At 71.6% G+C, this 56,082-nt stretch carries 52 protein-coding genes and 1 pseudogene (2 of these 53 only partly in view); 39 read left to right on the top strand and 14 right to left on the bottom strand.

Annotated elements, in window-relative coordinates:
- The 8 genes from infA to truA form a co-directional block, all read left to right on the top strand.
- On the top strand, positions 1 to 116 hold the 3' portion of the coding sequence (gene infA / locus H180DRAFT_RS11365) for a translation initiation factor IF-1 (RefSeq protein ID WP_003948620.1). 106 nt of this gene lie to the left of the window's left edge; the window shows 116 of its 222 coding nt (coding positions 107–222); its start codon lies off the left edge, out of view; it ends in the stop codon at positions 114 to 116.
- Between the two features lie 62 nt (positions 117 to 178).
- Entirely contained in the window at positions 179 to 292 is a 114-nt protein-coding gene (rpmJ, locus tag H180DRAFT_RS11360) for a 50S ribosomal protein L36 (protein ID WP_003956441.1), read from the top strand.
- A gap of 233 nt (positions 293 to 525) precedes the next feature.
- Complete coding sequence (rpsM, locus tag H180DRAFT_RS11355; RefSeq protein WP_055485887.1) at positions 526 to 906, top strand: 30S ribosomal protein S13; 381 nt, start codon at positions 526 to 528, stop codon at positions 904 to 906.
- Between the two features lie 67 nt (positions 907 to 973).
- Entirely contained in the window at positions 974 to 1,378 is a 405-nt protein-coding gene (gene rpsK / locus H180DRAFT_RS11350) for a 30S ribosomal protein S11 (RefSeq protein ID WP_028433270.1), read from the top strand.
- Positions 1,379 to 1,403: 25 nt separating this feature from the next.
- On the top strand, positions 1,404 to 2,030 hold the full coding sequence (gene rpsD, locus H180DRAFT_RS11345; RefSeq protein ID WP_055485886.1) for a 30S ribosomal protein S4: 627 nt from the start codon (positions 1,404 to 1,406) through the stop codon (positions 2,028 to 2,030).
- 150 nt (positions 2,031 to 2,180) lie between these two features.
- On the top strand, positions 2,181 to 3,203 hold the full coding sequence (locus H180DRAFT_RS11340; RefSeq protein ID WP_055485885.1) for a DNA-directed RNA polymerase subunit alpha: 1,023 nt from the start codon (positions 2,181 to 2,183) through the stop codon (positions 3,201 to 3,203).
- 206 nt (positions 3,204 to 3,409) lie between these two features.
- Complete coding sequence (gene rplQ, locus H180DRAFT_RS11335) at positions 3,410 to 3,958, top strand: 50S ribosomal protein L17 (RefSeq protein ID WP_055485884.1); 549 nt, start codon at positions 3,410 to 3,412, stop codon at positions 3,956 to 3,958.
- A 151-nt stretch (positions 3,959 to 4,109) separates the two neighbouring features.
- Complete coding sequence (gene truA, locus H180DRAFT_RS11330) at positions 4,110 to 4,994, top strand: tRNA pseudouridine(38-40) synthase TruA (RefSeq protein ID WP_055485984.1); 885 nt, start codon at positions 4,110 to 4,112, stop codon at positions 4,992 to 4,994.
- A 44-nt stretch (positions 4,995 to 5,038) separates the two neighbouring features.
- Here truA and H180DRAFT_RS11325 read toward each other — a convergent pair whose 3' ends face one another.
- On the bottom strand, positions 5,039 to 5,881 hold the full coding sequence (locus H180DRAFT_RS11325; RefSeq protein WP_254665977.1) for a hypothetical protein: 843 nt from the start codon (positions 5,879 to 5,881) through the stop codon (positions 5,039 to 5,041).
- Positions 5,882 to 6,945: 1,064 nt separating this feature from the next.
- Between H180DRAFT_RS11325 and rplM the strand changes: the two genes are divergently transcribed.
- The 3 genes from rplM (at position 6,946) to glmM (ending at position 9,713) form a co-directional block, all read left to right on the top strand.
- Positions 6,946 to 7,389 carry a 50S ribosomal protein L13 gene (gene rplM / locus H180DRAFT_RS11320; protein ID WP_055485882.1) on the top strand — a complete coding sequence of 148 codons (444 nt, stop codon included), beginning with the start codon at positions 6,946 to 6,948 and terminating at the stop codon, positions 7,387 to 7,389.
- A gap of 42 nt (positions 7,390 to 7,431) precedes the next feature.
- A complete protein-coding gene (gene rpsI, locus H180DRAFT_RS11315) occupies positions 7,432 to 7,935 on the top strand; it encodes a 30S ribosomal protein S9 (protein WP_055485881.1) in 504 nt (167 codons plus the stop codon).
- A gap of 419 nt (positions 7,936 to 8,354) precedes the next feature.
- Complete coding sequence (gene glmM / locus H180DRAFT_RS11310) at positions 8,355 to 9,713, top strand: phosphoglucosamine mutase (RefSeq protein WP_055485880.1); 1,359 nt, start codon at positions 8,355 to 8,357, stop codon at positions 9,711 to 9,713.
- Positions 9,714 to 9,762: 49 nt separating this feature from the next.
- Here the strand turns inward: glmM and coaA are convergent, their stop codons facing one another.
- Positions 9,763 to 10,719: a type I pantothenate kinase gene (coaA, locus tag H180DRAFT_RS11305; RefSeq protein ID WP_055485879.1), complete on the bottom strand. Its 957-nt coding sequence runs from the start codon at positions 10,717 to 10,719 to the stop codon at positions 9,763 to 9,765.
- Positions 10,720 to 10,897: 178 nt separating this feature from the next.
- Between coaA and H180DRAFT_RS11300 the strand changes: the two genes are divergently transcribed.
- From H180DRAFT_RS11300 to H180DRAFT_RS11260, 8 genes and pseudogenes are all read left to right on the top strand, one after another.
- On the top strand, positions 10,898 to 11,158 hold the full coding sequence (locus H180DRAFT_RS11300; protein WP_254665976.1) for a hypothetical protein: 261 nt from the start codon (positions 10,898 to 10,900) through the stop codon (positions 11,156 to 11,158).
- A gap of 44 nt (positions 11,159 to 11,202) precedes the next feature.
- A pseudogene (locus H180DRAFT_RS11295) lies at positions 11,203 to 11,895 on the top strand (glutamine--fructose-6-phosphate aminotransferase); the annotation flags it as partial.
- A 95-nt stretch (positions 11,896 to 11,990) separates the two neighbouring features.
- Positions 11,991 to 12,359 (top strand): holo-ACP synthase, encoded by a 369-nt coding sequence (locus H180DRAFT_RS11290; protein WP_055485877.1) that lies wholly within the window; start codon positions 11,991 to 11,993, stop codon positions 12,357 to 12,359.
- A gap of 93 nt (positions 12,360 to 12,452) precedes the next feature.
- A complete protein-coding gene (locus H180DRAFT_RS11285; protein ID WP_055485876.1) occupies positions 12,453 to 13,916 on the top strand; it encodes a bifunctional ADP-dependent NAD(P)H-hydrate dehydratase/NAD(P)H-hydrate epimerase in 1,464 nt (487 codons plus the stop codon).
- Positions 13,917 to 14,317: 401 nt separating this feature from the next.
- Positions 14,318 to 15,439 (top strand): alanine racemase, encoded by a 1,122-nt coding sequence (gene alr / locus H180DRAFT_RS11280; protein WP_055485982.1) that lies wholly within the window; start codon positions 14,318 to 14,320, stop codon positions 15,437 to 15,439.
- A 148-nt stretch (positions 15,440 to 15,587) separates the two neighbouring features.
- Entirely contained in the window at positions 15,588 to 16,946 is a 1,359-nt protein-coding gene (locus tag H180DRAFT_RS29095; RefSeq protein ID WP_254665986.1) for an alpha/beta fold hydrolase, read from the top strand.
- Positions 16,947 to 17,017: 71 nt separating this feature from the next.
- The gene (tsaE, locus tag H180DRAFT_RS11265; protein ID WP_055485874.1) at positions 17,018 to 17,593 is read left to right on the top strand and encodes a tRNA (adenosine(37)-N6)-threonylcarbamoyltransferase complex ATPase subunit type 1 TsaE; all 576 of its coding nucleotides are present in this window, start codon (positions 17,018 to 17,020) and stop codon (positions 17,591 to 17,593) included.
- A gap of 160 nt (positions 17,594 to 17,753) precedes the next feature.
- Positions 17,754 to 18,023, top strand: a complete 270-nt coding sequence (locus H180DRAFT_RS11260) for a hypothetical protein (RefSeq protein WP_055485873.1) — start codon at positions 17,754 to 17,756, stop codon at positions 18,021 to 18,023.
- A gap of 135 nt (positions 18,024 to 18,158) precedes the next feature.
- Here the strand turns inward: H180DRAFT_RS11260 and H180DRAFT_RS11255 are convergent, their stop codons facing one another.
- Positions 18,159 to 18,725: a hypothetical protein gene (locus H180DRAFT_RS11255; protein WP_074466740.1), complete on the bottom strand. Its 567-nt coding sequence runs from the start codon at positions 18,723 to 18,725 to the stop codon at positions 18,159 to 18,161.
- Positions 18,726 to 19,168: 443 nt separating this feature from the next.
- Here H180DRAFT_RS11255 and tsaB point away from each other — a divergent pair, with 443 nt between their 5' ends.
- From tsaB to H180DRAFT_RS11235, 4 genes are read left to right on the top strand one after another with little or no spacing between them, the layout of a single operon-like run.
- Positions 19,169 to 19,861, top strand: a complete 693-nt coding sequence (gene tsaB / locus H180DRAFT_RS11250) for a tRNA (adenosine(37)-N6)-threonylcarbamoyltransferase complex dimerization subunit type 1 TsaB (RefSeq protein ID WP_055485871.1) — start codon at positions 19,169 to 19,171, stop codon at positions 19,859 to 19,861.
- 56 nt (positions 19,862 to 19,917) lie between these two features.
- Positions 19,918 to 20,427, top strand: a complete 510-nt coding sequence (rimI, locus tag H180DRAFT_RS11245; RefSeq protein WP_055485981.1) for a ribosomal protein S18-alanine N-acetyltransferase — start codon at positions 19,918 to 19,920, stop codon at positions 20,425 to 20,427.
- Positions 20,420 to 21,547, top strand: a complete 1,128-nt coding sequence (tsaD, locus tag H180DRAFT_RS11240) for a tRNA (adenosine(37)-N6)-threonylcarbamoyltransferase complex transferase subunit TsaD (RefSeq protein ID WP_055485870.1) — start codon at positions 20,420 to 20,422, stop codon at positions 21,545 to 21,547. The genes rimI and tsaD overlap by 8 nt, the downstream gene beginning before the upstream one ends.
- A complete protein-coding gene (locus H180DRAFT_RS11235; RefSeq protein WP_055485869.1) occupies positions 21,544 to 21,792 on the top strand; it encodes a hypothetical protein in 249 nt (82 codons plus the stop codon). Before tsaD ends, H180DRAFT_RS11235 begins: the two co-directional genes overlap by 4 nt.
- 197 nt (positions 21,793 to 21,989) lie before the next feature.
- On the opposite strand, the gene H180DRAFT_RS11230 is transcribed toward H180DRAFT_RS11235, so the two are convergent.
- Positions 21,990 to 23,198 (bottom strand): class I SAM-dependent methyltransferase, encoded by a 1,209-nt coding sequence (locus H180DRAFT_RS11230; protein ID WP_055485868.1) that lies wholly within the window; start codon positions 23,196 to 23,198, stop codon positions 21,990 to 21,992.
- A gap of 236 nt (positions 23,199 to 23,434) precedes the next feature.
- Between H180DRAFT_RS11230 and groES the strand changes: the two genes are divergently transcribed.
- Together groES and groL are read left to right on the top strand one after the other, a co-directional pair.
- Positions 23,435 to 23,743 carry a co-chaperone GroES gene (groES, locus tag H180DRAFT_RS11225; RefSeq protein WP_028431119.1) on the top strand — a complete coding sequence of 103 codons (309 nt, stop codon included), beginning with the start codon at positions 23,435 to 23,437 and terminating at the stop codon, positions 23,741 to 23,743.
- 108 nt (positions 23,744 to 23,851) lie between these two features.
- Positions 23,852 to 25,477 carry a chaperonin GroEL gene (gene groL, locus H180DRAFT_RS11220; protein WP_055485867.1) on the top strand — a complete coding sequence of 542 codons (1,626 nt, stop codon included), beginning with the start codon at positions 23,852 to 23,854 and terminating at the stop codon, positions 25,475 to 25,477.
- A gap of 81 nt (positions 25,478 to 25,558) precedes the next feature.
- Here the strand turns inward: groL and H180DRAFT_RS11215 are convergent, their stop codons facing one another.
- The 3 genes from H180DRAFT_RS11215 to H180DRAFT_RS11205 form a co-directional block, all read right to left on the bottom strand.
- Entirely contained in the window at positions 25,559 to 26,332 is a 774-nt protein-coding gene (locus H180DRAFT_RS11215) for an SDR family NAD(P)-dependent oxidoreductase (RefSeq protein ID WP_055485866.1), read from the bottom strand.
- Between the two features lie 20 nt (positions 26,333 to 26,352).
- Positions 26,353 to 27,015 carry an MOSC domain-containing protein gene (locus H180DRAFT_RS11210; protein ID WP_055485865.1) on the bottom strand — a complete coding sequence of 221 codons (663 nt, stop codon included), beginning with the start codon at positions 27,013 to 27,015 and terminating at the stop codon, positions 26,353 to 26,355.
- Between the two features lie 153 nt (positions 27,016 to 27,168).
- Complete coding sequence (locus H180DRAFT_RS11205; RefSeq protein WP_055485864.1) at positions 27,169 to 27,480, bottom strand: WhiB family transcriptional regulator; 312 nt, start codon at positions 27,478 to 27,480, stop codon at positions 27,169 to 27,171.
- A 374-nt stretch (positions 27,481 to 27,854) separates the two neighbouring features.
- Here H180DRAFT_RS11205 and H180DRAFT_RS11200 point away from each other — a divergent pair, with 374 nt between their 5' ends.
- The 4 genes from H180DRAFT_RS11200 to H180DRAFT_RS11185 all read left to right on the top strand — a co-directional run bounded on the left by H180DRAFT_RS11200 (position 27,855) and on the right by H180DRAFT_RS11185 (position 32,095).
- The gene (locus H180DRAFT_RS11200) at positions 27,855 to 28,466 is read left to right on the top strand and encodes a response regulator transcription factor (protein ID WP_003948568.1); all 612 of its coding nucleotides are present in this window, start codon (positions 27,855 to 27,857) and stop codon (positions 28,464 to 28,466) included.
- A 277-nt stretch (positions 28,467 to 28,743) separates the two neighbouring features.
- Positions 28,744 to 29,328: an RNA polymerase sigma factor ShbA gene (shbA, locus tag H180DRAFT_RS11195; protein ID WP_055485863.1), complete on the top strand. Its 585-nt coding sequence runs from the start codon at positions 28,744 to 28,746 to the stop codon at positions 29,326 to 29,328.
- Between the two features lie 52 nt (positions 29,329 to 29,380).
- On the top strand, positions 29,381 to 30,898 hold the full coding sequence (gene guaB / locus H180DRAFT_RS11190) for an IMP dehydrogenase (protein WP_055485862.1): 1,518 nt from the start codon (positions 29,381 to 29,383) through the stop codon (positions 30,896 to 30,898).
- A gap of 87 nt (positions 30,899 to 30,985) precedes the next feature.
- Entirely contained in the window at positions 30,986 to 32,095 is a 1,110-nt protein-coding gene (locus H180DRAFT_RS11185; RefSeq protein WP_055485980.1) for a GuaB3 family IMP dehydrogenase-related protein, read from the top strand.
- Between the two features lie 117 nt (positions 32,096 to 32,212).
- Here the strand turns inward: H180DRAFT_RS11185 and H180DRAFT_RS11180 are convergent, their stop codons facing one another.
- Complete coding sequence (locus H180DRAFT_RS11180) at positions 32,213 to 33,475, bottom strand: nucleotide sugar dehydrogenase (protein WP_055485861.1); 1,263 nt, start codon at positions 33,473 to 33,475, stop codon at positions 32,213 to 32,215.
- A gap of 292 nt (positions 33,476 to 33,767) precedes the next feature.
- Between H180DRAFT_RS11180 and H180DRAFT_RS11175 the strand changes: the two genes are divergently transcribed.
- The 5 genes from H180DRAFT_RS11175 (at position 33,768) to H180DRAFT_RS11155 (ending at position 45,350) form a co-directional block, all read left to right on the top strand.
- Positions 33,768 to 35,474: a glycerol-3-phosphate dehydrogenase/oxidase gene (locus H180DRAFT_RS11175; RefSeq protein WP_055485860.1), complete on the top strand. Its 1,707-nt coding sequence runs from the start codon at positions 33,768 to 33,770 to the stop codon at positions 35,472 to 35,474.
- A gap of 523 nt (positions 35,475 to 35,997) precedes the next feature.
- On the top strand, positions 35,998 to 38,097 hold the full coding sequence (locus H180DRAFT_RS11170; protein ID WP_055485859.1) for a serine/threonine-protein kinase: 2,100 nt from the start codon (positions 35,998 to 36,000) through the stop codon (positions 38,095 to 38,097).
- 239 nt (positions 38,098 to 38,336) lie between these two features.
- Positions 38,337 to 41,495, top strand: coding sequence for a hypothetical protein (locus tag H180DRAFT_RS11165; RefSeq protein WP_055485858.1), 3,159 nt, complete (start codon positions 38,337 to 38,339; stop codon positions 41,493 to 41,495).
- A 257-nt stretch (positions 41,496 to 41,752) separates the two neighbouring features.
- Positions 41,753 to 43,423 (top strand): succinic semialdehyde dehydrogenase, encoded by a 1,671-nt coding sequence (locus H180DRAFT_RS11160; protein WP_079100017.1) that lies wholly within the window; start codon positions 41,753 to 41,755, stop codon positions 43,421 to 43,423.
- An 85-nt stretch (positions 43,424 to 43,508) separates the two neighbouring features.
- Positions 43,509 to 45,350 (top strand): GMC family oxidoreductase N-terminal domain-containing protein, encoded by a 1,842-nt coding sequence (locus tag H180DRAFT_RS11155; RefSeq protein ID WP_055485857.1) that lies wholly within the window; start codon positions 43,509 to 43,511, stop codon positions 45,348 to 45,350.
- Positions 45,351 to 46,081: 731 nt separating this feature from the next.
- Here the strand turns inward: H180DRAFT_RS11155 and H180DRAFT_RS11150 are convergent.
- Positions 46,082 to 46,471, bottom strand: coding sequence for a chorismate mutase family protein (locus H180DRAFT_RS11150; protein ID WP_139151379.1), 390 nt, complete (start codon positions 46,469 to 46,471; stop codon positions 46,082 to 46,084).
- 632 nt (positions 46,472 to 47,103) lie between these two features.
- Here H180DRAFT_RS11150 and guaA point away from each other — a divergent pair.
- Both guaA and H180DRAFT_RS11140 read left to right on the top strand, forming a co-directional pair.
- Positions 47,104 to 48,648, top strand: a complete 1,545-nt coding sequence (gene guaA, locus H180DRAFT_RS11145) for a glutamine-hydrolyzing GMP synthase (protein ID WP_254665975.1) — start codon at positions 47,104 to 47,106, stop codon at positions 48,646 to 48,648.
- A gap of 126 nt (positions 48,649 to 48,774) precedes the next feature.
- A complete protein-coding gene (locus H180DRAFT_RS11140) occupies positions 48,775 to 49,401 on the top strand; it encodes a Uma2 family endonuclease (protein ID WP_074466738.1) in 627 nt (208 codons plus the stop codon).
- Between the two features lie 160 nt (positions 49,402 to 49,561).
- On the opposite strand, the gene H180DRAFT_RS11135 is transcribed toward H180DRAFT_RS11140, so the two are convergent.
- Entirely contained in the window at positions 49,562 to 50,089 is a 528-nt protein-coding gene (locus H180DRAFT_RS11135) for a DinB family protein (protein WP_055485853.1), read from the bottom strand.
- Positions 50,090 to 50,237: 148 nt separating this feature from the next.
- Between H180DRAFT_RS11135 and H180DRAFT_RS11130 the strand changes: the two genes are divergently transcribed.
- Complete coding sequence (locus H180DRAFT_RS11130) at positions 50,238 to 50,582, top strand: nuclear transport factor 2 family protein (protein ID WP_074466737.1); 345 nt, start codon at positions 50,238 to 50,240, stop codon at positions 50,580 to 50,582.
- Between the two features lie 9 nt (positions 50,583 to 50,591).
- Here the strand turns inward: H180DRAFT_RS11130 and H180DRAFT_RS11125 are convergent, their stop codons facing one another.
- Positions 50,592 to 51,227 carry a hypothetical protein gene (locus tag H180DRAFT_RS11125; RefSeq protein ID WP_055485852.1) on the bottom strand — a complete coding sequence of 212 codons (636 nt, stop codon included), beginning with the start codon at positions 51,225 to 51,227 and terminating at the stop codon, positions 50,592 to 50,594.
- A 243-nt stretch (positions 51,228 to 51,470) separates the two neighbouring features.
- Here H180DRAFT_RS11125 and H180DRAFT_RS29795 point away from each other — a divergent pair, with 243 nt between their 5' ends.
- Both H180DRAFT_RS29795 and H180DRAFT_RS11120 read left to right on the top strand, forming a co-directional pair.
- Complete coding sequence (locus H180DRAFT_RS29795) at positions 51,471 to 51,638, top strand: hypothetical protein (protein ID WP_159033573.1); 168 nt, start codon at positions 51,471 to 51,473, stop codon at positions 51,636 to 51,638.
- A gap of 219 nt (positions 51,639 to 51,857) precedes the next feature.
- Positions 51,858 to 53,795, top strand: a complete 1,938-nt coding sequence (locus H180DRAFT_RS11120; protein ID WP_055485851.1) for a LamG domain-containing protein — start codon at positions 51,858 to 51,860, stop codon at positions 53,793 to 53,795.
- A gap of 326 nt (positions 53,796 to 54,121) precedes the next feature.
- Here the strand turns inward: H180DRAFT_RS11120 and H180DRAFT_RS11115 are convergent, their stop codons facing one another.
- The 3 genes from H180DRAFT_RS11115 to H180DRAFT_RS11105 all read right to left on the bottom strand — a co-directional run.
- On the bottom strand, positions 54,122 to 55,024 hold the full coding sequence (locus H180DRAFT_RS11115) for a hypothetical protein (RefSeq protein ID WP_055485850.1): 903 nt from the start codon (positions 55,022 to 55,024) through the stop codon (positions 54,122 to 54,124).
- Between the two features lie 297 nt (positions 55,025 to 55,321).
- Positions 55,322 to 56,032: a LuxR C-terminal-related transcriptional regulator gene (locus tag H180DRAFT_RS11110; RefSeq protein WP_055485849.1), complete on the bottom strand. Its 711-nt coding sequence runs from the start codon at positions 56,030 to 56,032 to the stop codon at positions 55,322 to 55,324.
- Positions 56,029 to 56,082, bottom strand: the end of a protein-coding gene (locus H180DRAFT_RS11105; RefSeq protein ID WP_107097621.1) for an ATP-binding protein. 1,380 nt of this gene lie beyond the right edge of the window; 54 of the gene's 1,434 nt are visible here — the last part of the coding sequence; its start codon lies beyond the right edge, outside the window; it ends in the stop codon at positions 56,029 to 56,031. The genes H180DRAFT_RS11110 and H180DRAFT_RS11105 overlap by 4 nt, the downstream gene beginning before the upstream one ends.

The following is a 56,082-nucleotide window of genomic DNA, read 5'->3' as shown; positions in this document are numbered from 1 at the left end:
ACATCAGCGGCAAGATGCGGATGCACTACATCCGTATCCTTCCCGACGACCGGGTCGTGGTGGAGCTCTCTCCGTACGACCTGACCCGCGGGCGGATCGTCTACCGCTACAAGTAGCTCACAGATCGAGCCGTTGACCCACGTCCGTGGGCGGCGGCCTGACCCGGAGAACCTCATCCATGAAGGTCAAGCCGAGCGTCAAGAAGATCTGCGACAAGTGCAAGGTGATCCGCCGTCACGGCCGGGTCATGGTCATCTGCGACAACCTGCGCCACAAGCAGCGCCAGGGCTGAAGCACACCCGACCACGAGCCTTCGCACAGATCGCACTCTTCGCGCGACGCACGTGAAAAGTACATACGCAGACGCCCGACCCCCCGCCTGATGTCTCATGCCGGTGGGGACGACACCCTCGGTCGGAGGCCGGGGACCTTGTCCACGGGTGCGTGTACGGCACTGCCGTACGGCACGAGCGACAGGGGACGGCGCTGCGGCAGACCTCCGCAAAGCAATCAGGAGCCCAAGTAATGGCACGCCTCGCAGGCGTCGACCTCCCGCGCGAGAAGCGCGTCGAGGTCGCCCTCACCTACGTCTTCGGCATCGGTCGAACCCTTGCCCAGCGGACCCTTGGTGAGACCGGCATCAACCCCGACACCCGGGTGCGGGATCTGGGCGAGGAAGACCTCGTCAAGATCCGCGAATACGTGGACAACAATCTCCAGGTCGAGGGTGACCTCCGCCGTGAGATCCAGGCCGACATCCGCCGCAAGGTCGAGATCGGCTGCTACGAGGGCCTGCGGCACCGCCGCGGCCTGCCCGTCCACGGCCAGCGCACCAAGACCAACGCCCGCACCCGCAAGGGCCCGCGTCGCGCGATCGCCGGCAAGAAGAAGCCGGGCAAGAAGTAGTCCGCACCGGACACGCTGCAAGCGGTCCGTGTTGCAGGACCGACGACCTCCACAGGAGTAAATCCATATGCCTCCGAAGGGCCGTACGGCCGGCGCCAAGAAGGTGCGCCGCAAGGACAAGAAGAACGTCCCCGCCGGGCACGCTCACATCAAGAGCACGTTCAACAACACCATCGTTTCGATCACCGACCCGACCGGCAACGTGATCTCCTGGGCCTCCGCCGGCCACGTCGGCTTCAAGGGTTCCCGGAAGTCCACGCCGTTCGCCGCGCAGATGGCCGCCGAGAACGCGGCGCGCCGCGCCCAGGAGCACGGCATGCGCAAGGTCGACGTCTTCGTCAAGGGCCCCGGCTCCGGCCGTGAGACCGCGATCCGTTCCCTCCAGGCCACGGGCCTCGAGGTCGGCTCCATCCAGGACGTCACCCCGACCCCGCACAACGGCTGCCGCCCGCCGAAGCGCCGCCGAGTCTGACCAGCTGAAACAGGAGAACTGAGACATGGCGCGTTACACCGGGGCCGACTGCAAGCGTTGCCGTCGGGAGAAGCAGAAGCTCTTCCTCAAGGGAGCTAAGTGCGAGAGCGCGAAGTGCCCGATCGAGATCCGTCCTTACCCCCCGGGTGAGCACGGTCGCGGGCGCACCAAGGACTCCGAGTACCTGCTGCAGAAGCGCGAGAAGCAGAAGGCAGCGCGTATCTACGGCGTCCTGGAGAAGCAGTTCCGCGGGTACTACAACGAGGCCAACCGCCTGCAGGGCAAGACCGGCGACAACCTGCTGCGCATCCTCGAGACCCGTCTGGACAACGTGGTCTACCGGGCGGGCTTCGCCAAGTCCCGCGACCACGCCCGTCAGCTGGTCCGGCACGGGCACATCACCGTGAACGGGCGCAAGACCGACATCCCGTCGGCCCGCGTGTCCGTGAGCGACATCATCGAGGTCCGCGAGTCCTCCCGCAGCCTCACGCCTTTCCAGGTGGCGGCGGCGGAGGCCGGCGAGAAGACGGTTCCGGCCTGGCTGGAGTCCATTCCGTCGAAGCTGCGGATCCTCGTCCACTCGCTGCCCGAGCGCCAGGTGATCGACACCCAGGTGCAGGAGCAGCTGATCGTCGAGCTGTACTCGAAGTGATTCGGGTCCGGTCCGGCTGCTGATCGCGAGCTCTGCTCGGGACAGCGGTTCAACCGGGGTGGGTGGTACGGCACTCGGATGTGCCGTACCGCCCGTACCCTGTCAGTACGGCATCAAATAGCGGTTGCCGAAGACTGGAGGCATCACCACATGCTGATCGCTCAGCGCCCGTCCCTGACCGAAGAGGTCGTCGACGAATTCCGCTCACGGTTCGTGATCGAGCCGCTGGAGCCGGGCTTCGGCTACACCCTCGGCAACTCCCTGCGTCGCACGCTCCTCTCCTCGATTCCCGGAGCCGCTGTCACCAGCATCCGGATCGACGGTGTCCTGCACGAGTTCTCGACCGTGCCGGGTGTCAAGGAGGACGTCACCGACCTCATCCTCAACATCAAGTCCCTGGTCGTCTCCTCGGAGCACGACGAGCCGGTCGTGATGTACCTGCGCAAGCAGGGCCCCGGCCTGGTCACCGCCGCGGACATCGCGCCGCCGGCCGGTGTCGAGGTGCACAACCCCGACCTGGTCCTCGCCACGCTCAACGGCAAGGGCAAGCTGGAGATGGAGCTGACCGTCGAGCGCGGCCGCGGCTACGTCTCCGCCGTGCAGAACAAGCAGATGGGCCAGGAGATCGGGCGCATCCCGGTCGACTCCATCTACTCGCCGGTGCTCAAGGTCACGTACAAGGTCGAGGCGACCCGTGTCGAGCAGCGCACCGACTTCGACAAGCTGATCGTCGACGTCGAGACCAAGCAGGCCATGCGGCCGCGCGACGCCATGGCCTCGGCCGGCAAGACCCTGGTCGAGCTCTTCGGCCTGGCCCGCGAGCTGAACGTCGACGCCGAGGGCATCGACATGGGTCCGTCCCCGACGGATGCCGCGCTCGCCGCCGATCTGGCGCTGCCGATCGAGGAGCTGGAGCTCACCGTCCGTTCGTACAACTGCCTGAAGCGCGAGGGCATCCACTCCGTGGGCGAACTCGTGGCGCGCTCCGAGGCGGACCTGCTCGACATCCGCAACTTCGGCGCGAAGTCGATCGACGAGGTGAAGGCGAAGCTCGCCGGAATGGGCCTCGCCCTGAAGGACAGCCCGCCCGGATTCGACCCGACGGCCGCCGCCGACGCCTTCGGCGCGGAGGACGACACGGACGCCGGCTTCGTCGAGACCGAGCAGTACTGACCCTCGCCGAGCGGTTCTGATCCACGGGGTCGCATCACGCGGCCCCGTTGCCCCGGCCGGGAATCCGCCCGGCCGGGCCCCGCCGGTCCCGCCGGTCCCGCCGGTCCCGATGGGCCCGAGGGGACACCCATTCCGGTACCTGATACGGCCGGAACTGCCACCGGTACCTGATACGGCCGGTGCAGGAACACAGAAGGAGAAGCACGATGCCGAAGCCCACCAAGGGTGCCCGCATGGGCGGCAGCGCCGCGCACCAGAAGGCGATGCTGGCGAACCTCGCCACGGACCTTTTCGAGTACGGGCGCATCACCACCACCGAGGCGCGGGCACGTCGGCTGCGTCCCGTCGCGGAGCGTCTGATCACCAAGGCCAAGAAGGGCGACCTGCACAACCGTCGCCAGGTCATGCGCACGGTCACGGACAAGAGCGTGGTCCACACCCTCTTCACCGAGATCGGTCCCCGCTACGAGAACCGGCCGGGTGGCTACACCCGCATCACCAAGATCGGTAACCGTCGGGGCGACAACGCGCCCATGGCCGTGATCGAGCTGGTGGAGGCCCTGACCGTGCAGCAGCAGGCTGTCGGCGAGGCCGAGGCCGCGACCAAGCGGACGGCGAAGGACGCAGCGGCCAAGAAGGCGCCTGCCGAGAAGGCCGCCGCGAAGAAGGAGTCCGAGGAGGCAGCGGCCGAGGCCGATGCCGCACCCGAGGCCGAGGGCGGCGAGTCCGCGGCCGAGGAGTCGAAGGACGCCTGACACTCGTGGAGCTCGTGAGCGGGCCCGTTCCCTTCGGGGAGCGGGCCTGTTCGTTCTTCACAGGGAGAGGAACTGGAGGATCGGCCGCGTGACGGACGTGACGGACGCGGAGAGCGGGACCTTCGTGACGGACGCGGAGAGCGGGACCTTCGTGACGGACGCGGTGGAGCCCGGCATGGTGAGGGTGCGGCTCGACCTGAGCTACGACGGCAAGGGCTTCTCCGGCTGGGCCCGGCAGCGGGGCCGGCGGACCGTGCAGCAGGAGATCGAGGACGCGATCCACGTGGTCCTGCGCCTCGGTCAGCGGGAGAAGGCCACGCCGGTGGACCTGACCGTCGCGGGGCGAACGGACGCAGGAGTGCACGCACGGGGGCAGGTCGCACACGTCGACCTGCCGGAAGAGGTATGGGCCGAGCACAGCGGACAGTTGCTGCGGCGCCTTGCCGGACGGCTCCCGATGGACGTGCGCGTGTGGCGGGTCGCCGCGGCGCCCCCGCATTTCAACGCCCGCTTCTCGGCGATCTGGCGACGCTACTCGTACCGTGTGAGCGACGATCCCGGCGGCGTCGACCCGCTGCTGCGCTCGCACGTGCTCTGGCACAACTGGCCGCTCGACGTCGACGCGATGAACGCCGCAGCCGGGCATCTGCTCGGCGAACACGACTTCGCGGCGTACTGCAAGCGGCGCGACGGTGCGACCACCATCCGCACGCTCCAGCAGTTGCACTGGCGGCGGCACGACGACGGCGTGCTGGAGGCGACGGTCAAGGCCGACGCCTTCTGCCACAACATGGTGCGCTCGCTGGTGGGGGCGATGCTGTTCGTGGGTGACGGACACAGGCCCCCTCAGTGGCCGGGGGATGTGCTGGCCCGGCAGGTACGGGACTCGGCGGTCCACGTCGTACGGCCGCACGGGCTGACACTGGAAGAGGTCGGATACCCGCCGGACGGGGAGCTGGCGGCGCGCAACCTCGCGGCGCGCAACAGGCGTTCGCTGCCCGGCGGAGGTGCGGCGGCCACTGCCGGCTGCTGCTGAACTGCCGGTCCCACGGCTGCTGTTGAACTTCCTGGGCGCGCCGGCTACTGCTCGACGGAGGCCTCCGCCTGCTCCTTGCCGCGCTTGAGGATGCGGGCGTAGGCGTACGTGGAACCGTCGCGGCCCGCCTGCTCCGCCTGGGTGTCGGACTCGGTGGAGGGCTTGCCGTTGGTGCGGCCGGAGATCGTGAAGTAGGCATACCGCCCGAAGGAGTTGGCGGTCGTACGGCAGGTGACGGTGCGGCAGAAGTCGGGGACGCCGCCGCCCTTCAGCGCGACGAGGTTGGGCTTGTACTGCTTCTTCACCTTGGCCGCCGTCTTCGCGTCGTCGAAGACCGCGATGCCGACGGTGACGCCGAGCCCGCCGCGGGTGTAGGTGGCCCGGAAGAGGCTCTTGCAGCCGTTGTCACTGAGCACCGTTCCGAGCCCCGCGTGGGCGGCGTCGGTGCAGCCCTTGCTCGTATCCGTCGAAGCGCGCTTGTACGGACGGCCGTTGATGCTGACGCGCTTGGCGGGGAAGAGCGTGCCGACGTTGAGCGGGGCCTTGTCGGTCTTGGCGTCGGAGACGAAGTCGCGGGGCGGGGGCGGTGGCGGCGGCTCGTCCTTGAACGTCGGTTCCGGCTGGCCCGCTGTGCTCGACGGCAGATCCTCGGGGGTGGGGAGCGTCTCCGAAGGCTTGTCGGAAGCACGGCCCCCGCTGCCCCCCTCGTTGACCACCGCGACGGCGACGATGCCGGCCACGACGACCGTGGCGAGCGCGCCGGCACCGGCAATCATCCAGCGGCGCTTGCGCGCGCGCTCCCGCTCCGTCTCTTCGGCGAGCGCGCCCCAGTCGGGAGTGGAAGAACCGCCGGGACCCTCGCCGGGTCCACCCTGCCCAAAGCTCATGGGCGCATCATATTCGGTTGGTTGCGGGGGATCGCCACCGCGAGTACGCGCCCGTCGGCCGCCCTGGAGCGGCGCCTCCCGAGCACTTCCTCCCCCGCGGGCGGGGTTGCTCTCCGGTCTCCCGTCCCCGGCCGGGGACGGCGTTCGGGTCGCCCCGACGGGGCCGAGCGAGGCGGGAAGGCGAGGCCTGCCGCCGCACCCGGTCCGGCGTGAACTGCGGGCGTCCGGCGGCATCTTGCCGGGCCCGTGCTTTTGCCGGCTCCGACCCGCAACCGCCCGCCCCGGTCCCGTGATAGTCCCCGCCCGCCCGGGTCCGCCGCAGAGGACGCAGAGAAGGCGGACGCAGGGGGCGGACGCAGCCCAACTGGCCGTCACAGTGGCGCACTCCGACGACCGGGACACTCAACTGCCGTACGCACAAGCCACCTTCGGCCGGCCCGGAGGCGCCCCGCGGCCGGGCCCCGGTCCCGATTGCAGGGCCCGGCCCTGGGCGCGGACGGTGCCGCCAGGGAAGGGCGGTGCTCTCGGGGAAGGGCGGTGCCCTCGGGGAACGAAAGGGGCTCCTCGGGAGAGGCGGGGGACCGTGAGGACGAACGGGGCGAGCGCCCACGCCGAGCAGCCCCACGCCGGGCGCGTGCCGACGCGCGGTGGGTCGCGGCCGAGCGGCCGCCCCGAACGCGCGGTCGTCGCCGGGCCGGGGGAGGCCGGTGGGGTTTCGCGACGGTGAGTCGGAGCCGGTCACATGGCGTGCGTGGCCCGCTTTGACCCGTACGGGTGCGCCCCGGTAAGCTGCCGGTTCGTTGTGTGTATTGGCTTGCTCATTCTCACGTGGGAGGGCCTTACACCCGGCCCATCGGCCGATGACCAGCGATCAGCACCAGCGGCTCGCGTCACCGTAGTGCGGTCAAGGCTGTCGTGATCTGCCAGGGCCTTGTCAGGACCTTTCCCGTGGCCCTCCGGGGCATGGGGAGACCCCGTCCTCTGGCCCTGCGGGCCCGGAGACCCGTCCCCTGGCCCCTGGCGGGCCTGGGGAGACCCCACTAGAAGAAGCGAAGGCTACGACAGTGCGTACGTACAGCCCCAAGCCCGGCGATGTAAAGCGCCAGTGGCACGTCATCGACGCGCAGGACGTTGTCCTGGGCCGTCTGGCCACCCAGGCCGCCACCCTTCTCCGGGGCAAGCACAAGCCGGTGTACGCGCCTCACGTCGACACCGGTGACTTCGTCGTCATCATCAACGCCGACAAGGTGCACCTGTCCGGCAACAAGCGGACCCAGAAGATGGCCTACCGCCACTCCGGCTACCCGGGTGGTCTGCGGTCCGTCCGCTACGACGAGCTTCTGGAGAAGGACCCCGCGAAGGCCGTGGAGAAGGCCGTCAAGGGCATGCTCCCGAAGAACACCCTGGGCCGCCAGATGCTCTCGAAGCTGAAGGTGTACGCGGGTGACCAGCACCCGCACGGCGCCCAGCAGCCCGTGCCGTTCGAGATCAGCCAGGTCGCGCAGTAAGTCCGGCCACCAACCCGATACAGAGAGAAGTTGAGGAGAATCGTGGCCGAGACCACTGCTGAGACCCCCGTAGAGGGCGTCGAGGAGTACACGTCCGAGACCCCCGAGGCGCCGGAGGAGTTCACCTCCGAGTCGCTCGCGTCCCGCTTCGGCGACCCGCAGCCGGCCGCCGGCACCGGGCGCCGCAAGAACGCCGTCGCCCGCGTCCGCATCATCCCGGGCAGCGGCAAGTGGAAGATCAACGGTCGCACCCTCGAGGGCTACTTCCCCAACAAGGTGCACCAGCAGGAAGTCAACGAGCCCTTCAAGGTGCTCGAGCTGGACGACCGCTACGACATCGTCGCCCGCATCAACGGCGGCGGCATCTCGGGCCAGGCGGGCGCGCTGCGCCTCGGTGTGGCCCGTGCGCTGAACGAGGCGGACACGGACAACAACCGCGGCCCGCTCAAGAAGGCCGGCTTCCTCACGCGTGACGCTCGTGCCGTCGAGCGCAAGAAGGCCGGTCTGAAGAAGGCCCGTAAGGGCACGCAGTACAGCAAGCGCTGACGCGCCGCGTCGGCTGCGCTGTTCACAGCAGCGATACGGACCGCCCCGGGGGTACGAAACCGTTCCCCCGGGGCGTTCGTCTGTGAGGATGACGGGCGCGGGGCGGGCGGGTCACGCGGGCGGTGCACCGGTGTCGCCCGGGGTGGCATGCCTGCTGCGTGCAGTCGGTATACAACGCGTGGCGACGGGCACCTTTGGTGAGTGCGGGCGGCGCGTGGGCGTGCCGGGCGCGGGTGAGAGCGGAAGGCCGGGGCGCGGCGGATACCTTGCACGGATGAGGGCGGGCTCGGCTTTCCCGTCAGGACCGGGTGGTGTCCGGTTCGTGTTCGCCTCTTATGCGGCTTGTATACAGCTCGTATCCGGTCGGGAGCCGCCCTCGGCCCGGTACTCGGACTCGACTCGGACTCGGAGGAACCACAGTGGGACGACTCTTCGGAACGGACGGTGTGCGCGGTGTCGCCAACGAGGGGCTGACCGCCGAGCTGGCGCTCGGCCTGTCGGTCTCGGCGGCGCATGTGCTCGCTGAAGTGGGCTCGTTCGAGGGGCACCGGCCGGTGGCCGTGGTCGGACGGGATCCACGTGCGTCCGGGGAGTTCCTGGAGGCCGCGGTCGTCGCGGGTCTGGCGGGCGCCGGCGTCGACGTACTGCGCGTGGGTGTGCTGCCCACCCCGGCCGTCGCCTATCTGACGGGCTCACTCGGTGCCGACCTCGGCGTAATGCTCTCCGCGAGCCACAACCCCATGCCCGACAACGGCATCAAGTTCTTCGCGCAGGGCGGCCACAAGCTCGCCGACGAGCTGGAGGACCGCATCGAGGCGCTGTACCGCGAGCACGGCACGGGCCAGCCCTGGGAGCGTCCCACGGGCGCCGCGGTCGGGCGCGTGCGCGACTACGACGAGGGGTTCGACAACTACGTGGCCCACCTCGTGGGTGTGCTGCCGAACCGGCTCGACGGGCTGAAGGTGGTCATCGACGGGGCGAACGGCGCGGCCTCCCGGGTCTCCCCGGAGGCGTTCGCGCGCGCCGGTGCCGAGGTGTTCACCATCGGCGCCGACCCCGACGGGCTCAACATCAACGACAACTGCGGCTCGACGCATCTGGACGGGTTGCGTACGGCCGTCGTGGAGCACGGGGCCGACCTCGGTGTGGCGCACGACGGCGACGCGGACCGCTGCCTGGCCGTCGACGCCCGGGGCGAGGTCGTCGACGGCGATCAGATCCTCGCCGTGCTCGCCCTGGCCATGCGCGACTCGGGGCACCTGCGCAAGGACACCGTGGTGGCCACGGTCATGTCCAACCTCGGCTTCAGGCTCGCCATGGGCCGTGAGGGGATCGAGGTGCTGCAGACGGCGGTCGGTGACCGCTACGTGCTGGAGGAGATGAAGCGCGGCGGATACGCGCTGGGCGGCGAGCAGTCCGGGCACGTGATCGCGCTGGACCACGCCACCACCGGCGACGGAACGCTGACGGGGCTCATGCTCGCCGCACGCGTCGCCGCGACCGGCAAGTCCCTCTCGGAGCTGGCGAACGTCATGGAGCGCCTGCCGCAGGTGCTGATCAACGTGCGGGACGTGGACAGGAGCCGGGTGGACACCTCCGCAGAGCTGGCTGCCGCCGTGACGGACGCCGAACGGGAGCTGGGCGGGACGGGCCGGGTGCTGCTGCGCTCGTCGGGCACCGAGCCCCTGGTGCGGGTGATGGTGGAGGCCGCCGACAGCGAGCAGGCCGAGTCCGTCGCGGGCCGCCTGGCCGACGTGGTGAAGAGTTCGCTGGGCTGAGCGCGCGGGAGGGCCCGGGCGGCGCCGCGACGGGACATGCCCGGGCCCTTCACAGCTTCCGCAGCGAGAGCCGCCGGACCTTGTGGTCCGCGCCCTTGTGCAGTTGCAGCGTCGCCCGGCCGCGCGTGGGCGCGATGTTCTGCCGCAGATTGGGCTCGTTGACGGTGCGCCACGTCCGGCGCGCGAACTCCAGCGCCTCCTCCTCCGTCACCTCCGTGTAGCGGTGGAAGTAGGAGCGCGGATCCTGGAAGGCGGTCTCCCGCAGCGCGCGGAAGCGGTTCAGGTACCACTCCTCGATGTCGCTCGTACGGGCGTCGACGTAGACGGAGAAGTCGAAGTAGTCGGAGACGGACAGGCGGGTGCGGCCGTCCCGGCCGGGCAGCGCGGGCTGGAGCACGTTCAGCCCTTCGACGATGAGGATGTCGGGCCGCCGTACGGTCAGCCGCTCCCCGGGAACCCGGTCGTAGACGAGGTGCGAGTAGACGGGCGCCGTCACCTCCGGCTTGCCCGCCTTGACGTCGGCGACGAAGCCGAGCAGCGCGCGGCGGTCGTAGGACTCGGGGAAGCCCTTGCGGGACAACAGGCCGCGCTCCTCCAGTTCGGCCGTCGGCAGCAGGAAGCCGTCGGTGGTGACCAGTTCGACGCGGGGGTGCTCGGGCCACCGGGCGAGCAGCGCCCGCAGCAGCCGGGAGACCGTGGACTTGCCGACGGCGACGCTGCCCGCGACTCCGATCACGAAGGGGGTTCCGAGCCGAGCGTCCTCCCGCCTCCGGCCGGCGTCGCCGAGGAAGGTGTTCACCGCGGAGCGCAGCCCGTGCGTGGCCGCGACGTACAGGTTGAGCAGGCGGGAGAGCGGCAGGAAGACCTCCCGTACCTCGTCGAGGTCGACGACGTCGCCGAGGCCGCGCAGTTCCTCGACCTCGGCGGCGTTCAGGGGCAGCGGCGTGCGTTCGCGCAGAACGCTCCATTCGGCACGTGAGAGATCCACGTAGGGCTTCGTCGGCACGGGATCATTCTCCGCCGTTCTTGTGGCCTGAATCAGGCGGGGGGAGGGTGCGGAACGCCCGGCGGGGGACGATTGAGGTGCATGCCGGAGAGACCGGAGCGACCTGCACGGATCTTCCGTGAAAACGGGATGTGCAGACGGTGTACGTGCGGGGGTCGGTGCCATTACGTTTCCTGCCATGTCCCTCCGCATCGGCCGCATGAGCCTGAAGCACCGCATACGAAGACGATCCCCCCTCGCCCAGGCGCCTCCCGACCGGGACTTCGCCGCCCGCATACAGGGCGATCTGGCACTGGACTACCTGCCGGACGAGGACCTCGCCGAGGACCTGACGGAGAGCCTCGACATGTACGTGCTGGGCAGCAAGCCGCGGTGTGAGGAAGCCGAGTACCTGGAGCTGGTCGAGGACGCCATAGAGCGCATCGCCCGGGGCAGCTGAGCGCCCGCCGCCGCCCGGCCGCGTCCACGCTCTAGGGTGCTCGCATGTGCGGAATCGTTGCGTACACGGGAGGGCGTTCCGCCCTTGCCGTTCTCCTCGACGGACTGCGCCGGCTCGAGCCACCGGACTACGACTCGGCCGGGATCGCCCTGCTCGTCGACGGCGGACTGGCCGCGGCGAAGAAGGCGGGGACGTTCGGCGACGTGCGGGAGGAGCTGCGGGTCCGTCCCCTCCCCGCCGCCACGACGGGGATCGGGCACATCCGCCGCGCCACGCTGGGGCCGCCCACGGACGTCAACGCGCATCCGCACATGGACGGTTCGGGCCGCGTCGCCGTGGTCCAGAACGGCGACATCACGGGTCACGACCGGTTGCGGCGCGAACTCGCCGCCCGCGGCCACGAGTTGGTCTCGGAGACGGACACCGAGGCCGCGGCGCACCTGCTCGCCGAGCACTACTCCTCCTGCGGCGACCCGGCCGAGGCCATGCGCCAGGTCTGCCGGCAGCTCACCGGTACCTTCGCCCTGGTCGCCGTACACGCAGACGAGCCCGAGGTGGTCACGGGCGGGTGCGCCGGGCTGCCGCTCACGGTGGGAGTCGGCGACGGGGAGACGTTCCTGGCGTCCCACGCCGCCGCGTTCGCACCGCACACACGGGAAGCGGCCGGTGTCGGCGACGGCCGGGTGGTCACGGTGCGTCCCGAGGGCGCCTGGGTCACCGACCTGGACGGTGTGCCGGTGGACCCGGTTCCGTACGACGTGCGGGCTGCCGGCGCCGGCGAGCCGGTCACGCAGCGAGGGCGGGACGAGGACGAGACCGTCGGGGGTGCCGGGTGATCGTCGGGGTCGGCATCGACGTGGCCGCGGTCGACCGGTTCGGCGAGGCGCTGGAGCGCACCCCGACGCTGGCCGAACGGCTCTTCGTGGACGCCGAGTTGTGGCTGCCCGGCGGCGGGAGGCGAGGCGTGGCGTCACTGGCCGCCCGCTTCGCCGCGAAGGAGGCCCTGGCCAAGGCGTTGGGGGCGCCGGGCGGCCTGAGCTGGACCGACGCCGAGGTCGTACAGGCCGATTCGGGCCAGCCGTCGCTGCGGGTGCGCGGCACGGTGGCGGCACGTGCCGAGTCGCTGGGCGTGCGGGGATGGCACCTGTCGCTGTCGCACGACGCGGGGATCGCCTCCGCCGTGGTGATCGCCGAGGGGTGACCTCCGGGGAGGGACGGCGTCTCCCGCCGCTCCCGGTGAGCCCTCGTCACCTTCGTGTGGTCCGCCCCGCTGGTGCGCCGTCAGACTGGGGGCATGAGGACTGCTTACAGCGTGGAGACCGTACGGGCGGCAGAGCGGGAACTGATGGGTCGCCTTCCCGACGGCGTGCTGATGCAGCGCGCCGCGGCCGGCCTCGCGGCCGCCTGCACGGGAATGCTCGGACGGACGTACGGCAGCCGCGTCGTGCTGCTCGTCGGCAGTGGGGACAACGGCGGCGACGCCCTGTTCGCCGGAGCACGGCTCGCCCGGCGCGGAGCCGGAGTGAGCGCCGTACTGCTGTCGCCCGAGCGGGTCCACGAGGGCGGCCTGGCGGCTCTGCGGGCGGCAGGGGGGCGGGTGCTGGTCGCTCCGGGAGCCGCCGTGGAGGGCGTCGCGGTGCCGGTCGAACCGGTCATCGCGGGTGCGGACCTCGTCGTGGACGGGATCGTCGGGACCGGGGGCAAGGGCGGCCTGCGCCCCGCGGCGGTGGAGCTGGTGGAAGCGGTCCGCTCGCCGGTCGTGAGCGTGGACCTGCCCAGCGGCGTCGACGCGGACACCGGTGAGGTGCCGGGCGTGGCCGTACGGGCCGACGCGACGGTGACGTTCGGTGCGTACAAGCCCGGGCTGCTTCTCGACCCCGCACGCGAGTACGCGGGGGCGCTGCGGCTGGTCGACATCGGGCTCGGCCCGTACCTCGAGGGGCGCCCGGCGGCGGAGGCCCTTCAGCACGCCGACGTGAGCGGTCTGCTGCCCCGGCCGGGAGCGGAGAGCGACAAGTACCGGCGCGGAGTCGTCGGGGTCGTCGCCGGGTCGGCGCGCTACCCGGGGGCGGCGGTGCTCGCCGTTTCGGGGGCGCTGCGCGGCGGGGCGGGAGCCGTGCGCTACGTGGGGCCCGCCGCCGACGCCGTGATCGCCAAGCACCCGGAGACGCTGGTGTCCGCGGGCCCGCCGAGCAAGGCGGGACGCGTCCAGGCGTGGGCCGTCGGGTCGGGCCTGGGGGAGGACCGGGAGCGGCTGGACGACGTGCTGTCGGCGGAGGTGCCGGTGCTCATCGACGCCGACGGGCTGCGGCTGGCGGACGAGTCGGCGCTGCGCGGACGTACGGCACCGACCGTGCTGACGCCGCACGCCGGGGAGGCCGCCGCGCTGCTCGGCTGGGAGCGCGGCGCGGTCGAGGCGCGCCGGCTCGCGGCCGTGCGGGAGCTGGCGGACCGCACCGGCGCGACGGTGCTGCTGAAGGGGTCGACGACGGTCGTTGCCGGGCCCGGCGGCGTGCGCGTCAACCCGACGGGCAGCGGCTGGCTGGCGACCGCGGGCACGGGCGATGTGCTGTCGGGGCTCATCGGTTCGCTGCTGGCCGGGGGTCTGGACGCGCTGGACGCGGCTTCCGCCGGGGCGTACGTGCATGGTCTGGCGGGACGGTTCGCGCCGCGTCCGGCGGGTGCCTCGGACGTCGCGGAGGCGTTGACGGCCGCGTGGCGCGATCTGCTGCGGGACGGTGCGCCGACGCCTGCGTGATGAGTGCGTACGGCCCGCCATCGGCCCTCCGCCCTCGGTCCCCCGGCCCTCTCGGCGAATGCCCGGGGATGCTCACTCCCCGCCCCGCCGTGCCGTGCCGTGCCGCGCCGCGTCCGCAAGCGGTTTTCCCGTCCCCGCACGGCGGTTCACCGCGGAAACCGGGACGGGACGGAGAAAGGCCGTACCTGTCCACCTGAGACACTGGCACAGTGAACGACCGCTCCGGCCCCACCGCTTTCTCAGCGTCGCCCCCCACGGCTTTCCCGGCGCCGCACGGCACCGGTGTCTCCGCGACGGGCGGCGCTGCCCCCTCCGGGACGGGTGACGGCGCCCCCTCCGGGACGACCGGCACTGCGTCTTCGGCGCCGACCGGCGCCGAGGCTTGCCGCGCCCGCGCCGAGATCGACCTCGACGCCGTGCGCGCGAACGTCCGCACGCTGCGGGCCTGCGCGCCGCGCGCGGAACTCATGGCGGTCGTGAAGTCCGACGGTTACGGCCACGGAGCCGTGCCCTGCGCCCGCGCAGCGCGCGAGGCGGGCGCGTCCTGGCTGGGCACCGCGACGCCGCAGGAGGCACTGGCGCTGCGCGCCGCCGGGGACACGGGCCGGCTGATGAGCTGGCTGTGGACGCCGGGCGGGCCGTGGCAGGAGGCCGTCGAGGCGGACATCGACGTCTCGGCGAGCGCGCTGTGGGCGCTGGAGGAGGTCGTGGCCGCGGCCCGCAGGAGCGGCCGTACCGCGCGGGTGCAGCTCAAGGCGGACACCGGCCTGGGGCGCGGCGGCTGCCAGCCCGCCGAGTGGCCGGGCCTCGTCTCCGCCGCACGCGCGGCCGAGGCCGAGGGAGCCGTGAAGGTCACCGGCATCTGGTCGCACTTCGCATGCGCCGACGAGCCGGGGCACCCCGCCAACGCCGCGCAGCTCGACGCCTTCCGCGAGGTGCTCGCGATGGCGGAGCACGCGGGTCTCGACCCGGAGGTGCGGCATCACGCCAACTCGCCCGCGACGCTGACCCTGCCCGAGTCCCACTTCGACCTCGTACGGCCGGGCGTCTCCGTCTACGGGCTCTCGCCGTCCCCGGAGGTGGGGGTGGCGGCGGAGCTGGGGCTGCGTCCGGCGATGACGCTGAGCGCGTCGCTCGCCCTCGTCAAGGCGGCACCCGCCGGTCACGGTGTCAGCTACGGGCACACCTACCGCACGCCCGGTCCGACCACCCTCGGGCTGGTGCCGCTCGGCTATGCGGACGGGGTGCCCCGGCACGCCTCCGGAACCGCGCCGGTGCTGGCCGCGGGCAAGTGGCGGACGGTTGCGGGGCGCGTGGCGATGGACCAGTTCGTGATCGACCTCGGCGGGGACGCGGCCTCGGAGGGCGACGACGTCGTGCTCTTCGGCCCGGGCGAGCACGGGGAACCGACGGCGGAGGACTGGGCACGCGCGGCGGGCACCATCTCGTACGAGATCGTTACGCGCATCGGCACCCGGGTACCACGCATCTATACGAACGAACGGGCGAATACGGGGGGTTGAGTGGATGGCTGCCGTCGTGGAGGCCGAGGAGGTCGCGGACGCCGCGGCCCGCGCCGCCGAAGTGATCACGCCCGGCGGCCGCCGGGGTTGGGGCCGGAGGGCCGGACTCGCCGGCGCGACGCTCGGACTCGTCGCGGCAGGCGTCGCGATGGAGCGCATGACGGTCAACCGCGGGGTACGGCGCAAGGCCCGCCTCGCCCTGGACGCCTCCGGACCGTACGGCTCCCTGCGCGGCACTCCCGGCACCGCCCGCGCGGACGACGGCACGGAGCTGTACTTCGAGACCGACGACCCCGAGTCGTACGAGGACGCGCCCGACTCCGAGGCCGGCGCCGTCCCCGGGCGGGGCTCACGAGGGCCGGCCCGCCGGGACCGCCGGAGCACCGCGGACGGTCCGGCACCGGCGGCAGCCCGTACCGCTGCCGCCGCGGCGGCGGGTGACGGAGTCGGCGGCCCGACGGTGGAGCCCGTGCGCATCGACGCCGGGAGCAGTCGGGGCGGCGGGACCGACGACGGCGACGCCCTGACCGGGGGCCCGCCCGCCCCGCACCGCAGCCGCCTGATGCGTATGCTCCGACGCCGCTCCGGGCCGTCGCACGGCGCGGACGGCGGGGAGGGCGCGCACGGCGCGCACCCCGCACACAGGGCCTCGCGGAAGACGGTGCCCGCAATGCCCACGGTCGTCTTCACCCACGGCTACTGCCTCAGCCAGGACGTCTGGCACTTCCAGCGGGCCGCCCTGCGCGGCGCCGTACGCACCGTCTACTGGGACCAGCGCAGCCACGGCCGCTCCGGCCGCGGCCCCGTCGGCGAGGCGGTGACGATGGACAGGCTGGGCCGTGACCTGAAGACCGTGCTGGACGAGGCCGTCCCGGAGGGGCCGATCGTCCTCGTGGGCCACTCGATGGGCGGCATGACGCTGATGGCGCTCGCCGACCAGTACCCGGACTTCGTCGCCGAGCGCGTCACCGGCGTCGCCCTGATCGACACCAGCGCGGGGGGCCTCGGCGAGGTGACGTACGGACTGCCGCTTCCGTCCGCGGGCCTCAAGGCCGTCCGGAGGGCGGTGCCCGGCGTGCTCAGGGCGATGGTCGCGCAGAGCGCCCTGGTCGAACGGGGCCGACGGGCCACCGCCGACCTCTTCGCCGGACTGGTCAAGCGTTACTCCTTCGGGGACGGGCCGAACGTCGACCCGGGGGTGGCACGCTTCGCGGAGCGCCTGCTCGAGTCGGTGCCGATCGATGTGGTCGCGGAGTTCTATCCGGCGTTCGAGGCGCACGAGAAGACGGCGGCGCTCGCCGCGTTCGACGGGTGCGCCGCGCTCGTGCTCGCCGGGGAGCGGGACCTGCTCACGCCGTACGCGCACAGCGAAGCCATCGCCGCCGCACTGCCCTCGGCCCGGCTGCGGATCCTCGAGAGGACCGGCCATCTGTCGATGCTGGAGCGTCCGCACGAGGTGAACGAGGCGCTGGCACAGCTGATCACCTGCGCCGTGACCGGCGACTGAGACGTCCGCGCAGGCGCACGCCGCCGCAGCCCGTCACGGGGCACCGCCCGGCGCGCGTACCATCCGGACGCATGGAAGCACCACAGTCCCCGGCGGCGTCCGAGCCGCTCGCCGCCCGGCGCACCACCCTCGTTCCGACGCCCGAGCGGATGCAGGAGGTGGGACGGCGCATCGCCGGCCTGCTCGGCCCCGGTGACCTCGTACTGCTCACGGGCGAACTGGGCGCGGGCAAGACCACGCTGGCACGCGGTCTCGGTGCCGCGCTCGGAGTGCGGGGCGACGTCACCTCGCCGACCTTCGTCATCGCGCGCGTGCATCCGCCGCTCGGTGACGGGCCGCCGCTCGTGCACGTGGACGCGTACCGGCTGGGCGGGCACGGTCTGGAGGGAATGGACGACCTGGACCTCGACGTCTCGCTGCCGGAGTCGGTTGTGATCGTCGAGTGGGGCGAGGGAAGGGTCGAGGAACTCTCCGAGGACCGGCTGCACGTGCTGATCGAGCGCAGGAGCGGCGGACACACGGACGCCGCCCCGCTCGGCGGCACGGACGAGGGCGGGGACGAGCGCGCCGCGGACGACGAGCGGACCGTGACGGTCACCGCCGTCGGCGAGCGCTGGCGCGGGGTGGATCTCTCCGTCCTCGGCTGACGTTCCAGCAGGCAGAACCCGTCCGGCCACATTCCGACAGGGTGTCGGCAAGATGTTGCACGGGCGCTGCCGGGCATGGTCAGATGGTCCGGAGAGCGGGTTAGGTCTGCCTCACTTGGCGCCACTCGACCGCCCGCCCAGGAGCCACGGGGAGGATCCCATGCCCGCCGAAGACCGAGTGCGGAAGCCCGGCACGCTGCCGTCGGCTCCGGAGGAGACGGGCGTTTCGATGAGTGCGCTGCTCGCGTCCTGCGCGGCGGCGGACGCGGTCTCGACCCCGCCGCCGGACGCCACCGGGCACGCCATGCACGCCGGGCACGCCCGGCACGCGGAACACGCGAAGCCGGTGACGACGGACGCCGACGCCGACGAGGGCTCCGCCGATGCAGCCGCAAGCCCCGGGCCGCACCGCGGCCGGGACGCCGCCTGAGCGGGACGTGCCGGGCGTGAAAGCCGTCTGAGCGGGACGTGCCGGGCGTGAAAGCCGTCTGAGCGGGACGTGCCGGGCGTGAAAGCCGTCTGAGCGGGACGTGCCGGGCGGGGAAGCCGCCGTGGGTGCGCCGCGTCAGCGGACCACTACGACCTTCGTGCCGATGGTGGCGAACAGCCACATGGCCTCGCCGTCCGCCCGTCGCTCCCGGATCCCGCCGGTCTGCTTCTGCGGGTCGGCCTCCGGGAACGACCCGTCGAGCGCGGAGCTGAAGCCTATGGTCGTTCCCTGGCTGGTCGCGAAGCGCACCACGTTCTCCACCGGAACTCCGTCCGAGCCGGTCACGTGCGGCGCGCGGGATTCGACCTTGTAGGTCCCCGGTTTCGGGTCGACGGAGCTGGGCGCCACCCGGAAGGTGCGCTTCACCTCCTGATCCGGGCCCATCAGCCAGACACGGTCCCGGTCCAGGTCGTACACGACCCGCTCGCCTGTGCCCGAGAACGCGGGGAGGTTGGTCTCCCGCTTCTTCTTCTCGCGCTCCGCCTGACCCCCGGAACCGCCGCGGGAGTCGGAGGAGCCGGAGGAGCCCGCCTTGTCGCGGTCCTGCGCGGCGCTCGCCTGGTATGTGAAGAAGCCGATGACGGCGAGGGCCGCCGCCGTAAGGGCGGCCACTACCGCTCCCGCGCTGCTGCCACGTGCCACCGTGCGCCGCCACCTCTCCGAGTCCGCATTTCGCAGCGTCGACGGTAGCAGCAGGGGGTGCGGAGCGGACCCGAGCGCCGGGCGTGCGGGAGCGGCATCTGCCCGCGACCGGGGGCGAGTCGGGGACCCCGGAGCGCTGGGGCCGCGCTTCCGGCGAGTGCGCGGCGGTCCCGGCATCCCTTTCCCGGCATCCCCGTCCCGGCATCCCCCTCCGCCGGTGAGCACCGCACCGCTCCGGGACGGCACCGCTCCGGGACGGCCGGCCTCGCCGGAGGCGCCCGGCGCCGCGCCTGCCCGTGACCTCGCGCCTGTGCCCCCGCGCCCGTGCCCCCGCCCGCACCTGAGCCCTCACGCCCGTGCCCTGGCATGCGGTGAGTCACCCGAAAGCGTCCCGCACGGCACCCCGGGACCGGCGGCCGCGCGTTCGCCGTAGGCTGGCTACCGTGCTGCTGCTAGCTCTCGACACCGCCACTCCCGCCGTCACCGTCGCGCTGTACGACACCGACGGTGACCGCCTCCTCGCGGCCTGCGACCAGACCGACGCCCGTCGCCACGGCGAGCTGCTGCTGCCCTCGGTCGACCGGGTGCTGCGCGAGGCCGGCCACCCGCTCCAGGACGTCGACCGCATCGTCGTCGGTATCGGCCCCGGTCCGTACACGGGGCTGCGGGTCGGGCTGGCGACGGCCGAGTCCTTCGGCGCCGCCCTCGGGGTACCGGTGCTCGGCATGTGCACGCTCGACGGCATCGCGTACGCCTCCGGGCTGGAGACCCCCTTCGTCGTGGCGACGGACGCCCGCCGCAAGGAGGTCTACTGGGCGCGGTACTCCGACGCCCGGACCCGCCTGGGAGACCCGTCAGTCGACCGTCCCGGCGAACTGCCCGCGGACGTCACGGCGATGCCCGCCGTGGGTGCCGGGGCACGGTTGTACGAGGAGATCTTCAGGGGGGCCCACCAGGCCGCAGGCCCAGGGGGCCTGCGCACGGATCTCCCCCTCGACCAGTCCGCCGCGGCGCTCGCCTGCCTCGCCGCCGAGAGGCTCGCCAAGGGCGAGGAGTTCCCGCCGCCCAGGCCGCTCTACCTGCGCCGTCCCGACGCCCGCGTGCCCGCCAACTACAAGGTGGTCACGCCGAAGTGACCCGGACCGCCGCCGAGGACCGCCGCGGGGGCAGCGCCGGTGTCGTGCTCCGTGAGATGCGCTGGTGGGACATCGAGCGCGTGCTCGAACTCGAACGGGTCCTCTTTCCCGAGGACGCCTGGTCGGCAGGCCTCTTCTGGTCGGAACTCGCGCACGCCCGCGGCCCCGGGGCGACCCGTCGCTACATCGTGGCCGAGGAACAGGATGCCGAGCACGTGGACGCCGGCGCCGGGCGCATGCTCGTGGGCTACGGCGGCCTGGCCGCGGTCGGCGGCACGGGCGACATCCAGACCATCGGCGTGCTGCCCTCCTGCCGCGGCACCGGCCTCGGCGCCCGCCTGCTCGGCGAGCTCCTCGCCGCGGCCGCAGGGTTCGGCTGCCACGAGGTGCTGCTGGAGGTCCGCGTGGACAACGCACCCGCCCAACGTCTCTACGAGCGCTTCGGCTTCACCCGGATCGGGCGCCGCCGCGGCTACTACCAGCCCGGCAACGTGGACGCCCTCGTGATGCGCCTGGAGAACCCCGCCCCCTCGACGAACTCCCAAGGAACGAAGAATCATGGCTGACGAACCTCTCGTGCTCGGCATCGAGACCTCTTGCGACGAGACCGGCGTCGGCATCGTCCGCGGCCATACGCTGCTCGCCGACGCCGTCGCCTCCAGCGTCGACGAGCACGCACGCTTCGGCGGCGTCGTGCCCGAGGTCGCCAGCCGGGCCCATCTGGAGGCGATGGTCCCCACCATCGAACGTGCCCTGCGCGACGCCGGGGTCGCCGCCTCCGACCTCGACGCCGTCGCGGTCACCGCGGGCCCGGGGCTCGCGGGCGCCCTTCTCGTGGGTGTCAGCGCCGCCAAGGCGTACGCGTACGCGCTCGGCAAGCCGCTGTACGGCGTCAATCACCTCGCGTCCCACATCTGCGTCGACCAGCTCGAACACGGCGCGCTTCCCGAACCGACGATGGCCCTGCTCGTCTCCGGCGGACACTCCTCGCTGCTGCTGGCGCCCGACATCACTGCGGACGTCCGTCCGCTCGGCTCGACCATCGACGACGCGGCGGGGGAGGCCTTCGACAAGGTGGCGCGCGTGCTCGATCTCGGCTTCCCGGGCGGCCCGGTCATCGACCGGTACGCACGGGAGGGAAACCCCGACGCGATCGCGTTCCCGCGCGGTCTGACGGGTCCGCGCGACGCCCCGTACGACTTCTCCTTCTCGGGTCTCAAGACGGCCGTGGCCAGGTGGATCGAGGCCAGGCGCAACGCGGGTGAGGAGGTGCCTGTACGCGATGTGAGCGCGTCCTTCCAGGAGGCGGTCGCCGACGTTCTGACGCGCAAGGCCGTCCGGGCCTGCAAGGACGAGGGCGTGTCCCATCTGATGATCGGCGGCGGCGTCGCGGCCAACTCGCGCCTGCGCGCCATGGCCGAGGAGCGCTGCGCCGACGCCGGTATCGAGCTGCGCGTGCCCCGTCCCAAGCTGTGCACGGACAACGGGGCGATGGTCGCGGCTCTCGGTGCCGAGATGGTCGCGCGCCGCCGCGCCGCCTCCGACTGGGACCTTCCCGCGGACTCCTCGCTCCCGGTCACCGAACCGCACCTGCCCGGCCAGGGGCACACGCACGTCCACGGGCACGGTCACACCCACACCCACGACCACGTGCACGAACTGAGCCGGGAGAACCTCTACTCATGACGGTCGCGCTGATGTGGGAGGCGAAGGCGGCCGAGGGCCGCGGCGGTGAACTCCTCTCCTGGGCCTCTGCCCAGGAGCTGGAGGGTTCCCCGCAGCGCCGGGAGACCTTCCGGGCTCCGGGTGGCCGCGTCCTGGTCATCACCTGGTGGTCCGCGGAGCTGTCCGAGAAGCTTCCCGAACTACCGGATCCCCCGGCGCAGTTGAGCGCCCGCCCGGTGCACCGCTGGCGGTTCGAACAGGTCTGAGGGCCCGAAGGCCCGGGGCCGATGCCTGCGTGTCACTTCGCACGGCACGTCAACAGGATCGGGAAGACCTGTACTTCGCAGCGGACTTTGCCGACTGCCCCCGGACGACGCCTGGTTACGTCCCGACAGCTCGCGGGCGGCTCCGGCTCGCACGGGCACCGCCCCGGTCAACTCCGTTCCGCCGCAGCCCGGTTCGGTCAGGCCCCCGCAGGCGAACCGAGTGGATGCCCGAGCAGCACCGTGGGTGCGCCCGCGACCCGCGTGAGGAACACCGTGCATTCGCCCGGGCCTTCGAGCTTGAGCTTCTTGCGCAGCTCGGTCGGCTCGACCGCCGAGCCCCGCTTCTTGATGGTGGCCACGCCGACGCGGCGCTCGCGCAACAGCGCCCGCAGCCGCTTCAGCTGGAAGGGCAGCACATCGGTGATCGCGTAGCCGGTGGCGTACGGGGTGGAGCGCGCCTCGTCGCACGTCACATAGGCGATCGTCGGGTCGATGAGCCTGCCGTCCAGGTCCGCCGCCACTTCCGCCACGAGGTGCGCGCGCACCACCGCGCCGTCCGGCTCGTAGAGGAAGCGGCCCACCGGCCCGACCGGCGGATCGGGCAGTCCCCGCGACGAGAGTGAACGCCCCGCGGGCAGCAATGTCGCCCGTACGGGGGAACTTTCCGCTGTGCCTGCTGGCCCCGCGGCGCCGAACCACAGCACGGCCTCCTTGACGTCCCCCGAGTCCGAGATCCACTCCGCCTCCGCGTCGCCGGGAACCGCCTCGTGCGGAATGCCGGGCGCCACCTTCAGCGCCGAGTGCGGGAAGCGCCGCGCCGCCGCGACGGCCCACGACAGCGGCGGGGAGTACGCCTCGGGGTCGAAGACCCGGCCCTTGCCGCCCCGGCGCGCGGGGTCCGCGAAGAGGGCGTCGCAACCCGAGACGTCGGCGTCGCCGACGTCCTGGCAGCGGACCTCGATGCGGTCGCCGAGCCCGAGCGCCGCGGCGTTCGCCCGTACGACGTCGCACGTCAACGGATCGCTGTCGACCGCCAGTACGTGCATTCCGGCGCGAGCCAGTGCGATTGCGTCCCCGCCGATGCCGCAGCACAGATCTGCCGGACGCTCCACCCCGGACCGGCGGAAGCGCTCCGCCCGGTGGGCGGCGACGTTCGCCCGCGTCGACTGCTCCAGACCGGCCGGTGTGAAGTACATCCTCGCCGCGTCCTCGGCGCCGAACTTCGCCGCCGCCCGCTGCCGCAGCCGTGCCTGGCCGAGGGCGGCCGACACCAGTTCCGGCGCGTGTGTACGCCGCAGCCTCGTCGCCACGGCCAGCTCGCTCTCCGGCTCGTAGTGCTCCAACGAGCCCAGCAGCGCCTGTCCTTCATCGCCGAGCAACGCGGCGAACGCCTCACGGTCCACCACCGCATTCTCGCCTCCGGCGGCGACCGGTTCCGCCCGGGGGAGGGGACGGAGGCACCGGCGCGACTGGCACTCTGGTTGACGGAGTGCTAACCGCGGCATAATGTCGGCTCTGGCACTCTCCCAATGCGAGTGCCAGACACAGCGACAGGAAGATCCGGCACCCGCGACGACGGATCTGCCAGGTCGCCACCCCAGACATAAGACCCCGTTATGAGATCTCCGAAGGGGGAGGTCGGATCGTGACGACCGCCAGCAAGGTTGCCATCAAGCCGCTCGAGGACCGCATTGTGGTCCAGCCGCTCGACGCCGAGGAGACCACGGCCTCGGGCCTGGTCATTCCTGACACCGCCAAGGAGAAGCCCCAGGAGGGCACGGTCCTGGCTGTCGGCCCCGGCCGCTTCGAGAACGGCGACCGTCTGCCGCTCGACGTGAACGTCGGCGACATCGTGCTGTACAGCAAGTACGGCGGCACCGAGGTGAAGTACAGCGGCGAGGAGTACCTCGTCCTCTCGGCTCGCGACGTTCTCGCGATCGTCGAGAAGTAAGTCACCGCAGCCGGAAGACATTTCTGATCCGCGTCCCGGTCCCTCCCGCATCGAGTCGAGATGCACCGGGGCCGGGGCGCGGTTCGTCTGAGAGGACCCACAGCTCCCATGGCCAAGATTCTGAAGTTCGACGAGGACGCGCGCCGCGCCCTCGAGCGCGGCGTCGACAAGCTGGCCGACACCGTGAAGGTGACCATCGGCCCCAAGGGCCGCAACGTCGTCATCGACAAGAAGTTCGGCGCGCCCACCATCACCAACGACGGCGTCACCATCGCGCGTGAGGTCGAGGTCGAGGACGCCTACGAGAACCTCGGCGCCCAGCTGGTGAAGGAGGTGGCGACCAAGACCAACGACATCGCGGGTGACGGCACCACCACCGCCACCGTGCTCGCCCAGGCCCTGGTCCGCGAGGGTCTGCGCAACGTGGCCGCCGGCGCCTCGCCCGCGGCTCTGAAGAAGGGCATCGACGCCGCCGTCAAGGCCGTCTCCGACGACCTGATCGCCAACGCCCGCCCGATCGACTCCAAGGAGGACATCGCCTCCGTCGCCGGTCTGTCCGCCCAGGACAAGCAGGTCGGTGAGCTGATCGCCGAGGCGATGGACAAGGTCGGCAAGGACGGCGTCATCACCGTCGAGGAGTCCCAGACCTTCGGTCTGGAGCTCGACTTCACCGAGGGCATGGCCTTCGACAAGGGCTACCTCTCGCCGTACATGGTCACCGACCAGGAGCGTATGGAGGCCGTCCTCGACGACCCGTACATCCTGATCCACCAGGGCAAGATCAGCTCCATCCAGGACATGCTGCCGCTGCTGGAGAAGATCATGCAGGCCGGCGGCTCCCGTCCGCTGCTGATCATCGCCGAGGACGTCGAGGGCGAGGCGCTCTCGACCCTGGTCGTGAACAAGATCCGCGGCACCTTCAACGCCGTCGCCGTCAAGGCGCCCGGCTTCGGTGACCGCCGCAAGGCGATGCTCGGCGACATGGCGACGCTGACCGGCGCCACCGTCATCGCCGAAGAGGTCGGCCTCAAGCTGGACCAGGCCGGCATGGACGTGCTCGGCTCCGCCCGCCGCGTCACCGTCACCAAGGACGACACGACGATCGTCGACGGTGCCGGCAAGCACGAGGACGTCGAGGCCCGCGTCGCCCAGATCAAGAGCGAGATCGAGGCAACCGACTCCGACTGGGACCGCGAGAAGCTGCAGGAGCGCCTGGCCAAGCTGGCCGGCGGCGTCTGCGTCATCCGCGTCGGTGCGGCGACCGAGGTCGAGCTCAAGGAGAAGAAGCACCGCCTGGAGGACGCGATCTCCGCGACCCGTGCGGCGGTCGAGGAGGGCATCGTCGCCGGCGGCGGCGCCAGCCTCGTCCACTCCGCGAAGGTGCTGGAGGGCTCGCTCGGCAAGACGGACGACGAAGCCACCGGTGTCGCCGTCGTGCGCCGTGCCGTCGTGGAGCCGCTGCGCTGGATCGCCGAGAACGCCGGCCTCGAGGGCTACGTCATCACCTCGAAGGTCTCCGAACTCGACCGCAACCAGGGCTTCAACGCGGCCACCGGCGACTACGGCGACCTGATCAAGGCCGGCGTCATCGACCCGGTCAAGGTCACGCGCTCCGCGCTGGAGAACGCGGCTTCGATCGCGTCGCTGATGCTCACGACCGAGACGCTGGTCGTCGAGAAGCCGGAAGAGGAAGAGCCGGCAGCGGCGGGCCACGGTCACGGCCACGCCCACTGACGCGTCACACGCAGAGGCCCGGTACCCGTCGCGGGGTACCGGGCCTTCGCGCGTACGGGCGTCCCGTCCGTGCCGTGGCTGTCAGCGGGGGCCGAACCGGCGGCCCGTCGTCGACGACGCCTTCGTCAGCAGGTCCCTGGGCAGGAGCCGCGCCGCACCCATGAGTGCCTTGTAGCGGGCGTCCGGGATCGAGAGGCTCTTGCCGCGGGCCAGGTCCTTCATCGCCGCGTCGACCACGTCGTCCGCCTCCAGCCACATCCAGCCGGGCACGCTCCCGGTCTCCATCCCGGCCCGCTCGTGGAACTCCGTCCGCACGAATCCGGGGCACAGAGCCATCAGCCGCACACCCGAGCCCGCCAGGTCCTTGGCCACACCCTGCGTGAACTGCACGACCCACGCCTTGCTCGCCCCGTACGTCCCGCGCGGGACGAACGCGGCGACCGACGCGACGTTCAGGACACCTCCGCGCCCCCGCTCCCGCATGCGCTCCGCCGCGACCGAGGTGAGCCGCAGGACCGCCTCGCAGTGGACCTTGAGCATCGTCAGCTCGTCCTCGACGGGCACGTCCAGGAACGTGCCCTTGTTGCCGAAGCCGGCGTTGTTGACCAGCAGGTCCACGGGGTGCTCCCGGTCCCGCAGCCGCTCCTCGACCGCGGAGATGCCCTCGTCGGTGGCGAGGTCGGCGGCGAGCACGGACGCCTCGACGCCGTGCAGGTCGTGAAGGCGCGTCGCCTCCTGCGAGAGCCGTTCCTTGTCGCGGGCGACCATTACGAGGTGGTGCCCGTCCCGTGCGAGCCGTCGGGCGAAGGCAGCTCCGAGGCCGGCGGTCGATCCCGTGATCAGCGCAGTCGTCATGAGGGCACGCTATCCGCGGGTCAACCGCCCGTGCGCCGCAGGGCATTGCGGCGGGCCTGAGGATGGAGCGCGTCGCCCGCCGCCAGCACACGCGGCAGCAGCTCCGGCTCCCGTGTCAGTGCGCGGAAGTGGAAACTCACGGTCACTTCGTGGCCGGGACGGTGCACGATCTCGATCGCGTCGCCGGCGCACACCTGCCCGGGCTCGATCACCCGCAGATACGCCCCGGGCCGGGCCCTGTCGGTGAAGCGCTTGACCCAGCCCCCCTCGCCGAGCCGGCCCGCGAACGTACGGCAGGGGATGCGCGGCGCGGTCACCTCCAGCACGACCCGGCTTCCCACGAGCCAGCGCTCGCCGATGCGGGCGCCGTTGACGTCCAGCCCTCGGGTGGTCAGGTTCTCGCCGAACGAGCCGTTGGCCGGTTCCCGGCCGAGTTCGTGCGCCCAGTCGTCGAGGTCTTCGCGCGAGAAGGCGTAGACGGCCTGGTCGTCGCCGCCGTGGTGGCGCATGTCGCCGATGGTGTCCCCTGCGAGGCCGCTGCCGCCGGTTCCCTTCGGCCCGGGCGGGGTCACTTCGACGGGCCCGGGGGCGGGGCGCTTGTCGATGCCCGTGAGATTCCCCGGTGCGTCGGTGTACGCAGGGGCGTGCAGGGGGCCGGCGACATTGACGGACAGCAATTTCATGGGCGTCAGGCTATGCGGGTGAATTTCCGCGGACGACCGGTTTCCGTACCGGCTGTGCAGATGTGCGGCGGCGGAAGGAAGGGGACGGGACGCGGGTGAGGGCCTGTACGGTCCGGCCCCCCTGGAGCGCGGTGTCGGTCAAAACGTTTCTGCTCAATTCTGGCTGTCCGGCACGGCGACGAGCCTGCTGCGGGCCCGCCCCATCAGTTCCTCGCGCTCGTCCTCGGTCAGTCCGCCCCACACCCCGTACGGCTCACGTACGGCCAGCGCGTGGGCCGCGCACTCCGAGCGGACCGGGCAGCGCATGCAGACTTCCTTGGCCGATGCCTCGCGAGCGCTGCGGGCGGCGCCGCGCTCGCCCTCGGGGTGGAAGAAGAGAGAGCTGTCGACTCCGCGGCAGGCGGCGAGCAGCTGCCAGTCCCACAGGTCGGCGTTGGGGCCCGGTAGGCGGGAGAAGTCTGCCATTGCGTGTCCTCTCGTCGGCGTACGTGGGGCTCGCTCTCGCTCCGTCCATTTATAGACAAATATGACTCATTGCGAACCTAGCCGAAAGAAAGCAAGAAGGAGCGCTAAGTCTGCTAAATAGGGCAAAAGGCAAAAGACGCCACTCGGGGAAACCCTTCAGTGCGACGCGGCAGATCTGTGTACGCGCGATCACGTAGAGTGCTGATGGCGGTGGCCGAAACCCGTAACTCTTTTGGGTGACCGTCGTTGAGTGTGCGGAGGCGGTTGGCGGAACGATCTCGGGCACTGTTGTCCGAGGGGTGTCAACCGCACAGGTGACGACTCGTAACAGCCTGGAGGCTCAAGGTGACGCGCATCAGCTGCGGAGGGCGGTCATGACATCCGTCCTCGTCTGTGACGATTCCCCGCTTGCCCGAGAGGCGCTCCGCCGCGCGGTCGCGACCGTGCCCGGCGTCGAGCGCGTGACGACGGCGGCCAACGGCGAGGAAGTCCTTCGCCGCTGGGGCGCCGACAGGTCCGACCTCATCCTCATGGATGTCCGCATGCCCGGTCTCGGTGGTGTTGAGACCGTGCGGCGGCTCCTGTCGGCCGACCCCGGTGCCCGCATCATCATGCTGACGGTTGCCGAGGACCTCGACGGCGTCGCACTCGCCGTGGCAGCCGGCGCCCGCGGCTACCTGCACAAGGACGCCTCGCGCGCCGAATTGCGCGCCACGGTCACGCAGGCCCTCGCGGACCCGACGTGGCGGCTCGCGCCGCGCCGACTGCGTTCGGCCGAGATGGGTGCCGCCCCCACGCTCACCGCACGCGAGATCCAGGTGCTGGAGGGTATGAGCCACGGCAGGTCCAACGCCGAGATCGGCCGGGAGCTCTTCCTCTCCGAGGACACGGTGAAGACCCACGCACGGCGGCTGTTCAAGAAGCTCGGCGCGTCGGACCGGGCACACGCCGTGGCCCTCGGTTTCCGCTGGGGTCTCGTCCGATAGATAGCTCACGTTCGCCCATTGCCCGCCCGTCCCCGCCTGCGAAGTTGCGTGATCCGCGATGCGCGGGGCCGGCCCGGGGGAAGGGCGGGGTGGCGTATGAGGCCCGGGAATCCCGCGCGTGCCGCATGCTTGTTGTATGGAGTTCCTCGGGGACCGGTCGGTCATGCGTGAGGGGAGGGCGCGGGAGATGAGGGTCAGCACCCCTGCTCATAACGCTTCGGTGCACAACCAAGGACGCGGCGCGACGGATCCCGGGGCCCAGGTGCACCATGGACCGATGCGCAACGACGGGTCCGACGACAACGCGGTCGTGAGCGCACTCGTACGACGCGCCAGGGAAGGCGACGAGCAGGCCACGCACGATCTCCTCGCCCACGTCCATCCGCTGGCCCTGGGGTACTGCCGCAGACGGCTGACCCGACTCCCCGGCGACGCACGGCACTTCGTGGACGACCTGGCACAGGAGGTCTGCATCGCGGTGCTCTGCGCCCTTCCGCGTTACCGCGACACGGGTAAGCCCTTCGAAGCCTTCGTCGTGGCCATCGCCCAGCACAAGATCGCCGATCTGCAGCGGGCCGCCATGCGGGGCCCCGGCCAGACCGCGGTGCCCTCCGACGAGATGCCCGAGCAGCCGGACGATTCACTCGGCCCGGAGGAGCGCGCTCTGCTCAGCAGCGACGCGGCGTGGGCCAAGCAGCTGCTCGCGAACCTTCCGCAGCATCTGCGCGAACTCGTGCTGCTGCGCGTCGCGGTCGGGCTGACCGCCGAGGAGACCGGCGAGATGCTCGGGATGTCGCCGGGTGCGGTGCGGGTCGCGCAGCACAGGGCGCTGAGCAGGCTGAGGGCGCTGGCCGAGCAGTAGGCCTGTGCCGTTTAGCATGGACTTTCACCCTGGGCAAGCATTGGAAGGTGTCATGACAGCGAACGACGGAGTCGCAACCGAGGCCGGAGTCCCCGCGAAATTCGCCATGCTCGGCCTGACGTTCGACGATGTCCTGCTGCTGCCCGGTGAGTCCGACATGGTTCCGGGTGACATCGACACCTCCTCGCGGATCTCCCGCAACGTCCGCGTGAACGTGCCGCTGCTGTCGGCCGCGATGGACAAGGTCACCGAGGCTCGGATGGCCATCGCCATGGCCCGCCAGGGCGGCGTCGGCGTGCTCCACCGGAACCTCTCGATCGAGGACCAGGCGGCGCAGGTCGACAGGGTCAAGCGCTCCGAGTCGGGCATGGTCACCGACCCCATCACGATCCGTCCGGACGCCACGCTCGGCGACGCCGACGTGCTGTGCGGCCGCTTCCGCATCAGCGGCGTGCCGGTCACCGACGGCGCGGGCAAGCTGCTCGGCATCGTCACCAACCGCGACATGGCCTTCGAGTCGGACCGCGACCGTCCTGTGCGCGAGTTGATGACGCCGATGCCACTGGTCACCGGCAAGGTCGGGATCTCGCGGAACGACGCGATGGAGCTGCTGCGCCGTCACAAGATCGAGAAGCTGCCGCTGGTCGACGACGAGGGTGTGCTCAAAGGGCTCATCACCGTCAAGGACTTCGTGAAGGCGGAGCAGTATCCGTACGCCGCGAAGGACGCGGAGGGCCGCCTCGTCGTGGGTGCGGCGGTCGGTGTCGCGGGCGACGCGTACGAGCGGGCGCAGGCACTGATCGAGGCCGGTGTGGACTTCGTCGTGGTGGACACGGCGCACGGTCACTCGCGGCTCGTCGGTGACATGGTCTCCAAGATCAAGTCCAATTCGCCGGTCGACGTCGTCGGCGGCAACGTCGCCACACGCGACGGTGCGCGGACGCTGATCGACGCCGGTGCCGACGGGATCAAGGTCGGTGTCGGGCCGGGATCCATCTGCACGACCCGCGTCGTGGCGGGCATCGGGGTCCCGCAGGTCACGGCCATCCACGAGGCGTCGCTCGCCGCGCGGGAGGCCGGGGTCCCCGTCATCGGCGACGGCGGTCTCCAGTACAGCGGCGACATCGCCAAGGCCCTTGTCGCCGGCGCCGACACGGTGATGCTCGGCTCGCTGCTCGCCGGCTGCGAGGAGTCGCCGGGCGAGCTGCTGTTCATCAACGGCAAGCAGTTCAAGTCCTACCGGGGCATGGGCTCGCTGGGTGCGATGCAGTCGCGCGGCGAGCAGCAGTCGTACTCGAAGGACCGCTACTTCCAGGAGGAGGTCGGCGGCGACGACAAGCTCATCCCGGAGGGCGTCGAGGGACAGGTGCCCTACCGGGGCCCGTTGGGCGCCGTGGTGCACCAACTGGTCGGCGGGCTCAAGCAGTCGATGTTCTACGTCGGCGGGCGGAGCGTGCCGGCTCTGAAGGAGCGCGGCCGGTTCGTGCGCATCACCTCGGCGGGACTCAAGGAGAGCCACCCCCACGATGTGCAGATGACGACCGAGGCGCCGAACTACTCACGCCGCTGAGCGCCCGCCACCCACCGGGCCTGAGGGCGCCGCGTGTCGGTGATACTGGAGCGGCACAGCACAGCGCACGGCGAGAAGGGCTTCACAGTGACTGAGATCGAGATCGGACGCGGCAAGCGCGGACGCCGGGCGTACGCCTTCGACGACATTGCTGTGGTGCCCAGCCGCCGCACGCGTGACCCCAAAGAGGTCTCGATCGCCTGGCAGATCGACGCCTACCGCTTCGAACTGCCCTTCATGGCCGCGCCGATGGATTCGGTCGTCTCACCGGCCACCGCGATCCGCATCGGTGAGCTGGGCGGGCTCGGCGTGCTCAACCTCGAGGGGCTCTGGACGCGTTACGAGGACCCCGAGCCCCTTCTCGCCGAGATCGCCGAGCTGGACGAGCGCACGGCGAACCGCCGGATGCAGGAGATCTACGCCGAGCCGGTCAAGGAGGAACTGATCGGTGAGCGGATCAAGGAGGTGCGCGACGCGGGTGTGGTGACGGCCGCCGCGCTCTCGCCGCAGCGTACGGTCCAGTTCTCGAAGGCCGTCGTCGACGCGGGCGTCGACCTGTTCGTCATCCGCGGCACCACCGTCTCCGCGGAGCACGTCTCCGGGGCGTCGGAGCCGCTCAACCTCAAGCAGTTCATCTACGAGCTGGACGTGCCCGTCATCGTGGGGGGCTGCGCCACGTACACGGCGGCGCTGCACCTGATGCGGACGGGGGCGGCGGGCGTGCTGGTCGGCTTCGGCGGCGGAGCCGCGCACACCACGCGCAACGTGCTCGGCATCCAGGTGCCGATGGCCACGGCCGTGGCCGATGTGGCGGCCGCGCGCCGCGACTACCTCGACGAGTCGGGCGGCCGGTATGTGCACGTCATCGCGGACGGTGGGGTCGGCTGGTCCGGCGACCTGCCCAAGGCCGTCGCCTGCGGCTCGGACGCGGTGATGATGGGCTCGCCGCTGGCCCGGGCCACCGACGCACCGGGGCGCGGGCACCACTGGGGCATGGAGGCCGTGCACGAGGACGTGCCGCGTGGCAAGCGCATGGACCTGGGTGCGGTCGGCACCACGGAGGAGATCCTGCTCGGCCCGTCGCACACCCCGGACGGGTCGATGAACTTCTTCGGTGCGCTGCGCCGCGCGATGGCGACGACCGGCTACTCGGAGCTGAAGGAGTTCCAGCGCGTCGAGGTCACGGTGGCCCGGTAGCACCCGCGGCGCTGGGTCGGCGCTGCAGGGCGGCGAACAGGGCAGGTGCCTTGGGCCCCAGGCGGAGGGCGGATGCGCCGGCGCCCGCGGCGGGTCTCCGCCCGCCCATTGCTCGCTTCACAGTCGGTGTGCGGCGCCCGTGGGGCTGGCTCCCCTTGTGTCGAAGAGCAGTCGGGCCTTCGCGGCCAGCCCTTGCAGGTCGTACCTGCGGTGGTGCTGGAGCAGCACGGTGAGGTCGGCGGCCGCGGCGGCCTCGTAGAGGGAGTCGGCGCGCGGCACCGGCTGGCCTGCCACCTGCCACTGCATGACGTACGGGTCGTGAAAACTCAGCTGCGCACCGAGTTGCTTGAGTCGCAGTGCAACCTCGCGTGCTGGCGCACCTTCCTGGTCGGGCAGGTCGGGCTTGTACGTGACGCCGAGCAGCAGTACGCGAGCTCCGCGCGCCGACTTGCCGTGCTCGTTGAGGAGTTCGGCGGCGCGCTGGCACACGTACCGCGGCATGCGCCCGTTGACCTCCTGTGCGAGTTCGACCATTCGCAGCGGATAGCCCAGTGAACGGCTGCGGTACGCAATGTAGTTGGGGTCGATGGAGACGCTGTGGCCCCCGACTCCGGGTCCGGGCCGGAAGGCCTGGAAGCCGAACGGTTTGGTCTCCGCGCAGCGGATGACGTCCCACAGGTCGACGCCGATGTCGTGGCAGAAGACGGCCATCTCGTTCACCAGCGCGATGTTGACCTGCCGGAAGTTGGTCTCCAGCAGCTTCACCGTCTCCGCCTCGCGAGGCCCTCGGGCCCGTACGACCTTTCCGGCGAGCCGCCCGTAGAAGGCGGCGGCCCGCTCCGTACAGGCGGGAGTCAGGCCGCCGATGACCTTGGGGGTGTTGGCGTAGCCGTAGCGGCGGCTGCCCGGGTCGAGCCGGGCGGGGGAGTAGGCGAGATGGAAGTCACGGCCGGCGCGCAGGCCGGAGCCCTCCTCGAGCAGCGGTTTGAGGATTTCTTCCGTACTGCCCGGGTACACCGCGGACTCGAGCACCACGGTCGTGCGGGGGTGCAGGTGAGAGGCGAGAGTTCGAGCTGTGGCGCGCACCGCGTCCAGGTTGAGCGCGCGGTCGGGCCCGAGGGACGTCGGGGCGCAGATGAGGGCCGTGCGGACGTGACCGAGGGCCTCGGGGTCGGTCGTGGCGCGGAAGCCCCGGGAGATCATGCGGCGGACCCCGGCAGCGGTGATGATGCCGTCGGCGGGCGGCCTGCCCGCGTTGAGGCCCGCAACGGTCTCCTCGTCCGCGTCGTAGCCGATGGTCTCGATCCCCGCGGCGACGGCGGCCTGTGCGACCGGAAGACCCGAATGGCCCAGTCCGAGGACGGCGAGATCTGCGGGCATTGCTGCGGACATCCTTCCCCTTGCTTCCCTCGCTGGGGTGGCGAGGCCCCGTGCGTGCCGTTCCGGGGGACGGTCCCCGAAGATCGCGTCGAACTGCCCGGTCCGGTGCTGTGCGGCGCTATAGCAAGTTAATCGGCAATATGACGGATATCTGGGATTACCCGCTCCACGGCGCCCGCAGCGCCGCCGAAGTCAGGGAATTGGAGGACCATCGGCTGGGGAACACTGCCTACGTTCTTATCAACCACCACCACAAGCACACCGACGTACGCACGACCCACGGGAGGCAGCGGTGAGGACGGCGACACTGGGACCGGAGCAGCGCGTACGGGCGCTGGCACAGATGTCCGAGCACGAACTCGACGTGCTGGTCGTCGGTGGTGGCATCGTCGGCGCCGGTACCGCGCTGGACGCCGTCACGCGCGGACTGTCCACCGGGATCGTCGAGGCGAGCGACTGGGCATCGGGCACATCCAGCCGCTCCAGCAAGCTGATCCACGGCGGACTGCGCTATCTGGAGATGCTGGACTTCGCCCTCGTGAGAGAGGCGCTCAAGGAACGCGGGCTGCTGCTCCAGCGGATCGCGCCGCACCTGGTGAAGCCGGTGCCGTTCCTCTACCCGTTGCAGCACAAGGCCTGGGAACGGTTCTACGCCGGTTCGGGCGTGGCCATGTACGACATCATGTCGCTCACCTCGGGGCACGGGCGCGGGCTTCCCCGGCACCGGCACCTCAGCAGGCGTCACGCCCTGCGCGTTGCACCGGCGTTGAGGAAGGACGCGCTGGTCGGTGCGCTGCAGTACTACGACGCACAGATGGACGACGCCCGGTACGTCGCCACAGTCGTCCGCACCGCCGCCGCCTACGGGGCGCACGCCGCGAACCGGGCGCAGGTCGTGGGCTTCCTCCGCGAGGGCGAGCGCGTCGTCGGGGCGCGGGTGAAGGACCTGGAGCTCGGCGGCGAGTACGAGGTGCGTGCCCGGCAGGTCGTCAACTCCACCGGCGTGTGGACGGACGACACACAGGGCCTGATCGCCGAGCGGGGTCAGTTCCATGTGAAGGCTTCGAAGGGCATCCACCTGGTCGTGCCGAAGGACCGGATCAACTCGACGACCGGGCTGATCCTGCGCACCGAGAAGAGCGTGCTGTTCGTCATCCCGTGGGGCCGTCACTGGATCGTCGGCACCACCGACACCAGCTGGGACCTCGACAAGAGGCACCCGGCGGCGTCGAGTGCCGACATCGACTATCTGCTGGACCACGTCAACGCGGTGCTCGCGGTGCCGCTCACGCGCAACGACGTGGAGGGCGTGTACGCGGGCCTGCGTCCGCTGCTGGCCGGCGAGTCGGAGGCGACGAGCAAGCTGTCGCGGGAGCACACCGTCGCGCACCCGGTCCCGGGGATGGTCGTCGTCGCGGGCGGCAAGTACACGACGTACCGCGTGATGGCGAAGGACGCCGTGGACGAGGCGGTGCACGGGCTGGACCGCCGCGTCGCGGACTGTGTCACCGAGGAGGTTCCGCTCGTCGGCGCCGAGGGCTATCACGCGCTGTGGAACGGGCGGGCCCAACTGGCCGCCCGTACGGGCCTGCACGTGGCGCGCGTGGAGCATCTCCTCAACCGCTACGGCACGTTGACGGAGGAACTGCTCGAACTCGTAGCCGAGGACCCGAAGCTGGGCGAGCCGCTTCCGGCCGCGGACGACTACCTCAAGGCGGAGGTCGTCTACGCGTGCACCCACGAGGGCGCGCGGCACATGGCCGACGTCCTCACGCGCCGCACCCGCATTTCGATCGAGACGTTCGACCGCGGTGTGCGCAGCGCGCGCGAGGTCGCCGAGCTGATGGCAACGGTCCTCGGCTGGGACGCGGACCAGATCGACCGCGAGGTCGAGTACTACGAGAAGCGCGTCGAGGCGGAGCGTGAGTCGCAGCTCCAGCCGGACGATCTGACGGCGGACGCCGCACGGTTGGGAGCGCCGGACATCGCGCCGGTGTGAGGCGCGGCGCCCGGGGCTGCGGCGGGCGCCTGTAGCTGCGGCGGAGTCCGGACATGCGGCGCCTGGAGCTGCGGGTGCCGACCTGCGGCGCCTGGAGCTGCCGGAGCCGACCTGTGTGTGTGCGTGGGCCTGCGTGTCCTGCGGACACGCCCTTGCATCCGTAGTGCTTCCTGACGTTCGGCATGCAGGCGTTGAGGGGACTTCTCCAGGTCGTCGCGTGGGCCGGCGTGGAGCCTGCCGCCCCGAGCGATGTCGCGACGGGCATCGACGACGTGGCTCGGCACGGTGGGTGCGGGTGAGCGGAGCGGGCTCCGCTCACCCGCACCGCATGAGTAGGCGGCACCCGGGTGGGGCACCCGCACTTCCGTTGCTCCGACGGCGTCCGCGGCGATGCGTGAGGCGGCGTGTGCGACGGCGTCGTGGTGCCCGGCCGCGGCGCCCCCCGGCGCGATGTGACGACACGATGGTTCACAATGAGAGCCGGGCTGGGGTGGGCCATCGCTGAGGGGATACAAGGGGATTCATGAGCGAGCACGAGGGTCGGCTGGTAGGAGGTCGCTATCGGCTCGGGGGAGTCCTCGGCCGTGGTGGCATGGGCACCGTGTGGCGCGGCGAGGACGAGGTGCTGGGCCGTTCGGTCGCCGTGAAGGAGCTCCGTTTCCCCTCGAGTGTCGAGGAGGACGAGAAGCAGCGGCTCATCACCCGTACTCTGCGCGAGGCGAAAGCGATCGCGCGTATCCGCAGCGGCAGTGCTGTGACGGTCTTCGACGTGGTCGACGAGGACGACCGGCCGTGGATCGTGATGGAGCTGGTCGAGGGCGGTTCGCTCGCCGATCACATCCGCACCGAGGGGCCGCTCACTCCGCAGCGCGCCGCGGAGGTCGGGCTCGCCGTGCTCGACGTGCTGCGTGCCGCGCACCGCGAAGGCGTCCTGCACCGTGATGTGAAGCCGTCCAACGTGCTGTTGGAGGATGTCACGGGACGTGTGGTGCTCACCGACTTCGGCATCGCAAAGGTCGAGGGCGACCCGTCGGTCACGTCGACGGGCATGCTCGTGGGCGCTCCTTCGTACATCTCTCCGGAGCGGGCCCGGGGGAAGCCGCCGGGGCCGCCGGCCGACCTGTGGTCGCTCGGCGCCCTGCTGTACGCGGCGGTCGAGGGCCATCCCCCGTACGACAAGGGTTCGGCCATATCGACTCTCACGGCGGTGATGACGGAGGACGTGCCGCCGCCGGAGCAGGCCGGTGAGCTCGAGGAAGTGATCTTCGGGCTGCTCACGAAGGACCCGGACAAGCGGCTCGACGTGGCGGGCGCACGCGCGCTGCTGGAACCGGTGGCCCTCGGGAAGTACGGCGCGGGCGCCGGTGCCGCTGCCGCGCAGGACGGCGGTACGACGGCCGTGCTGCCGCCGAAACCGGACGGAACCGAGAGTGACGCCTCCGAAGCCGCAGAGGCCGGGGAGGCCGGGCGCGGCGACGGGGGCGGGGATCAGGACGCCGAGCCCGGTGAGGGCGAGGCGAAGCCGGCCTCGGGGCGCGGCTCTTCGAAGAAGCCGGCGTCGGGGCGTGGCACTTCGAAGAAGCCGGCGTCGGGGCGTGGCACTTCGAAGAAGCCGGCGTCGGGGCGTGGCACTTCGAAGAAGCCGGCGTCGGGCGGTGCGGCAGTCGCGGGCGCCGCGGCTGCGGGCGCGGCGGGTTCGGGGTCCGCAGCCGGCGACGCCGAATCCGGCGGCGCCACGGGCGGCGACGGTGACGAGACCCCGGCGCCCACCGGCTCCGCTGCACTCGCACACAGCGGTGACAAGGCGGCAGCGCATGCCTCGACGGGCTCCGGGGGCGGTGCCGGAGGGGCGCTAACGGGCGTATCGCAGCTCGCGGGCCGCGTCTCGCGCCGCTCGCTGGCCATCGTGGCCGTGGCGGCGGTCGCCGTGCTGACGCTGATCGCGGTCCTCGCTCTCAACAACCGCGGCGGTGGCGAGAGCGGCGACAACTCCTCGAAGGGCACCGCGAGTTCGGGCGCGAAAGGCACCGAACGCGACAAGGGTGAAGGCGGCGCCGGCACCAAGAAGGAAGACAAGAGCGGCGAGGACAAGGCGAGCGCGTCCCCGGACCCGAGTGCCTCCGCCGGCAGCGGCGAGGACGAGGAGGAGCCCGGGGCGGAGCCCTCGCTCCCCGAGGACTACGAGCAAGTCACCGACAAGCGCTTCCACTTCAGCATCGCGATGCCGGAGGACTTCGAGCGTTCCGGAGTCGCCGGAACCAACTCGGGCGCCAAGTACTCCGACGGCGGAGTGCCCAAGCTCCAGGTGGACTTCAGCCCCAAGCCGCTGAAGGACGCCGCAGCCGGATGGCGCGACCTGGAGCCGTCCGTGAAGAGCAACAGCAGCGGGTACCGGCAGATCAGCATCAAGAGCAAGGACTGGCGGGGCTACCCGACGGTCGGCGACTGGCAGTTCGAGCGCGACGAGGACGGCCGCAAGGTACGGGTGCTCAACCGCGGTTTCCGGGTGGACGATTCACACGGCTACGCGATCATGATCACGTGCCGGGCGGACAAGTGGGACGACAAGGAGTGCAAGACGCTCCGCAAGACGGCGTTCAGCACGTTCAAGCCTCTCACCTGAAGTCTCACCCGAAGGGGTTCCCGGCCCGCGGTGCGGGGGACGTTCGGGTTGAGGCCGAAGCGGGCAAGCGTTTCCCGTGAGTGAGGTCTGCTGCGGCGCGAATGGGGCCGGAGAGTCACCGAGTCCGCCCGCGCCGGACAGCTCGGGCACGTATCGTGAATGGCCGCGGACCGGTATCCGTCCGCAAAGATGCGGATGCGTTGGGGAATCGACGGTCTCGCGCGCGGTGGGGAGGCGTCGTGGAGGACTACGCGGACAAGACGGGACGGTTGCTCGCCGACCGCTACCGCCTGCCCCGTACCACCGCCGATTCGCACCAGTTGACGGAGTCGGTGGCCTACGACACGGTCAGCGGGCAGGAAGTGCTCGTGCGCCAGGTGCCGTTGCCCGAGATCGTCGAGGCCGAGGTGCTGGAGGACGGCGGTGCCGCTGTCGACGGCACCGCACAGGGCGCCGCATTCCGCGGCTCGGTCGGGCGCGCCACTCGCAGGCCCGCCGATCCCGCCGTCCGGCGGGCCCTCGACGCGGCGATAGCGGCCGCGCGGCTGCCCGACCACCCCAGGCTCGACCAGGTCTTCGACGTCTTCGTCGAGGGTGACGGCCTGTGGATCGTCAGCGAGTTGCTGCCCGCCACGCCGCTGGCGACGCTGCTTTCGCACCAGACCCTGACCGCGCACCGAGCCGCGGAGATCGCGGCCGATCTGCTGACCGCGCTGCGCGTGGTCCACGCGCACGGCTGGACCCACCGGAACGTCACCCCCCGCACGGTCCTCATCTGTGACGACGGGCGGGCCCTGCTGACGGGGCTCGCGGTCGGCGCGGCCGAGGAGGCGCTGTGCGGATACAGTCCTCTGCCCGACTCCGAGCGGGTGGCGCTGCCGCCCAGCGGCAACATTCCGGGGGAACCGCGGCGTGGCGGCGGCAGCGGGACGGACGCAGGCGGGCAGCGGCCGCAGGCGGGGCCCGAAGGGGCGCCCGTACCGGCGTCGTTGAAGGGCATCGCGCTTCCCGAGGGCTTCGACGAACGGCAGGCGGACCAGGCGGACGACCCGTACGGGCGCGGGGTCGGCTCCGGCCCGAACAGCGCTGCGGGCACGGGCACTTCGGGGGCCGGCGGCTCACCGCGCGGCATCTTCGGCCTCCAGAGCCTCGGGAACGACACCGGCACCGACGCCGGCACCGGGACCCGTACCGACGCCGGCACCGGCTCCGGCCCGGCGCAGCAGGGCGGCGGGCCCGTGCGCCACGGGTACGAAACCGGGGGGCGCGGCCCGCGCAGCGGTGCCGTGGCGGCCTACCAGGCGGGGGCACGGCGCGGCGCCGCGGCCCGCGTGCACGGCACGGAACGCGGGGAACCGGAGGGGGAGGGGCAGGAGCGGCGGCAGCAGGACGAGGGGCGTGCGGGGGAGGACTGGTGGAACCGCCCCAGGTCGGCGCCCCCCGCGGACACCCGTCACGCCACGCCGGACGACTACGTGCGCTGGTTCCCGTCCGGGGAGGACGAGGTCACCCCGAGCGATCTGCCGGGTTCACGTCCGCCCAACAGCCATCCGGTGAAGGCCACTTGGCGTCCGGCTGAGCCCGGGCCCGAGTCCCGGCCCGGGCACGGACGCGAGGGCGGACCGGAGGGCTCCCGGTACGCCGACGTCCCCTACGGCTCCGACGTTCCGTACGGCGCCGACGTCCCCAATGGAGACGACGTTCCGTACGGCGACGACGTTCCGTACGGCGACGATGTGCCGTACGGCGCCGATGTTCCGTACGACGAGGGCGAGTTCGGCGAAGGCTCCTACTCCGAAGGCCCGTACGACGACGGTCCGTCGGCCGAGGGCTCCGGCAGCCGGCCCTGGGGTGTTGAGGGTGCCGAGGAGCACGGCGCGCCACAAGGCTTCCACGGCCCCGCCACCGCGCTGGCCGCCGAACGTGCGCGGCAGGCGCGCATGACGGTCGTCGGTGCGGTCGGCGAGCGGTGGGCGCCCGAGCAGGCCGGGCCGGTGCATCAGAACTGGCGGCTGGCGCCGCCGGTGGGCCCGTCCGCGGACCTGTGGGCGCTGGGCGTTCTGCTCTTCCGTGCCGTGCAGGGGCATGCGCCCTACCCCGAGGACGATGTCGCCGAGTTGGTGCAGATGGTGTGCGGGGAACCTCCCGCGTTCGCGGAGGAGTGCGGCCCGCTGCGTCCCGTCGTCGAGTCGTTGCTGCGTCAGGACCCCACGGAGCGGCCGGACTTCGAGGAGCTGCGGGGCTGGCTGCGGTCCCTGGTGCGCTCCGCACCGGAGCCGGAGGTCGGCTGGCACACGGTGTACGCCCCCTCCCTGGACCCCGGCGGCACGTCGGACCCGAGACGGCTGCCGATACTGCGCCGTCGCGGCGAGCTCGTACGCAGACGGCGGGCGGCGAGACGCGCGGCCCGCGCCGAGCAGAGGCAGCAGCACCGGCATCAGCAGCGGGAACAGCGCCGTCAGAAGCAGCAGCGGCCCCCGGCTGCCCCCCACCCGGCCCCGCCCGGTCAGGACCGCCGCCATCGGGCCGCGGCCGACCAGGAAGCGCGTCATCACACGCAGCACCGGCAGCCCGGCCCCGTCCCGCCCCCGCCCGGTCAGACACCGGAACCCGGGCGCGAACGGGCCGCGCACGGACGGCCCCGGTCCGCGCGGGAGAAGAAGCCACGGCAGGGTGCGGGCCCCCGCAGGCTCGGCGGCGTGCTGGTGGGGCTCGTGCTCGCGGGTCTGGCGGCGGCACTGGCGTACGCGGTGTGGTTCATGCCGAAGGACGGCACGAGCGGCGCCTCGAACCATCAGCGCGGCTCGGTCGGGGGCGAGAGCAAGCCCTCCTCGCAGCCCGGTGACGGCAGTGACGGCAGCGGCGACGGGGGCGGCAGCGGCGAAGGGGACGGCGACGGCGGAGGCGACGCCGGGAAGCAGCGCCCGCCCGCCGCCGGCAAGGCACCGAAGGGCTACAAGCTCAGCCGGGATCCCGCGGGCTTCCGGATCGCCGTTCCCGACGAGTGGAACCGCCGCTCGACGACCGGCCGCGGCCAGGTCCGCTACAACGGCGGCGAGGTCGAGATGGTCGTCGTCAACGGCCGCGACAGCGTACGGAAGTTCGGCAACGATCCGATGGCCTACCAGAGCGACGACGAGCCCGAGCTGAGCGCCTACCGGGCCTCGGACTGGGCGTCGACATCGGGCCTGCGGCGCATCGACGTCGGTGAAACCGCCATGGCCGAGGGCACCTTCAGCTGGAAGGACGGCGGCCGCGACGTGTACGCACGCAACCGCGCGATGATCCTCGACGGGCGCTACCACGTGGTGATGGTGATGGGCTCGAAGGGCAAGAAGGAGGAGATCGACCGGCATTTCGAGGCCGTGGCCGACACCTACCGCTCCACCGGGCGCTGATCTGCGTACGCCGTGCCGCGGCCGGGGTGCCGCGGTTCCCGGCCCCGATCCCCGGTCCGGCCCGCCCCGATCCCCGGCCCGACCCCGGCCCGACCCCGGCCCCGGCCCGACTCGGCCCGGTGCCGCGGCCGGTGCCGGCGTCGGAGACATGAGCCGGCGTGACCGCAGAATCGTCACGCCAGCGTTCACTGGCAGATTCGGTGAAAGTGGTTACCGCCGGGTATGCAGCGTGTTTCCGGGGTCGTACTCTCTCTCGCATGACGGACACGCAGGACACCCGCTCCCAGAGCAACGGCGAAGACCGCGGCACCGCCGGTGGCAGCGCCACATCCGAAGGCACTCCCGGCGGCAACCCGGTGGCCGCCGCGCCGGCAGGGGTGCGCACGGCCGCCGACGTCGTCACCTCCGAACTCGTCGAGGCCCTCACCGAGGGAGTGATCGGCAGCGGCCGCACGTCCAGTCACACGCCGTTCACGGGCAAGAAGCTCGCCGAGCTGCCGGAGTCGACGCCCGAGGACGTCGCCTTCGCCTTCCACCGCGCCCGCGAGGCACAGGGCGCGTGGGCCGCGACGCCCGTACAGGAGCGGGCCGCCGTCCTGCTGCGCTTCCACGACCTGGTGCTGGCGCGTCAGAACGAGGTCCTGGACCTGATCCAGCTGGAGACCGGCAAGACCCGGCTGCACGCGCACGAGGAGGTGCAGGCCGTCGCGGTTGCCGCACGTCATTACGGGCGGCGTGCCCCCGCCTACCTGCGTCCCAAGCGGCACACGGGTGCGATCCCCGTCCTGACCAAGGTGACGGAGAACCGTCATCCCCGTGGCGTCGTCGGGCAGATCGCGCCCTGGAACTACCCCTTCGAACTCTCCGTGGGCGACGCCCTTCCCGCCTTCGCCGCGGGCAACGCCGTCGTGATGAAGCCCGACACGGAGACGGCGCTGACCGCCCTGTGGGCGCGCCGTCTGCTCATCGAGGCCGGGCTGCCGAAGAACGTGTGGCAGGTCGTCATCGGTGAGGGTCATGTGGTCGGCCCCGCGGTCGTCGAGCGCGGCGACTACGTCTCGTTCACCGGCTCCACCAGGACCGGCCGCGGCGTGGCGCAGAAGGCGGCGGAGCGCCTGGTGGGCGCCTCCCTCGAACTGGGCGGCAAGAACGCCATGATCGTGCTGCCCGACGCCGACCTGGACAAGGCCGCGGCGGGCGCGGTGCGCGGTGCTTTCTCCTCCGCGGGCCAGCTGTGCATCTCGATCGAGCGGCTGTACGTGCACGAGTCGGTGGCGGACGCGTTCCTTGAGCGCTTCGTCGCCCGTACGAAGCGGATGCGGCTCGGTTCGGCACTCGCCTACGGCGCCGACATGGGCTCCCTCGTCTCACAGAAGCAGCTCGACAACGTCAGCCGGCACATCGAGGAAGCGGTCGCCAAGGGCGCGAAGGTGCTCGCGGGCGGGCGCGCACGGCCCGATGTGGGGCCGCTCTTCCACGAGCCGACGATCCTCGACGGCGTCGAGTCGCCGATGGCCGTGTGCACCGAGGAGACCTTCGGCCCCGTCGTCTCCGTATACCGCTACTCGGACGTGGACGAGGCCGTGGAGCTCGCCAACTCCACCGCGTACGGCCTGAATGCGAGCGTCTGGGGCCGCAACGGACGCCAGGCGCGGGAGGTCGCGGCGCGGCTGCGCAGCGGCACCGTCAACGTCAACGAGGGGTACGCGGCGGCTTACGGCAGCGTGCAGTCCCCGATGGGCGGCATGGGCGACTCCGGCCTCGGCAGACGGCACGGCAGCGAGGGCATCCTCAAGTACACCGAGTCGCAGACCGTGGCGCACCAGCGCGTGCTGCCGATGGCGCCGTCCTTCGGCATGGACGACGCGAAGTACTCCCAGTTCATGAGCCTTTCTCTGAAGGCGCTCAAGGCTCTCCGCTTCCGCTGACCCTGGCCGGCGTCCGCCGAGCCGGCCCAGCCCGACGAACCGTACAACCGATCCCGAGCCGAACCACTCGCACCGGAGGCCCACCGTGCCCGAGGAGAACTCCGCCCCGAATGAGGGCGGTTCGTACGACTACGACGTGATTGTCATCGGCTCCGGCTTCGGCGGTTCCGTCTCCGCTCTCCGTCTCACCGAGAAGGGGTACAGCGTCGGAGTGCTGGAGGCGGGACGCCGCTACACCCGCGAGACCCTGCCCAGGAACTCCTGGGACACGAAGAACTACATCTGGGCCCCCGCGCTCGGCCTCTACGGCATCCAGCGCATCCATGTGCTCAGCAACGTCATGATCCTGGCAGGCGCCGGTGTGGGGGGCGGTTCGCTGAACTACGCCAACACCCTCTACGTTCCGCCGCCGGCCTTCTTCCAGGACCGCCAGTGGGGCCACATCACGGACTGGCAGGAGGAGTTGAAGCCCTTCTACGACCAGGCACAGCGGATGCTGGGCGTACGGCTCAACCCCACGATGACGCCCTCGGACGAGCATCTGAAGACGGCCGCCGAGCGGATGGGCGTCGGCGACACCTTCCACATGGCTCCGGTCGGCGTCTTCTTCGGCGACGGCCAGGACGCCGACGGCAAGGCGACGACGGAGCCCGGCGGCGAGGTCGCCGACCCGTACTTCGGCGGAGCGGGCCCTTCGCGCAGGGCCTGTTCGGAGTGCGGCGAGTGCATGACCGGCTGCCGCCACGGCGCGAAGAACACCCTCAACGAGAACTACCTCTACCTCGCCGAGAAGGCGGGCGCCGTCGTCCACCCGATGACGACTGTGCGCGAGGTCGCGGAACTGCCGGACGGGCAGGGCTTCTCCGTCACCTGCGTCGCGACGGACAAGCGCAAGGGCCCCCGGACTGTGCTGCGTGCCCGCAAGGTGGTCATGGCAGCCGGCACGTACGGGACGCAGACCCTGCTGCACCGCATGCGCGACACCGGCACCCTGCCGAGGCTCTCCGAACGCCTCGGCGAGCTGACCCGCACCAACTCCGAGGCGCTGGTGGGCGCGCAGACCATCGAGCGGCGCTACCGCAAGAAGTGGAAGGACAGCCGGAAGCTCGACTTCACACGGGGCGTCGCGATCACGTCCTCCGTGCACCCCGACGAGCACACGCACATCGAGCCCGTCCGCTACGGCAGGGGCTCCAACGCGATGAGCGCCCTGACGACGCTCCAGGTGAACCACGAAACGAAGCTGCCCAAGCTGCTGGGACACCTGGTCACCTGCCTGCGGCACCCGAATCTGTTCCTGCGGTCGCTCTCCGGACGCAAGTGGTCCGAGCGGATCATCATCGGCCTGGTGATGCAGACCCACGACAACTCCCTGACCACGTACCGGAAGACGAAGGGCCTCGGGAAGGGACTGCTCACCGCGCGACAGGGACACGGCGCGCCCAACCCCGCCTACATCCCCGAGGGCGCGGAGGCCGCACGGCATCTCGCCGAGGACATCAACGGCTTCGCCGGGACCAACCTCGGGGAGCTGCTGGGCATGCCGCTCACGGCGCACTTCCTCGGCGGCTGCCCGATCGGCGCGGACGCTGCAAGCGGGGTCATCGACCCGTACCACCGCCTCTACGGGCACCCGGGCATCACCGTCGTGGACGGCTCCGCCGTCTCCGCGAACCTCGGCGTCAACCCCGCGCTCACCATCACCGCGCAGGCGGAGCGCGCGATGTCCATGTGGCCCAACAGGGGCGAGGAGGACGCGCGTCCCGAGCAGGGATCGCAGTACGTGCGGATGGCGCCGGTGGCGCCGCGCGCACCGGTCGTTCCGGACGACGCGTTCGGGGCGCTGCGGCTGACCGTGCTGCCCGTCCCGAAGGTGCCGGCCAGGAGGCAGGAGACGGTGGCGAAGGAGAGCGCGGAGGTGGAGTAGTCCCCGAGTTCCGCCCCCGGCCGGGCAGTTCTGCCGGCGGGGGCGGGCCCGCGCACACGCCCGGGAACCCCGTGCACACGCGAAGGGCCCCGTGGCGCCGACCGGGTGGTGAAGCCGGCGCCACGGGGCTCTTGGCGTCCAGCAAGGGCGTCAGGGCAGCGCCCGGCTGGAGGAGCGGCACCGGGGGGTAGTGCCGCCTGGCCGTCGCGGCTGACGGCAGCAAGCTGCACGGCAGGTCAACGGCCGGGTCCTGAAAGGGAGTTCGTGTGCATCGTGCTGGATGCGCACGTGCCGCGCAAGGCGTCGGTACCACGGTCACCGCATCCGTACCGGCCGGACGGAACTTTTACCGTCGGCCGACAATCTCCCGAGAATCTTCCCGACTCGCAGGGACTCCCGGTCCGCGGAGCGGCCGGTCCGGAGCGTCCCCCGGACCGGCCACTGTCTCCCCGCGCGGGGAGAGTTGGTGACCGGGCTGCTGTCCCCTGCTGACCGGTCACTCGCGCCGGAGCGAGGTCCCACGACACTTCCGTCCCCGCCCACGAGGAGGAACGGGCGTCTCATCGCTGCGATGGCGCGCCCCGAACGCCGGACGTCCGGCGGGCATCGGGGTCACCGGGACCAACGAACCCGCTCACGCGGCGGTCACGCTCCTTACGGGTGACCGGTGCGCTGCGGATTTGCCGCGTTGTGCGAACGCCGCACCGGTCGGAGGAGGCGCACGCCCCGGTTCACGGCTGCGCTCTGCACAGTGCGAGCAGTGTCATGGCAAGTTGCGTGCCGGGACGGCCCAGTTCGCCGCGGTAGCGGTTCAGGATCTCCATCTCACGGGCCAGGCCCGCGCCTTCGCCGGTCCGGGCGCCTTCGCCGGTCCCTGCGCTTTGTGCGGTGCGGGCGCTTTCCGCGGTCCGGCTCTCTCCCGCCCCGGCATGCGCCCGGCGGATGTCGCCGACCGCGACCGCCCTGCGTTCCTGCACGAGCGCGATGATGCGGGCGTCCAGGTCGTCGATGCGGGAGCGGACCGCGGCTGCGGACTCCCGCCCGCCCGCCGTGCCCGCCACCGTCGTGTCCGGGCCGGTACGCCCGGTACGCCCGGTGGTCTCTGCGGCTTCGGTGCTCATGGTGTTCACGTCTCCGTCCTCGTAGGTCGTACGTACGGCGGAGCCCTGGGCCGCCCGGTGCGACGAGGGAGTGTCCGGCGGATCTTCTCGGGCCCGCGACGCCGGCTACGGCACCTCGCTGTGTTGTCGGAGTCGCCCGAGTACGCCCAGTACGAGGGCGATCCTCCGCCTCGCGATGCACCGCATCCGACGCCGCGGGCTGGTCCTCAAAGATCCGCCGGACACCCCCTGAACCAAGAGCGCCCCGGGCCTTTGCCGGCCCGGGGCGCCCGGTGAGTCGCTCGTCGGTGGATCAAGCAGCTCGACCACGGCGGCCGTGAGGGCCGGTTCCGTGGCCGAACCAGAAGCTGGTGGTGACGGGCAGCTCGAACATGCCCGACAGTATGCACGAGGCCGCTGTGGAGGCCGAGCGGCCCCACGGGCGCCTCCCGTTAGAATCGGCCGTACGAAGCGAGCACGTGCTCCGCGCTCCGGCACGGCGTGCACAAGCGCCGTCCACGCCGTCCCACGCTCCCGTACCACCGCCGTAAAGGCCGAAAGGCAGCCGCTCCGTGGCATCAGCGCCCGCCCCCCGGGGCTCAGGCTCCCCGGAATCCGCCTCCGCTTCTCCGGACGCCCCGGAGACCGTCCTCGTGGTCGATTTCGGCGCCCAGTACGCGCAGCTCATCGCGCGCCGCGTACGTGAGGCGCGGATCTACAGCGAGGTCGTGCCCTCCACCATGCCCGTGGAGGAGATCCTGGCCAGGAACCCGAAGGCGGTCATTCTCTCCGGCGGCCCCTCGTCCGTGTACGCCGAGGACGCACCCTCGCTCGACAGCTCGCTCTTCGACGCCGGCGTCCCCGTCCTCGGTCTGTGCTACGGCTTCCAGCTGATGGCCCAGTCCCTCGGCGGCACCGTCGACAACACCGGCAGCCGGGAGTACGGGCGCACGGACCTGTCGGTCTCGAAGAGCGTCTCCACGCTCTTCGAGGGCACCCCCTCGCACCAGCAGGTGTGGATGTCGCACGGCGACGCCTGCTCCGCGGCCCCCGAGGGCTTCACGGTCACCGCGTCGACGGACATGGTCCCGGTCGCCGCGTTCGAGAACGACGAGCGCGGGCTGTACGGCGTCCAGTACCACCCCGAGGTCATGCACTCCACGCACGGCCAGCAGGTGCTGGAGCACTTCCTCTACCGCGGCGCCGGTCTCTCCCCGACCTGGACGACCGCGAGCATCGTCGACGAGCAGGTCGCGGCGATCCGCGAGCAGATCGGCAGCAAGCGCGCCATCTGCGGGCTGTCCGGCGGCGTGGACTCCGCCGTGGCCGCCGCCCTCGTCCACAAGGCCGTCGGTACGCAGCTGACCTGCGTGTACGTCGACCACGGGCTGATGCGCAAGGGCGAGACGGAGCAGGTGGAGAAGGACTTCGTCGCCGCCACTGGCGTGCAGCTGAAGGTCGTCGACGCCGCCGACCGCTTCATCGCGGCGCTGGCCGGAGCCTCCGACCCGGAACAGAAGCGGAAGATCATCGGACGTGAGTTCATCCGGGTCTTCGAGCAGGCGCAGGCAGAGCTCGTCGCCGAGGCGGGTGCCGCAGGCGAGGACGTCGCCTTCCTCGTGCAGGGCACCCTCTACCCCGACGTCGTCGAGTCCGGCGGCGGCACCGGCGCGGCCAACATCAAGTCCCACCACAACGTGGGCGGACTGCCGGAGGACCTGGAGTTCGAACTGGTCGAGCCGCTGCGGAAGCTGTTCAAGGACGAGGTCCGCATGGTCGGCCAGGAGCTGGGCCTGCCGGAGGAGATCGTCCAGCGGCAGCCGTTCCCCGGGCCCGGCCTCGGAATCCGCATCATCGGCGAGGTCACCCGCGAGCGCCTGGACGTGCTGCGCGAGGCCGACGCCATCGCCCGCGAGGAGCTGACCGCCGCCGGCCTGGACCGCGAGATCTGGCAGTGCCCGGTCGTGCTGCTGGCCGACATCCGCTCCGTCGGGGTGCAGGGAGACGGGCGCACGTACGGGCACCCCGTGGTGCTGCGCCCGGTCTCGTCCGAGGACGCGATGACCGCGGACTGGTCGCGGCTGCCGTACGACGTGCTGGCCCGCGTCTCCACCCGCATCACGAACGAGGTCTCCGGCGTCAACCGCGTCGCGCTCGACATCACGAGCAAGCCCCCGGGCACGATCGAGTGGGAGTGAGCGGGGGCGGACGGGGAGAGCGCCCCGGGCGCGCCACCCGTCAACGCGGCGTTGTGCTTCATGCCTCTGAGTGACCAGAGGGCTTTCCGGCCCGCTACGGTGGGCACAGGGCCAAGAATCCCGTCCATGGGAGGAACCATGACCGCCGAGCCCGTGCCCACCGCCGGCGATTCCCCGGCCGCGGAATCGCGGTGGCCCGTGCCGCCGCGGCAGGGCTACACCGTGGACGACCTGTTCAATCTGCCCGACCTCCCGCCGCACACTGAGCTGATCGACGGGAGCCTGGTCTTCGTGAGCCCACAGCGGAAGTTCCATTCGCTGGCGATGTACTTGCTGGAAAGCGGGATGCGCGCCACGGTTCCCGAGACCTTGCGTGTGCGCCGGGAGATGGCGGTGGTCCTCAGCCCCGGCACCGTCCCGGAACCGGACATCTGCGTGGTCCGTGCCGAAGCGGACAAGGACGGGCGCCAGACCCGCTACGAGGCGGAGGACGTCGTGCTGGCGGTCGAGGTCGTCTCGCCGGACTCCCAGGAGCGGGACCGCGACACCAAGCCGCACAAGTACGCCCGGGCGGGCATCCCGCACTTCTGGCGCGTGGAGATGTCCGGTGACGAGGACCGTCCGGTGGTCTATGTCTACGAGCTGGACCCGACGACGATGGTGTACGCCGTCACGGGCATCCACCATGATCAGCTGAAGCTCTCGGTGCCCTTCCAGGTCGACATCGACCTCACCGGGATCGACCACCTGTAGACGGCCGCCCGGGCCGGGCCCGACGATCTCGGAGGTCCGGCGTCCGCGGCGGTAGGTTTCCCGGTGACCGATATCGGGGGCCTCGCCGCCCGGACCGTCGGAAGCGGATCGTCGGGGCCGCCGCCGCGGCAGTGGTGCTGCTCGGAATCCTCGCGGCGGCTCAGCTGCCGACAGTGCCGTCGATGCGCTCGCGGAGCAGGTCGGCGTGCCCGTTGTGCCGCGCGTACTCCTCGATCATATGGACCAGGATCCAGCGCAGGGACACGCTGTCTTCGCCCATGATGGCCGCTGCCTCTTCGGGAAGGCCGCCCGAGTCGTCGAGGGAGGCGTCGGCCGTCAGTTCGCGGCCCCGCCCGACCTCGCGCTGCCAGACGGCCATCGCCTCGTCCATGCCGCGTCCGGGAACGAGCGTGAACCCGTCCTCTCCCTCCTGATACAGCCTCGGGACGTCCTGACCGGCGAAGACCCGCTGGAACCAGTTGCGTTCGACCTCCGCCATGTGCTGCACCAGTCCGAGCAGCGTCATCGAGGACGGCTTCACCGGCTGCTCACGGACCTGACTGTCGTCGAGATCCGCGCACTTGAGGGTCAGGGTGGCGCGGTGGAAGTCCAACCAGCCCTCCAGCATGGCGCGTTCGCCGGCGTGCGCTGCGGGGACGGGGCGTCCGTCCGGGGTCGTCCTGGTCATGGGGCAAGCTTTTCACGGCCCGGACGGCAGCGCGTCCCGGTTTTCGGGAGGCGGGACCGGCACCGGCTGCCGCTCCACTCCGATGAGTCCCGGCCCCGGCGGCGGTCTGCACCGCCGCAAGGACATCACGTACCGAGGGAGAGCTGCTGTGCCGGGTGCCACCGGGACCGAGGTCGTAAGGGCCTGCATGGAGAGCTACATCGCGCAGGACCGCGAGCGTGCGGAACGGCTGATCGCCGACGACTACCGCTTCACCAGCCCGCAGGACGACCACATCGACAGGGACGCGTTCTTCGAGCGCTGCTTCCCCACGGCGGAACGCTTCCGGTGGCAGGAGATCCTGGCGGTCGTGCCCGCCGGCGGCGACGACGTCTTCCTCCTCTACGAGTACGAGCTGAGGACCGGCGAGCGGCACCGCAACGTCGAGGTCGCGACGGTCCGCGACGGGCGCATCACCGAGACCCAGGTCTTCTTCGGCGGCCGCGTCCGATAGCCGCCCGGCTCAGGCCGCAGGCCGTGCGTGGGACGTACCGTCCTTCGCCGGCCGCGCCGCCGCCCACACGAGCAGGCCGAAGCCGAGCGCGAAGCCGAGCATCGTCACCACCCCCCGCGGGTTGAAGATGTGGCTGTCGAAGAACGACCAGCAGGACACCAGCAGCACCGCTGTGCCCGGCAGCACGCGTGCCCCGTGCCTGAGGCACAGCGCGACCGACGCCGCGACCACCGCGACCGTCAGGCACCACACGCCGGCCTGACCGAGCGCGTCACCGGTGTGGAAGAGCGGGTTGACGACGCGGCGGCGCTGTTCGCCGCCGTGCTGCTCGGCGATGCCCGCCCCGATGCCGGCGACGGCGTCCAGTCCCGTGTAGAAGCAGGCGTAGCCGAAGGCGCCGGTCCACGCGACGACGGTGGCCACGCCCGGCACGTCAGGGCGCGGCCTTCCCCACAGGGGCACGACCAGGCCGAGCGCCAGCAGCGGCCAGACGGGCAGCAGCCAGATGTGCATCTCCGCCCACATCACGGCGTTGTGCGGCCGCAGCCCGGCCGGGTGCGTGAGCCCGAACCCGGCCAGCACGAGGGGCGCCGCCACGACGAGGACGATGTCGCGGGTGAGGTTCTTCCAACGGGGTACGGACATGCCGTGATGGTAGGTGCGCTGCGGCCGGTACGCCCCGCCCCGTACGGCACCGTCACAGAAGCGAAAGATCCGGCGCCGCCGGGGAGGCGAGGGGTTACGCGCCGGCCCGCCGGAACGCGCCGACCGCGGAGGGGCGCAGGCCCTGCGGACGTGGCGCGTACTCGACGAACTCTTCGCTGTCGCCGAGGAGTCGGGGCGTCCTCCGGCCCAGGGGCGGTCAACTGGCTGCTCCGGCAGGACGGTGTGACCGCGTCGATCGTCGGTGCGCGCACGATGGAGCAGTTCGCCTCCCATCCCGCCGTTGTGGACTGGGAGTTGGAGTCCTCGCAGGTGAAGCGGCTCACCGGCGCCGCGCGGCGCCGGCTGCCCTGTCCGTACGGTTTCCAGAAGGGCGGCGGCAGCGACGACTGACGCGGATGCCCGCAGGCCGGTCACCGACTTGTCCCCTCCTGTTCGGTTGGATCGGTAAGTCCGTTATGTCTGCAGTCTTTTCGGGCATCTTCCCCGGCCCCTCTCGATGGAGCCGATTCGGCCGCCGGTACGTCGTATCCTCGTACTGTTATCGGCCATGCACTCTGAGCATCCGTCTCGGCATCGGGACGCCGTCGAGTCTGGGGATTGAACGAACGGATGGAATGGGCGCAACTGTCAGACGCTGAACTCCTCTCGCTGGTGCGGGAGGAGGGCGAGTCGTCCCCCGATGCGCTCCGTGAACTGCAGCGGCGCCACTTCCAGGCCGTGAAGGCCTTCGCGGCGGTGTGCACCGTCGGTTCGTCCGCGGCCGAGGAACTGGCCGGCAACGCGTGGCGCCGCGCGACGACGGCGTTACGCGCGGACCCGGGTGTCGGCGCCGTGCGTCCGCACGCGCTGTGCTCGGTGCTGCGTACGACGGCCGACTGGGCCGGAACGGCCAAACGCGAGGATCTGCACGAAGAGTTGGTCAGCTGGATCCAGAGCTACGTCTCGGAGGGCCGCGGGGACTCCTCGGCGGACGACTTCCCCCGCACGTCGAGGGCGGCGCGGGCCTTCGGATCGCTTCCCGCTCACGCGCAGACGGTGCTGTGGCACTACGCCGTCGAGTACGACGGCGTGGCCAGGATCGACCAGCTCCTCGGCGGCGGGACCGACGAGGTCTCGGTGCTCGGCAGGCGTGCGCGGCGGGACTTCTACAACGCCTACGTGCGCATGCACCAGGACGAGATGCGGGAGGACGAGTGCCGTCGCCTCCAGCGGACGGTGCTCGCCTACGCGGACCAGAAGTCGATCGAGACCGCGGCGGACCTCCTGCCGCATTTGGAGCGGTGCGCACACTGCTCACAGGCCGTCGACGACCTCGGGCTGATGCACGTCCACTGCGGGGCGCTGCTGGCGGAGGCGCTGCTTCCGTGGGGCGGACCGGAGTACGCCGCCTCCAGCCTGCCCTCGTCGGCGGGCGCCCGCGCCGCACACGGCTCTCAGGACGACACCGCCGCCAGGACCGGAGCCGCGGGCGGCGCGGGCGACGGGGAGCGCATCCACGGGGACCAACACGCGGGAGGATGGCGGGGGTTGATGCTCCGCTGGTCCGGCGGCCGAGCCGGTGGCCGGCTCCTGGGAGGAGACCCGGGTGCTGACGACGCGGACGCCCGCCCCGGCGAGGAGAGGAGACGGCACAGGACCAGGCGCGTGGTGCAGAGCGCGGCACTCGTGGCCGCGTGCTCGCTCGTCGTGGCCGTCGCCTACACCGGGGCCTTCCGCCCCGGCTCGCCGCAGAGCGCCGAATCACCGCCCGCCAGGGGCGGTTCGCAGGTCACCGCCCAGCCGGCCCGGCCATCCCCGACGACGGCGACGGCCACCGCAACCGCCACCGTCACGGCCACGGAGACCGCCCCGCCCCGCGGGAACGGCGGCGGACGTCCCGGCGGCAGCGGCAGCGAGCCGCCGAGAGGGGTGCCGGCCGTCGACACGGCACTGGAATGGCTCTTCGACACGGTGCAGGGGGCGACGACGGCGGACAGCTCCGCCAACGGCATCCTCGGGACGCTCTTCGGCGACCCGCTGCCCGCGCTGCTGAACGGCGCCCTCCAGTTCAACGGGTCGCAGGACGTCAGCTCGGAAGGCGGCGTGCTCGACACCGCGTCCAGCTTCTCCGTCTCCGTCCGCGTGAAGCTGCAGGACAAGGGCGGCTCCCAGACCGTCGTCAGCCAGGACGGCCGGGCCGTGAGCGGGTTCTCGCTGCGGTACGACGCCGCCGAGGACCGCTGGGCGATGGCGATCCGGGGTGACGACTCCTCGGAGGCCGGGCAGAGCGTGGCCCTGTCCGACTCCTCGCCGGAGGTGGGCAGTTGGACCCGGCTGACCGGCGTCTACGACGACCCGGGCAACGTGATCCGGCTGTACGTCGACGGCAGGCTCGAGGACACGGTCAGGCACGGGCGGGACTGGCGGGCGGACGGAGCCTTCACGGTCGGCAGGGGACTGCTCGACGGAGTGCCCTTCCAAGGGCTGAGGGGCACCGTCGACGAGGTGCGGGCCTTCGGCTCGGCACTCTCGGGACAGCAGGTGCGCGACCTGGCGGGCCGCTCCTGACCGCGGCGGCCCGCGCAACGAGTGTCCGGGCTGCCGACCGTCCGGGCTGCCGCGTGCTGTCGACCGTCGGGTCGCCGAGCGCCGCGCGCCGCCGGGCGCTGTCGACCGTCCGTGCCGCCGACCACCGCGCGCCGACCGCCGGGCGTCGCGCGCTGCCGCGCGTCCGGGCCGCCGACTGCCGGGCTTCGCCGTCGGGCCGCTTGATGCGCCGTCCGGGGCAGCCCGGCGGGGCCGGTGCGCCTCCCGCGGGGTGAGCACCGGCCGGTGCGTGCGGGCGGGCGTCGCCGGCGGCCGCACCGGACACGGTCCCCGGGCTCGTGCCGGTCTCATCCCGCGTTGCGCGCGCCCCGCCTCTCGAAGGTGTCCTTGGTGCCGCCCTCCCACTCGACGGTGAGCTTGGCGCCGGAGCGGCCCGCGTTGCCCGTGAGGTCGCTCCTCACCTTTCCGTTGACGCACTTGAGGGCCAGCCGGAATGCCGCGCCGGACTTGTTCAGCTCGCCGACACCGGGGCAGGTGGACAGGCGGCCGAGGCGGTTGTAGGAAACGGCGTTCTTGCCGGCTGCCTTGCCGGAACGGACCTCCCGGCCCACCGTCAGCGTCTCCCCGCCGCGCGACTGCCACGTGCCGATGAACGCCTTCTGCCCGGCGGCCTGTCCGCCGCGTCCCGCGCCGTCGTCCTGGCCGGGGCCCTTCTGCCCGCCGTCGGGCCGCTCGCCGGCAGGTCCCGGTTCGGGTTCGTCGCCGCTCGGCGCGCTCGCTCCGGCCCCTCCACCGCGCTCGCCCACCACCATGTAGTAGACGCCGCCGGCGACGAGCAGCATCGCGACGACCGTCCCCGTGAGAAGGACGACGAGTTTCCGCGTCGAGTGGGCGGCCCACCGCGGTCCCGTCGGCGGGTAGCCGTAGCCCGGCGGCGGCTGCTGGTACGAGCCGTCGGACAGGTACTCGTAGTCGTACGGCGGTGGCGGGGGCGCCGGCGGTGGAGCCGGCGTCTGCCACGACGTCTGCCACGACGCCTGCTGTGGCGGCAGCGGAGGCTGCGGCGGGGGCTCCGGCGGGAGTTGCTGCGTCGCCGAATCCCAGTACCCGTACCCGGCCGTGGGCGGCTGCGGCGGCGGCTGGCGCGGCTGGATCTGCTGCGGCGGAGGCTGCCGCGGCACCGGCGGCGGGGGAGGCCGCTGCCCCGTGTACCGCGGACCGACGTCATCGTCCTGCGGTGGCTGAGTCATGGCGAACACCTCTGCGCACGTGCCCGCAGCCGCCGAGACCCCCAGCTCTCCTCATGGCCCGAACTTCCCCGGGGTCGGCCTCGGCCGGTTACGAGCCCGCCGCTTCTGCACGGCAATGAGCGGGCCACGCCACCATCCTGCGCCATCGTGACGACCGGCCGCAGCCGAACCCGGAGCATGTGTGCGGTACATCAGGTACGTCGCGACGCCCGGTCAGGCGCGGGATGCCGTGCGGTGCCGGTCCGCGGCCCTGCCCTGCGCGGACCCGTACGGTTCCGCGCCGGGTGGCGGAGCGGCTCAGACCAGGCGCCGCGCGGCCGCCCAGCGGGTCAGTTCGTGACGGTTGGACAGCTGCAACTTCCGCAGTACCGCCGAGACATGGGACTCGACCGTCTTCACGGAGATGAAGAGCTGCTTGGCCACTTCCTTGTACGCGTAGCCGCGCGCGATCAGACGCAGCACCTCGCGTTCGCGCTGGGTGAGCCGGTCGAGGTCCTCGTCGACGGGCGGGGCGTCGGTGGAGGCGAAGGCGTCCAGGACGAAACCCGCCAGGCGCGGTGAGAAGACCGCGTCACCGTCGGCGACGCGGAAGATCGCGTCTACGAGGTCGGTGCCGGTGATGGTCTTGGTGACGTAGCCGCGCGCACCGCCGCGGATGACGCCGATGACGTCCTCGGCCGCGTCGGACACCGACAGGGCGAGGAACCGCACGGGCGATTCGGCCGCGCCCATCATCGGGGCGCTCCGGCGCAGGACCTCCACGCCGCCTCCGCCGGGGAGATGGACGTCCAGCAGCACGACGTCGGGGCGGGTGGCTGCGATCACGGAGACCGCCTGTTCCACGTCGCCGGCCTCCCCGACGACGTCGACGCCCGTCTCGTCCGTGCGGCCGATCTCCGCCTGCACGCCCGCACGGAACATGCGGTGGTCGTCGACGAGGACCACGCGGACCCGGCGGGACGTGCCCGTGCCGGCGCCTTCTGCGGTGCCTGGTGTCTCGTTGGTCACGACTGGGCCGCCCTCTCCATTTCGAGCTCCACCTCTGTCCCCTCGCCGGG

This window comes from Streptomyces sp. WMMB 322, from assembly GCF_900090145.1.
Taxonomy (GTDB): Bacteria; Actinomycetota; Actinomycetes; order Streptomycetales; family Streptomycetaceae; genus Streptomyces.
The sequence above is the reverse complement of the archived record's forward strand: the minus strand, read 5'-3'. Positions and strand labels throughout refer to the sequence as shown.

What these genes read in the sequence shown, in the direction of transcription:
- rpmJ (WP_003956441.1), top strand. Translation starts at nt 179, where the DNA reads ATGAAGGTCAAGCCGAGCGTCAAGAAGATCTGCGACAAGTGCAAGGTG.
- rpsM (WP_055485887.1), top strand. Translation starts at nt 526, where the DNA reads ATGGCACGCCTCGCAGGCGTCGACCTCCCGCGCGAGAAGCGCGTCGAG.
- rpsK (WP_028433270.1), top strand. Translation starts at nt 974, where the DNA reads ATGCCTCCGAAGGGCCGTACGGCCGGCGCCAAGAAGGTGCGCCGCAAG.
- rpsD (WP_055485886.1), top strand. Translation starts at nt 1,404, where the DNA reads ATGGCGCGTTACACCGGGGCCGACTGCAAGCGTTGCCGTCGGGAGAAG.
- H180DRAFT_RS11340 (WP_055485885.1), top strand. Translation starts at nt 2,181, where the DNA reads ATGCTGATCGCTCAGCGCCCGTCCCTGACCGAAGAGGTCGTCGACGAA.
- rplQ (WP_055485884.1), top strand. Translation starts at nt 3,410, where the DNA reads ATGCCGAAGCCCACCAAGGGTGCCCGCATGGGCGGCAGCGCCGCGCAC.
- H180DRAFT_RS11325 (WP_254665977.1), bottom strand. Translation starts at nt 5,881, where the DNA reads ATGAGCTTTGGGCAGGGTGGACCCGGCGAGGGTCCCGGCGGTTCTTCC.
- H180DRAFT_RS11300 (WP_254665976.1), top strand. Translation starts at nt 10,898, where the DNA reads ATGTCCCTCCGCATCGGCCGCATGAGCCTGAAGCACCGCATACGAAGA.
- H180DRAFT_RS11285 (WP_055485876.1), top strand. Translation starts at nt 12,453, where the DNA reads ATGAGGACTGCTTACAGCGTGGAGACCGTACGGGCGGCAGAGCGGGAA.
- H180DRAFT_RS29095 (WP_254665986.1), top strand. Translation starts at nt 15,588, where the DNA reads ATGGAGCGCATGACGGTCAACCGCGGGGTACGGCGCAAGGCCCGCCTC.
- tsaE (WP_055485874.1), top strand. Translation starts at nt 17,018, where the DNA reads ATGGAAGCACCACAGTCCCCGGCGGCGTCCGAGCCGCTCGCCGCCCGG.
- H180DRAFT_RS11260 (WP_055485873.1), top strand. Translation starts at nt 17,754, where the DNA reads ATGCCCGCCGAAGACCGAGTGCGGAAGCCCGGCACGCTGCCGTCGGCT.
- rimI (WP_055485981.1), top strand. Translation starts at nt 19,918, where the DNA reads ATGCGCTGGTGGGACATCGAGCGCGTGCTCGAACTCGAACGGGTCCTC.
- tsaD (WP_055485870.1), top strand. Translation starts at nt 20,420, where the DNA reads ATGGCTGACGAACCTCTCGTGCTCGGCATCGAGACCTCTTGCGACGAG.
- H180DRAFT_RS11235 (WP_055485869.1), top strand. Translation starts at nt 21,544, where the DNA reads ATGACGGTCGCGCTGATGTGGGAGGCGAAGGCGGCCGAGGGCCGCGGC.
- groL (WP_055485867.1), top strand. Translation starts at nt 23,852, where the DNA reads ATGGCCAAGATTCTGAAGTTCGACGAGGACGCGCGCCGCGCCCTCGAG.
- H180DRAFT_RS11215 (WP_055485866.1), bottom strand. Translation starts at nt 26,332, where the DNA reads ATGACGACTGCGCTGATCACGGGATCGACCGCCGGCCTCGGAGCTGCC.
- H180DRAFT_RS11210 (WP_055485865.1), bottom strand. Translation starts at nt 27,015, where the DNA reads ATGAAATTGCTGTCCGTCAATGTCGCCGGCCCCCTGCACGCCCCTGCG.
- H180DRAFT_RS11205 (WP_055485864.1), bottom strand. Translation starts at nt 27,480, where the DNA reads ATGGCAGACTTCTCCCGCCTACCGGGCCCCAACGCCGACCTGTGGGAC.
- H180DRAFT_RS11200 (WP_003948568.1), top strand. Translation starts at nt 27,855, where the DNA reads ATGACATCCGTCCTCGTCTGTGACGATTCCCCGCTTGCCCGAGAGGCG.
- shbA (WP_055485863.1), top strand. Translation starts at nt 28,744, where the DNA reads ATGCGCAACGACGGGTCCGACGACAACGCGGTCGTGAGCGCACTCGTA.
- guaB (WP_055485862.1), top strand. Translation starts at nt 29,381, where the DNA reads ATGACAGCGAACGACGGAGTCGCAACCGAGGCCGGAGTCCCCGCGAAA.
- H180DRAFT_RS11180 (WP_055485861.1), bottom strand. Translation starts at nt 33,475, where the DNA reads ATGCCCGCAGATCTCGCCGTCCTCGGACTGGGCCATTCGGGTCTTCCG.
- H180DRAFT_RS11170 (WP_055485859.1), top strand. Translation starts at nt 35,998, where the DNA reads ATGAGCGAGCACGAGGGTCGGCTGGTAGGAGGTCGCTATCGGCTCGGG.
- H180DRAFT_RS11160 (WP_079100017.1), top strand. Translation starts at nt 41,753, where the DNA reads ATGACGGACACGCAGGACACCCGCTCCCAGAGCAACGGCGAAGACCGC.
- H180DRAFT_RS11150 (WP_139151379.1), bottom strand. Translation starts at nt 46,471, where the DNA reads ATGAGCACCGAAGCCGCAGAGACCACCGGGCGTACCGGGCGTACCGGC.
- H180DRAFT_RS11140 (WP_074466738.1), top strand. Translation starts at nt 48,775, where the DNA reads ATGGGAGGAACCATGACCGCCGAGCCCGTGCCCACCGCCGGCGATTCC.
- H180DRAFT_RS11135 (WP_055485853.1), bottom strand. Translation starts at nt 50,089, where the DNA reads ATGACCAGGACGACCCCGGACGGACGCCCCGTCCCCGCAGCGCACGCC.
- H180DRAFT_RS11125 (WP_055485852.1), bottom strand. Translation starts at nt 51,227, where the DNA reads ATGTCCGTACCCCGTTGGAAGAACCTCACCCGCGACATCGTCCTCGTC.
- H180DRAFT_RS11120 (WP_055485851.1), top strand. Translation starts at nt 51,858, where the DNA reads ATGGAATGGGCGCAACTGTCAGACGCTGAACTCCTCTCGCTGGTGCGG.
- H180DRAFT_RS11115 (WP_055485850.1), bottom strand. Translation starts at nt 55,024, where the DNA reads ATGACTCAGCCACCGCAGGACGATGACGTCGGTCCGCGGTACACGGGG.